The sequence below is a fragment of the Pseudoclavibacter sp. AY1H1 genome (assembly GCF_002931055.1).
In the GTDB taxonomy this organism is placed as follows: Bacteria; Actinomycetota; Actinomycetes; order Actinomycetales; family Microbacteriaceae; genus Pseudoclavibacter.
In genome coordinates, this window is the sequence record NZ_PSXX01000001.1 from 282,451 (window position 1) to 339,614 (window position 57,164).

The 57,164-nt window shown below is 68.0% G+C and carries 54 protein-coding genes, 1 tRNA gene and 1 pseudogene (2 of these 56 only partly in view); 49 read left to right on the top strand and 7 right to left on the bottom strand.

Going from position 1 to position 57,164, the window contains the following annotated elements; all coding sequences use genetic code 11:
* A protein-coding gene (infB, locus tag C5E05_RS01300) for a translation initiation factor IF-2 (protein WP_104340886.1) crosses the window boundary here: on the top strand, positions 1 to 236 show its final stretch. 2,635 nt of this gene lie to the left of the window's left edge; 236 of the gene's 2,871 nt are visible here — the last part of the coding sequence; the start codon falls outside the window, past its left edge; the stop codon is at positions 234 to 236.
* Positions 237 to 391: 155 nt separating this feature from the next.
* The gene (gene rbfA, locus C5E05_RS01305; protein ID WP_104241473.1) at positions 392 to 826 is read left to right on the top strand and encodes a 30S ribosome-binding factor RbfA; all 435 of its coding nucleotides are present in this window, start codon (positions 392 to 394) and stop codon (positions 824 to 826) included.
* 42 nt (positions 827 to 868) lie between these two features.
* On the opposite strand, the gene C5E05_RS01310 is transcribed toward rbfA, so the two are convergent.
* Positions 869 to 2,836: a 2-dehydropantoate 2-reductase gene (locus C5E05_RS01310; RefSeq protein ID WP_104241472.1), complete on the bottom strand. Its 1,968-nt coding sequence runs from the start codon at positions 2,834 to 2,836 to the stop codon at positions 869 to 871.
* 51 nt (positions 2,837 to 2,887) lie between these two features.
* Between C5E05_RS01310 and truB the strand changes: the two genes are divergently transcribed.
* Genes truB through C5E05_RS01330 form a run of 4 tightly spaced genes read left to right on the top strand, consistent with a single transcriptional unit; the run spans position 2,888 to position 5,586 of the window.
* On the top strand, positions 2,888 to 3,811 hold the full coding sequence (gene truB, locus C5E05_RS01315; RefSeq protein ID WP_104340887.1) for a tRNA pseudouridine(55) synthase TruB: 924 nt from the start codon (positions 2,888 to 2,890) through the stop codon (positions 3,809 to 3,811).
* Complete coding sequence (locus C5E05_RS01320) at positions 3,808 to 4,194, top strand: hypothetical protein (RefSeq protein WP_104241470.1); 387 nt, start codon at positions 3,808 to 3,810, stop codon at positions 4,192 to 4,194. Before truB ends, C5E05_RS01320 begins: the two co-directional genes overlap by 4 nt.
* Positions 4,194 to 4,643: a hypothetical protein gene (locus C5E05_RS01325; protein ID WP_104241469.1), complete on the top strand. Its 450-nt coding sequence runs from the start codon at positions 4,194 to 4,196 to the stop codon at positions 4,641 to 4,643. Before C5E05_RS01320 ends, C5E05_RS01325 begins: the two co-directional genes overlap by 1 nt.
* Positions 4,627 to 5,586: a bifunctional riboflavin kinase/FAD synthetase gene (locus C5E05_RS01330; RefSeq protein WP_104241468.1), complete on the top strand. Its 960-nt coding sequence runs from the start codon at positions 4,627 to 4,629 to the stop codon at positions 5,584 to 5,586. Before C5E05_RS01325 ends, C5E05_RS01330 begins: the two co-directional genes overlap by 17 nt.
* On the opposite strand, the gene C5E05_RS01335 is transcribed toward C5E05_RS01330, so the two are convergent.
* Complete coding sequence (locus tag C5E05_RS01335) at positions 5,574 to 6,248, bottom strand: maleylpyruvate isomerase family mycothiol-dependent enzyme (RefSeq protein ID WP_104298641.1); 675 nt, start codon at positions 6,246 to 6,248, stop codon at positions 5,574 to 5,576. The genes C5E05_RS01330 and C5E05_RS01335 overlap by 13 nt on opposite strands.
* 265 nt (positions 6,249 to 6,513) lie before the next feature.
* On the opposite strand from C5E05_RS01335, the gene C5E05_RS01340 reads away from it, so the two are divergent.
* Positions 6,514 to 8,670 carry a DEAD/DEAH box helicase gene (locus tag C5E05_RS01340; protein WP_104298642.1) on the top strand — a complete coding sequence of 719 codons (2,157 nt, stop codon included), beginning with the start codon at positions 6,514 to 6,516 and terminating at the stop codon, positions 8,668 to 8,670.
* 51 nt (positions 8,671 to 8,721) lie between these two features.
* Entirely contained in the window at positions 8,722 to 10,218 is a 1,497-nt protein-coding gene (locus C5E05_RS01345; protein WP_104241465.1) for an aspartate ammonia-lyase, read from the top strand.
* 135 nt (positions 10,219 to 10,353) lie between these two features.
* On the opposite strand, the gene C5E05_RS01350 is transcribed toward C5E05_RS01345, so the two are convergent.
* The gene (locus C5E05_RS01350) at positions 10,354 to 10,818 is read right to left on the bottom strand and encodes a hypothetical protein (protein ID WP_104241464.1); all 465 of its coding nucleotides are present in this window, start codon (positions 10,816 to 10,818) and stop codon (positions 10,354 to 10,356) included.
* Between the two features lie 169 nt (positions 10,819 to 10,987).
* Here C5E05_RS01350 and C5E05_RS01355 point away from each other — a divergent pair, with 169 nt between their 5' ends.
* From C5E05_RS01355 to C5E05_RS01400, 10 genes are all read left to right on the top strand, one after another.
* Positions 10,988 to 12,169 carry a PrsW family intramembrane metalloprotease gene (locus tag C5E05_RS01355; RefSeq protein ID WP_181059287.1) on the top strand — a complete coding sequence of 394 codons (1,182 nt, stop codon included), beginning with the start codon at positions 10,988 to 10,990 and terminating at the stop codon, positions 12,167 to 12,169.
* On the top strand, positions 12,166 to 13,440 hold the full coding sequence (locus tag C5E05_RS01360) for a PrsW family intramembrane metalloprotease (protein ID WP_146080992.1): 1,275 nt from the start codon (positions 12,166 to 12,168) through the stop codon (positions 13,438 to 13,440). The genes C5E05_RS01355 and C5E05_RS01360 overlap by 4 nt, the downstream gene beginning before the upstream one ends.
* A 3-nt stretch (positions 13,441 to 13,443) precedes the next feature.
* On the top strand, positions 13,444 to 13,818 hold the full coding sequence (locus tag C5E05_RS01365) for an FKBP-type peptidyl-prolyl cis-trans isomerase (protein ID WP_068480291.1): 375 nt from the start codon (positions 13,444 to 13,446) through the stop codon (positions 13,816 to 13,818).
* Positions 13,819 to 13,928: 110 nt separating this feature from the next.
* Positions 13,929 to 14,198 carry a 30S ribosomal protein S15 gene (rpsO, locus tag C5E05_RS01370; protein WP_104241461.1) on the top strand — a complete coding sequence of 90 codons (270 nt, stop codon included), beginning with the start codon at positions 13,929 to 13,931 and terminating at the stop codon, positions 14,196 to 14,198.
* 112 nt (positions 14,199 to 14,310) lie between these two features.
* Positions 14,311 to 15,393, top strand: coding sequence for a polyphosphate kinase 2 (gene ppk2 / locus C5E05_RS01375; RefSeq protein ID WP_104340889.1), 1,083 nt, complete (start codon positions 14,311 to 14,313; stop codon positions 15,391 to 15,393).
* A 236-nt stretch (positions 15,394 to 15,629) separates the two neighbouring features.
* On the top strand, positions 15,630 to 17,888 hold the full coding sequence (locus C5E05_RS01380; RefSeq protein WP_104340890.1) for a polyribonucleotide nucleotidyltransferase: 2,259 nt from the start codon (positions 15,630 to 15,632) through the stop codon (positions 17,886 to 17,888).
* 136 nt (positions 17,889 to 18,024) lie between these two features.
* Positions 18,025 to 19,374, top strand: a complete 1,350-nt coding sequence (locus tag C5E05_RS01385; RefSeq protein ID WP_104241458.1) for a pitrilysin family protein — start codon at positions 18,025 to 18,027, stop codon at positions 19,372 to 19,374.
* Positions 19,374 to 19,973 carry a histidine phosphatase family protein gene (locus C5E05_RS01390; RefSeq protein WP_104306878.1) on the top strand — a complete coding sequence of 200 codons (600 nt, stop codon included), beginning with the start codon at positions 19,374 to 19,376 and terminating at the stop codon, positions 19,971 to 19,973. The genes C5E05_RS01385 and C5E05_RS01390 overlap by 1 nt, the downstream gene beginning before the upstream one ends.
* Positions 19,974 to 20,045: 72 nt before the next feature.
* Entirely contained in the window at positions 20,046 to 20,783 is a 738-nt protein-coding gene (dapB, locus tag C5E05_RS01395; protein ID WP_104340891.1) for a 4-hydroxy-tetrahydrodipicolinate reductase, read from the top strand.
* A complete protein-coding gene (locus tag C5E05_RS01400; protein ID WP_258063132.1) occupies positions 20,780 to 21,241 on the top strand; it encodes a hypothetical protein in 462 nt (153 codons plus the stop codon). The genes dapB and C5E05_RS01400 overlap by 4 nt, the downstream gene beginning before the upstream one ends.
* Positions 21,242 to 21,259: 18 nt before the next feature.
* Here the strand turns inward: C5E05_RS01400 and C5E05_RS01405 are convergent, their stop codons facing one another.
* On the bottom strand, positions 21,260 to 22,213 hold the full coding sequence (locus C5E05_RS01405) for a TIGR01777 family oxidoreductase (protein WP_104241455.1): 954 nt from the start codon (positions 22,211 to 22,213) through the stop codon (positions 21,260 to 21,262).
* A 140-nt stretch (positions 22,214 to 22,353) separates the two neighbouring features.
* Between C5E05_RS01405 and hemW the strand changes: the two genes are divergently transcribed.
* Complete coding sequence (gene hemW, locus C5E05_RS01410; RefSeq protein WP_104340892.1) at positions 22,354 to 23,565, top strand: radical SAM family heme chaperone HemW; 1,212 nt, start codon at positions 22,354 to 22,356, stop codon at positions 23,563 to 23,565.
* 6 nt (positions 23,566 to 23,571) lie between these two features.
* On the opposite strand, the gene C5E05_RS01415 is transcribed toward hemW, so the two are convergent.
* Positions 23,572 to 24,135 carry a DUF4870 domain-containing protein gene (locus C5E05_RS01415; RefSeq protein ID WP_104328135.1) on the bottom strand — a complete coding sequence of 188 codons (564 nt, stop codon included), beginning with the start codon at positions 24,133 to 24,135 and terminating at the stop codon, positions 23,572 to 23,574.
* A 153-nt stretch (positions 24,136 to 24,288) separates the two neighbouring features.
* Between C5E05_RS01415 and hrcA the strand changes: the two genes are divergently transcribed.
* The 11 genes from hrcA (at position 24,289) to leuA (ending at position 35,223) form a co-directional block, all read left to right on the top strand.
* Positions 24,289 to 25,320, top strand: coding sequence for a heat-inducible transcriptional repressor HrcA (gene hrcA, locus C5E05_RS01420; RefSeq protein WP_104241452.1), 1,032 nt, complete (start codon positions 24,289 to 24,291; stop codon positions 25,318 to 25,320).
* 88 nt (positions 25,321 to 25,408) lie between these two features.
* The gene (gene dnaJ, locus C5E05_RS01425) at positions 25,409 to 26,494 is read left to right on the top strand and encodes a molecular chaperone DnaJ (RefSeq protein WP_104241451.1); all 1,086 of its coding nucleotides are present in this window, start codon (positions 25,409 to 25,411) and stop codon (positions 26,492 to 26,494) included.
* A 1-nt stretch (position 26,495) separates the two neighbouring features.
* Positions 26,496 to 27,266 carry a 16S rRNA (uracil(1498)-N(3))-methyltransferase gene (locus C5E05_RS01430; protein WP_104340893.1) on the top strand — a complete coding sequence of 257 codons (771 nt, stop codon included), beginning with the start codon at positions 26,496 to 26,498 and terminating at the stop codon, positions 27,264 to 27,266.
* Positions 27,267 to 27,275: 9 nt separating this feature from the next.
* The gene (locus C5E05_RS01435) at positions 27,276 to 27,626 is read left to right on the top strand and encodes an HIT domain-containing protein (protein ID WP_104340894.1); all 351 of its coding nucleotides are present in this window, start codon (positions 27,276 to 27,278) and stop codon (positions 27,624 to 27,626) included.
* Between the two features lie 88 nt (positions 27,627 to 27,714).
* The gene (locus C5E05_RS01440) at positions 27,715 to 28,668 is read left to right on the top strand and encodes a PhoH family protein (RefSeq protein ID WP_104341189.1); all 954 of its coding nucleotides are present in this window, start codon (positions 27,715 to 27,717) and stop codon (positions 28,666 to 28,668) included.
* On the top strand, positions 28,665 to 29,132 hold the full coding sequence (gene ybeY / locus C5E05_RS01445; protein ID WP_104241448.1) for an rRNA maturation RNase YbeY: 468 nt from the start codon (positions 28,665 to 28,667) through the stop codon (positions 29,130 to 29,132). The genes C5E05_RS01440 and ybeY overlap by 4 nt, the downstream gene beginning before the upstream one ends.
* Positions 29,129 to 30,403, top strand: a complete 1,275-nt coding sequence (locus tag C5E05_RS01450) for a hemolysin family protein (protein ID WP_104340895.1) — start codon at positions 29,129 to 29,131, stop codon at positions 30,401 to 30,403. Before ybeY ends, C5E05_RS01450 begins: the two co-directional genes overlap by 4 nt.
* Complete coding sequence (gene era / locus C5E05_RS01455; protein ID WP_104241446.1) at positions 30,400 to 31,290, top strand: GTPase Era; 891 nt, start codon at positions 30,400 to 30,402, stop codon at positions 31,288 to 31,290. The genes C5E05_RS01450 and era overlap by 4 nt, the downstream gene beginning before the upstream one ends.
* Positions 31,256 to 32,641 carry a sensor histidine kinase gene (locus tag C5E05_RS01460; RefSeq protein ID WP_104241445.1) on the top strand — a complete coding sequence of 462 codons (1,386 nt, stop codon included), beginning with the start codon at positions 31,256 to 31,258 and terminating at the stop codon, positions 32,639 to 32,641. Before era ends, C5E05_RS01460 begins: the two co-directional genes overlap by 35 nt.
* Entirely contained in the window at positions 32,638 to 33,294 is a 657-nt protein-coding gene (locus C5E05_RS01465; protein WP_104241444.1) for a response regulator transcription factor, read from the top strand. Before C5E05_RS01460 ends, C5E05_RS01465 begins: the two co-directional genes overlap by 4 nt.
* 156 nt (positions 33,295 to 33,450) lie before the next feature.
* Positions 33,451 to 35,223 carry a 2-isopropylmalate synthase gene (gene leuA, locus C5E05_RS01470; protein ID WP_104298654.1) on the top strand — a complete coding sequence of 591 codons (1,773 nt, stop codon included), beginning with the start codon at positions 33,451 to 33,453 and terminating at the stop codon, positions 35,221 to 35,223.
* A gap of 41 nt (positions 35,224 to 35,264) precedes the next feature.
* Here leuA and C5E05_RS01475 read toward each other — a convergent pair whose 3' ends face one another.
* On the bottom strand, positions 35,265 to 36,056 hold the full coding sequence (locus C5E05_RS01475) for a trimeric intracellular cation channel family protein (protein WP_104241442.1): 792 nt from the start codon (positions 36,054 to 36,056) through the stop codon (positions 35,265 to 35,267).
* 84 nt (positions 36,057 to 36,140) lie between these two features.
* On the opposite strand from C5E05_RS01475, the gene recO reads away from it, so the two are divergent.
* Together recO and C5E05_RS01485 are read left to right on the top strand one after the other, a co-directional pair.
* A complete protein-coding gene (recO, locus tag C5E05_RS01480; protein WP_104241441.1) occupies positions 36,141 to 36,980 on the top strand; it encodes a DNA repair protein RecO in 840 nt (279 codons plus the stop codon).
* Complete coding sequence (locus C5E05_RS01485) at positions 36,977 to 37,798, top strand: isoprenyl transferase (protein WP_104241440.1); 822 nt, start codon at positions 36,977 to 36,979, stop codon at positions 37,796 to 37,798. Before recO ends, C5E05_RS01485 begins: the two co-directional genes overlap by 4 nt.
* 27 nt (positions 37,799 to 37,825) lie before the next feature.
* On the opposite strand, the gene C5E05_RS01490 is transcribed toward C5E05_RS01485, so the two are convergent.
* Complete coding sequence (locus tag C5E05_RS01490; RefSeq protein ID WP_104340896.1) at positions 37,826 to 40,240, bottom strand: hypothetical protein; 2,415 nt, start codon at positions 40,238 to 40,240, stop codon at positions 37,826 to 37,828.
* A 244-nt stretch (positions 40,241 to 40,484) separates the two neighbouring features.
* Between C5E05_RS01490 and C5E05_RS01495 the strand changes: the two genes are divergently transcribed.
* The 17 genes and pseudogenes from C5E05_RS01495 to C5E05_RS01570 form a co-directional block, all read left to right on the top strand.
* Positions 40,485 to 41,864, top strand: a complete 1,380-nt coding sequence (locus C5E05_RS01495; protein ID WP_104306873.1) for a glycine--tRNA ligase — start codon at positions 40,485 to 40,487, stop codon at positions 41,862 to 41,864.
* 28 nt (positions 41,865 to 41,892) lie between these two features.
* Entirely contained in the window at positions 41,893 to 42,483 is a 591-nt protein-coding gene (locus C5E05_RS01500) for a DUF4352 domain-containing protein (RefSeq protein WP_181059289.1), read from the top strand.
* 77 nt (positions 42,484 to 42,560) lie between these two features.
* Positions 42,561 to 43,715 carry a tRNA dihydrouridine synthase DusB gene (gene dusB / locus C5E05_RS01505; RefSeq protein ID WP_104340897.1) on the top strand — a complete coding sequence of 385 codons (1,155 nt, stop codon included), beginning with the start codon at positions 42,561 to 42,563 and terminating at the stop codon, positions 43,713 to 43,715.
* A gap of 2 nt (positions 43,716 to 43,717) precedes the next feature.
* A complete protein-coding gene (locus C5E05_RS01510) occupies positions 43,718 to 45,016 on the top strand; it encodes a deoxyguanosinetriphosphate triphosphohydrolase (RefSeq protein WP_236558441.1) in 1,299 nt (432 codons plus the stop codon).
* On the top strand, positions 45,007 to 46,989 hold the full coding sequence (gene dnaG / locus C5E05_RS01515) for a DNA primase (RefSeq protein ID WP_104340898.1): 1,983 nt from the start codon (positions 45,007 to 45,009) through the stop codon (positions 46,987 to 46,989). Before C5E05_RS01510 ends, dnaG begins: the two co-directional genes overlap by 10 nt.
* Positions 46,990 to 47,069: 80 nt before the next feature.
* Positions 47,070 to 48,077, top strand: coding sequence for an ATP-binding cassette domain-containing protein (locus tag C5E05_RS01520; protein ID WP_104298661.1), 1,008 nt, complete (start codon positions 47,070 to 47,072; stop codon positions 48,075 to 48,077).
* A gap of 6 nt (positions 48,078 to 48,083) precedes the next feature.
* Positions 48,084 to 49,091, top strand: coding sequence for an NAD(P)-dependent oxidoreductase (locus C5E05_RS01525; RefSeq protein WP_181059291.1), 1,008 nt, complete (start codon positions 48,084 to 48,086; stop codon positions 49,089 to 49,091).
* Positions 49,092 to 49,189: 98 nt separating this feature from the next.
* A tRNA-Asn gene (locus C5E05_RS01530) sits at positions 49,190 to 49,262 on the top strand.
* A 133-nt stretch (positions 49,263 to 49,395) separates the two neighbouring features.
* Positions 49,396 to 49,806, top strand: a pseudogene (locus tag C5E05_RS20675) (FAD-binding protein); the annotation flags it as partial.
* Positions 49,807 to 49,890: 84 nt separating this feature from the next.
* Positions 49,891 to 50,622, top strand: coding sequence for a D-arabinono-1,4-lactone oxidase (locus C5E05_RS20415; RefSeq protein ID WP_258064734.1), 732 nt, complete (start codon positions 49,891 to 49,893; stop codon positions 50,620 to 50,622).
* A 152-nt stretch (positions 50,623 to 50,774) separates the two neighbouring features.
* The gene (locus C5E05_RS01540; RefSeq protein WP_104340900.1) at positions 50,775 to 51,875 is read left to right on the top strand and encodes a M23 family metallopeptidase; all 1,101 of its coding nucleotides are present in this window, start codon (positions 50,775 to 50,777) and stop codon (positions 51,873 to 51,875) included.
* A 155-nt stretch (positions 51,876 to 52,030) separates the two neighbouring features.
* Positions 52,031 to 53,236 carry a glutathionylspermidine synthase family protein gene (locus C5E05_RS01545; RefSeq protein WP_219819480.1) on the top strand — a complete coding sequence of 402 codons (1,206 nt, stop codon included), beginning with the start codon at positions 52,031 to 52,033 and terminating at the stop codon, positions 53,234 to 53,236.
* Positions 53,233 to 53,835 (top strand): hypothetical protein, encoded by a 603-nt coding sequence (locus tag C5E05_RS01550; protein ID WP_104340901.1) that lies wholly within the window; start codon positions 53,233 to 53,235, stop codon positions 53,833 to 53,835. Before C5E05_RS01545 ends, C5E05_RS01550 begins: the two co-directional genes overlap by 4 nt.
* A gap of 38 nt (positions 53,836 to 53,873) precedes the next feature.
* Positions 53,874 to 54,407: a HutD family protein gene (locus C5E05_RS01555; RefSeq protein WP_104340902.1), complete on the top strand. Its 534-nt coding sequence runs from the start codon at positions 53,874 to 53,876 to the stop codon at positions 54,405 to 54,407.
* 106 nt (positions 54,408 to 54,513) lie between these two features.
* Entirely contained in the window at positions 54,514 to 55,188 is a 675-nt protein-coding gene (locus tag C5E05_RS01560; protein ID WP_104340903.1) for an IclR family transcriptional regulator, read from the top strand.
* A gap of 64 nt (positions 55,189 to 55,252) precedes the next feature.
* Complete coding sequence (gene hutU / locus C5E05_RS01565) at positions 55,253 to 56,911, top strand: urocanate hydratase (RefSeq protein ID WP_104340904.1); 1,659 nt, start codon at positions 55,253 to 55,255, stop codon at positions 56,909 to 56,911.
* A gap of 67 nt (positions 56,912 to 56,978) precedes the next feature.
* Positions 56,979 to 57,164, top strand: the 5' end (the start) of a protein-coding gene (locus C5E05_RS01570) for a formimidoylglutamate deiminase (RefSeq protein ID WP_104340905.1). Its footprint extends 1,173 nt past the window's final position; 186 of the gene's 1,359 nt are visible here — the first part of the coding sequence; its start codon is at positions 56,979 to 56,981; the stop codon falls past the right edge of the window.

The following is a 57,164-nucleotide window of genomic DNA, read 5'->3' on the forward strand; positions in this document are numbered from 1 at the left end:
TCGCCGGATGTATCGTGCGCAGCGGAACCATCACCAGGAACGCGACGGCTCGCGTCATCCGCGACGGCATCGTCATCGCGGACAACCTGGCGATCGACTCGCTCCGTCGATTCAAGGATGATGTCACCGAGGTCCGCACGGACTTCGAGTGCGGTATCGGCCTCGGCAAGTACAACGACATCCAGATCGGTGACGAGATCGAGACGACCGAGCTCGTCGAGAAGCCTCGCGTCTAGCTGTTTGACCGAGTCGCTGCGCTGAGCTGGTCTCAGCGTGGACTCGCGGGCGGGGTCCTGGCCAACTGGCCGGGGCCCCGTCTTCAGCTGCTGAGCAGTATCGACACCGCAGACGCATTTGACGCTCTGCACCAGCACACGAGAAAGTAGCCATCATGGTCGATCATTCACGGGCACTGCGACTCGCAGACCGCATCAAGGTCATCGTCGCGAAGACGCTCGAGCGCGGCGTGAAGGACCCGAGACTCGGGTTCGTCACGATCACCGACGTCCGCGTCACTGGGGACCTCCAGCACGCAACCATCTTCTACACCGTCTACGGCGACCTGAAGGAACGCCGCGACACCGCGGCGGCGCTCCGGAGCGCGACGGGCATGCTGCGCACGGAGGTGGGCAAGAACATCACCTCTCGCCTGACGCCGAGCCTGGAGTTCGTTCCCGACGCGATCCCCGAGAACGCCGACGCCATCGCCGCGTTGCTCCGCGAGGCACACGAGCGTGATGTGGCGTCGGCGCAGCAGGCGAAGACAGCGAGCTACGCCGGCGACGCTGACCCCTACGAGAAGAAGGACGAGCCAGAGGAGTCCTGAGCCTCGGCTCCGCAGCTTGGGCGCTCGCCGGCGGCTGGACGATCAGTCGCCGGCGAGCGCTATCTGCGCCTCAGCTCTGCGCACGATCAGACCGTCGTTCTGCAGTGAGGAGATGGCGCGTTCGAAGCGGGCTTCATCGAGCCCTCCCGGGGCGAGGTGGCTGCGGAGGAACTCGATCTCCACGCCGCCGGGGATGGCCCTGAGTTCTCTGAGGACGAGGCCGCGCATCTCGCGGTCCGAGCCAGCGAACTTCGCCTGCCGCTTCTTGACTGCGCTGGAGCGTGGCCGCCCTGCCGCGAACCAAGCGCAGGTGGCGACGATCGGGCACACCTCGCAGTTGGGGCGCTTGGCCGTGCAGACGAGGGCGCCGAGTTCCATCGATGCGGCGTTCCAGAGGTTCGCGGCCTGCGTCTCGCTCGGGGAGACGGCCAACATCTCCGCCGCGTCTCGGACGGCCGACGGACCCCACGGGGTCTCTTCGCCGAGGAAGGCGCGGGACAGCACTCGTCGGACGTTCGTGTCGACGACCGGTTCTGGCACGCCGTGGGCGAAGGACATGACGGCGGAAGCCGTGTACGGGCCAACCCCCGGCAGGGCGAGGAGCGCATCCCGTGTGCTCGGCACCACGCCGGCGTGCTCGGCCGTGATGGCACGTGCGCAGGCGAGCAGCCAGAGCGCGCGCCGAGGGTAGCCGAGCCGGTCCCAGAACCGCAGCACCTCAGCCTCGGATGCCTCTGCCATCGCGCCCGGCGTCGGCCACCGCTCCATGAAGTCGAGCCATTTGGGTTCGACGCGCGCGGCCTGCGTCTGCTGCAGCATGGTCTCGCTCACGAGCACTCCCCATGGGGTGGTCGTCGGCGCCCGCCACGCGAGGGCGCGCTGCTCTCGGGCGAACCAGTCGTTGACCGTCGACGTCAGGACAGTCCTCCGCAGCTCGGCGGGGGAGAGGCTCGGTTGGCCCTGCTCTCTCCCGTGGACCAGCGAGGTCAGCGCTGCGTTCACCGGGGTGGGGACGCCCTGCGCGACCCCGTGGACGACGACGGCACCGTTGAGCGCGTCGATCTCCGTGGCCTCGCCGCGTCGGATGCTCTGCAGCGTCGACGCGTAGTTGGGGGTCGCGCCGAACGCAGCGGTGAGCTCCACGGCGAGCCGGGTGTTGCGCGCCATGGTGGCCTCGGCATCCTTCGGCACTGAAGCAGCGAGCGTCGCCAGCGTCTCGTCGAGCGGCCCGAGGGCCTCGAGGTGCGCACCCTCGGCTGCGGCCACGGCGAGCAGCTCGCCGATGCTCGCGGCGAGGACCGCCGACAGATCGCCGTCCAGGCCGGTCTCCTGCACGCTGGCGCCGGTCACGGCCGGGACCGCGTTGACCTGGTTGATGAGCAGCTTGCTCCACTGCGCCGAGCGCAGGTCTCCGGTGACGACGCAGTGGACCGCGGTCTCGAGCGATCGCGCGGTCGCTGCCAGCTCTCGCGTGTCTTCGGGGGATGCCGCTCCGAGCATGAGCATTCCGGTCGCGGTGGCTTCGATCTCGTCGGGTGCCGGCCTGTTGACGGCGAAGGTGGCGAGGCCCCCGACGACGATTCCCGACCGCTGTTCGTCGGGCACGACGGAGAGCATCTGCTCGAGGGTCGACACTCCGTCGAGGCCGTTCTGCACGATCACGGTGGTGGTCGCCGCAACCATCGACAGGTGGGGCTGGACGGCCTGCTTGGTGTCCTGCGCCTTGACCGCGACGAGCACCAGGTCGAATGCCCCGCGGAGAACGGAGACCTGTTCGAAGGTCGCGCTGTGCTCCCCGAAGGCGCCCCGGAGCACGAGACGGCGTGCATGCGCCTGCTCGGCAGACTCGGGCTCGACCGGAGACCGCCGCGAGGTGAGGACGACCTCGTGGCCCGCCCTGTCCAGGAGGAGGGCCAGAGTGCCGCCCACAGCACCGACACCGATGACCGCCACTCGCATCCCGTTCTCTCCTTCGCCCGTCCCGAACCAGTCGCGTCCTGCGGTCGTCACCGCGCTCGACGACCGGGAACGAGCCTACGGGCACCATAGAATGTTGGGGACATGACGACTCCACCTCCTGGCCCGAACGGCATCCTCCTTCTCGACAAGCCGCAGGGCCCGACCAGCCACACGCTCGTCGCGACGACCAGGCGGGCGCTCGGCACGCGGAAGGTCGGCCACGCGGGCACGCTCGATCCCATGGCATCCGGACTCATGATCCTCGGCGTCGGGGGAGCGACCCGCCTGCTCACCTACTTCGTCGGCGACGACAAGGAGTACTTCGCGACGGTTCGTCTCGGCGTGTCGACGAATACCGAGGATGCCGAAGGCGAGCTTACAGCGACGGCACCGGGAGGTGCAGTCGCTGCGGTGACCCCCGAGCGCATCGAGGCGGCCATGGCCGCCCTGCGAGGCCCGATCAGTCAGATCCCGTCATCCGTCAGTGCCATCAAGGTCGACGGGGTCCGCGCGTACAAGCGGGTGCGCGACGGCGAGGAGGTCAAGCTGGCCGCGCGGGCTGTGACGATCTCCGGGCTCGAGCTGCTGGCCTCGCGGAGTGGGCTTGCCGGAGAGACGCCGGTGCTCGACCTCGACGTCCGGGTCGCCTGCTCATCCGGCACCTATATCCGCGCCCTCGCACGGGACCTCGGCGACGCACTCGGCACGGGGGCGCACCTCACCGCGCTCAGGCGCTCTCGCGTGGGTGACTTCAGCATCTCCGACGCGGTCGCGCCGGACGCCCAGGACCTCGAGCTCCGACTGCTGAGTCCTGCGGCGGCCGCACTCCGGCGCTTCCCGGCCCTCGAGGCGACCGGTCAGCAGGCCGCGGATCTTCGCAACGGCAAGAAGCTCCGAGCGGCAGACGGCACCGGAGACGGCCTGCTGGCGGCCATCGACCCGGAGGGCAGCCTCATCGGCATCGCCAGGGCATCCGCCGGCGTGCTCAAGACGGAGTTCAACATGCCGACGGGAACCGGCTCGTGATCGAGTGGTTCACGTGGGTCCTCTGCCTCGTGAGCGCGGGGGCCGGCATCCTGTGCCTCATCGCCGGCGCGAGTGGTCGCAAGCCGGGAGACGTCACGGTCGGCGCCGTCGCACTCGTGGAGCTGCTGCTCGTGGTGCAGTTCGTGATGGCGCTCATCGCGCCAGCGGCCGGCAACGAGCCAGTCGGCGACGCGCTCGAATTCTGGATGTACTGGGTCGTGGCCGTGATCATCCCCCCGGCCGCCGTCTTCTGGGGGCTGGTGGAGCGCACGAAGTGGTCGACCATCATCCTGGGCGTCGCGGCGCTCACGATCGGCGTCATGGTGTTCCGCATGCACCAGATCTGGATCGGCGCCAGCCCGTTCATCGGAGTCGCGTCGTGATGCGCGCGCGTGGATCGAACGCTGAGGGGAACGCCTATCGCGGCGCCCACGGCGCCGGTCGTGTGCTCGTCGTGGTCTACGCGGTGCTGGCGCTCGCATCGATGGGACGCAGCTCCTACCAGCTGCTGTCGAAGCTCGACGAGGCGCCCCTCGCCTACTCGCTGTCAGCCGCGGCTGCCCTCGTCTACCTGCTCGCGACCATCGCACTCGTGCGGCACGGGCGGGCGTGGAACCTCGTCGCGTGGTGCACGATCGTGTTCGAGCTCGTCGGCGTGCTCGTGGTCGGCTCGCTCACCGAGTTCCACCCGGAACTGTTCCCCTCCGATACCGTCTGGTCGGCCTTCGGGGTCGGCTACGCGTATATTCCTCTTGTGCTCCCGATCCTCGGCATCGCATGGCTCGAGACGGGACGATCGAGACGAAAGAGGGAACGTGCGGCTGTTCACTGACCTGGCCGAGCTGCCAGCGGAGCCGACGCCGAGCGCTGTGACGGTCGGCAAGTTCGACGGCGTCCACCGGGGCCACAGATGGCTGCTCTCGCGGCTCGTCGAAGAGGCCTCCGCGCGCGGAATCGAGCCGGTCGCGGTCACCTTCGACCGGCATCCGCTCTCGCTCATCAAGCCCGGCGTCGAGCCCGAGCCGATCACGTCGCTCTCGCAGAAGATCGAGCTCCTCGAGAAGACGGGCCTCAGCGCGACCCTCGTGCTGCCGTTCGACGACGAGCTCGCCGGGATGAGCCCCGAGGCGTTCGTGCGCGAGCTGCTCGTCGGCGCCCTCCACATGCGCCTCATCGTCGTGGGCAAGGACTTCCGCTTCGGCGCCAAGGGCGCAGGAGACGTCGATCTCCTGCGTGAGCTGGCCGCGACGAGCGGATTCGAGATCGTCATCGCCGACGACGAGATGGCCGAGGACGAACGCTCGCACCTCGAGCGACGTGCCTCATCGACCTGGGTTCGGGAACTGCTCGCCCTCGGTGACGTCCGTGGGGCCGCCGAGGTGCTCGGCCACCATCACTCGCTTGTCGGCGAGGTCGTGCACGGCGCCAAACGGGGCCGCGAGCTCGGGTTCCCGACGGCGAACCTGTCCCCGGAGCTCGAAGGGCTCATCCCCGCAGACGGCGTGTACGCGGGATGGTTCCGCGGCGGTGACGTCGAGGCCCCTGCCGCGATCTCCATCGGCAACAACCCCACGTTCGACGGCGTGCCTCGCAAGCAGGTCGAGGCGCACCTCATCGGTGAAACCGTCGACCTCTACGGACTCGTCGCAGAACTCGAGTTCGTCGAACGCATCCGAGGCATGGAGAAGTTCGACAGCATCGAAGCGCTGAAGGACCGCATGGCCCTCGACGTCGAAGAAGCTGCCGAGACGCTCGGCGGGAGCTACGTCGTCTGACTCGGCTGCTCGTCGAGCGTGACCTCGCGACCGAAGAGCCTCAGCACGATGCGCGCGGCGGTGGCCTCGAGCACGGGTCCCTTGTCGCCGATCTGCCAGCGTGCGTCCGTGGCGCGGAGGCGGTTGCGCTTGGCGAGCGACGCCGCCGAGGTCAGCGGGACCCGTGTTCGGACGAGTGCGACCGCGCTCGTCGACCGCGGGCTGAGACGGATGCGCAGGCCAAGCGCCTCGGTCATGTCGTAGGTGTGGACGACGGCTTCCGTGAGCTCGGAGATTCCCGCGCGGTTCGGCGAGACCACCTTCTCGGCGGCGATCGCACGGATGCGAGCGACGAGCTCGTCGGTCGGGGCCGCGCCCTCGCGCTTGGCGACGTCGTCGAGGTAGGAGTCCACGCGCAGCCCGTTGCGCAGCACGCCTCGGGAGGCGTCGCGGAGGAGCGTCGAGGTGGGGGAGCCGAGTCGCCAGGTGAGGTGCCCCGCGACGTCACGGACGCTCCACCCCTCGCACTTGCTCGGCGAGTCCCACTGCTCAGGGGTCAGGCCGGCGAGGAGAGCTGCAGTGCGGTCGAGCGTCGTCGCGATGTGAGCGCTCCAGTCGCCTGCGACCCGCTTCGACGGCGTGAAGTACGGCCGGTCGGGATCTGGGAAGGGGCGTTGAGGCACCTGACGATTATCGCACCAGAGCGGAGTCTGTGCGGGGCAACGACACGTCGTTCCCGAGTCGAAACCTGCGGGTCGCCTGGCGTACACTGTGATCGCCGGTGCCTGAGGGAATCTGAACTCTCCTCGTCACCTGCATGACATCCGGGAGCTCGTCACTCGAGTGGGCCGAGGCCCGCCTCACTGCCGGTCGCCGCGTTCGGCGCCGATGCTGCGACCTCCGCCCGGCTCAACTTCCCGATCCCTGCCACGTTGCATAAGGAGGGGCATGTCTCGTAGGACACGCGCCCAAGCCGGCGGTCGCGCCGGCGTTCACACGCCGCCGCGGAACCGCAAGCCGGTCGATAACACCGGCGTCATCCCACAGCTCGCGAAGGCGGCACGGGAGGTCGAGGCCTCGGCGCAGCGCGGCAAGGTCTCGCCGTCGAATCGCACCAAGTTCCAGGTCATCGCGCTGCTGATGCGCGAGGAGCGCGCGAAGGCCAAGGAGACCAGCGAGCTCAGCGAGCATGACCGTGCAGAGGCGCTCAAGCGCCTCGACGGCCTCGCCTCGATCCTCGCCAAGACCGCTGCGCGCGACACCTCGCTCATCAGCCTCCTCGAGCCCGGCGCTCCGGTCAGCGAAGCAGCGAAGGCGCTGCGCAAGCAGATGCTCTTCGCCGGTGGCATCGAGATGGTGGTCGACGAGCAGCCAGAGCCCGAGGCCCAGGCCGAGAAGCTGCCGCCGGAGATCGCGCAGCGACAGGTCCTTCCCGGCTCCGTCAAGGCGCGCACCCGATCGAACCCGTTCCTGGCGCCAGTGCTCACGAGCGTCAACTCCACAGCTCCGCACTACTCGAGACTGTCCAACTGGGAGCTCCTCGGCCCGCTCCTCCGCGCGTTCGAGACGGGCGCAGGCGGGAACGCGGCCTCGATGGAGCTGCCTCCTGCTCCCCGCTGGGACCGCATCTCGCCTCCAGGCCAGGAGCTCATGGATCACCAGGCGAGGCTGCTCGCGAGCGTCGCCGACGGGCACCGGGCCTACCTGCTCGCGGACGAGCCCGGGCTCGGCAAGACGGCGCAGGCGCTGCTCGCCGCGTCGGTCGCCGAGGCGTACCCGCTGCTCTGCGTCGTCCCGAACGTCGTGAAGACGAACTGGGCGCGAGAGGTCCAGCGCTGGACCCCGAACCGTCGGGTCACGGTCATCTCCGGAGACGGTCAGGGCATCGACGCCTTCGCCGATGTCTTCGTGGTCAACTACGAGATCCTCGACCGCCACCTCGGCTGGCTCACGTCGCTCGGCTTCAAGGGCATGGTGCTCGACGAGGCGCACTTCATCAAGAACCTGCAGTCGCAGCGGTCGCGGCTCGTCATGCAGCTCGCGAACAGCATCAGGGCTCGCGTGCCCGGCGCCGACCCGCTGCTCATGGCGCTCACCGGAACGCCGCTCATCAACGACGTCGATGACTTCAAGGCGATCTGGCAGTTCCTCGGCTGGCTCGAAGGCGACAGGCCCTCGCAGCTGCTGCTCGACCGTCTCGACGAGACGGGCCTCGTGCCCAGCGATCCCGGCTTCCTGGCGGCGGCACGGCAGGCGGTCATCGATCTCGGGATCGTCCGCAGGCGCAAGATCGACGTGGCCGCGGATCTTCCGGCGAAGCGCGTCGTGGACATGCCCGTCGAGCTCGACTCGGATGAGGGCAGGAGCATTCGCGCAGCGGAGGCGGCGCTCGTCTCGCGTCTGCTCGAGCGGTACCGCCGGATGGCGGCCGCTGCCGGGCTCGAGCCCGGCGCCGTCGACCTGGATCGCGTCCGCATGATCGCCCGCCAGGAGGTCGAGGAGTCGAAGGCCTCGTCGACGGGAGCCAGCATCTTCACGATGCTCCGCACCATCGGCGCGGCGAAGGCCCGGCTCGCGGCTGAGTACGCCGGCCAGATCGCTCGCTCTGCGGGCAAGGTCGTGTTCTTCGCCAAGCACATCGAGGTCATGGATGCGGCGGAGCGGACGTTCGCGGAGAACGAGATCTCCTCGGTCTCCATCCGAGGCGACCAGACCCCGGCAGCGCGACAGGCCGCGATCGACGCCTTCCAGAACGACCCGAGCGTGCAGGTCGTCGTCTGCTCGCTCCTGGCCGCTGGAGTCGGGTTGAACCTGCAGGCGGCGTCCGACGTGGTGCTCGCCGAGCTCAGCTGGACTGCCGCGGAGCAGACCCAGGCCATCGACCGCGTGCACCGCATCGGCCAGGAAGAGCCGGTCACCGCGTGGCGCATCGTCGCGGCGCAGACCATCGACGCGCGCATCGCCGAGCTCATCGACAACAAGCAGGGCCTCGCCCTGCGTGCCCTCGAGGGAATCGACGCTGGCGAGCTGTCGGCTGACAGCATCCAGGTGGATGCGCTCGCGAGTCTTCTCGAGGCGGCGATCCGAGGAGCGCGTCGGCAGTAGGCTGAGGTCAGCGCGGAAACTCAGACGACGAAGTTGGAGGACCATCAGGTCATGTCAGAAACGCAGGAATTCCGTGTCGAACGCGACTCGCTCGGCGAGATGCGGATCCCCGCAGGTGCCTACTGGGGTGTGAACACCGCCCGCGCGCTGGAGAACTTCTCGATCAGTCGACGTCAGATCAGCGTGTACCCGGACTTCATCGTCGCCTACGCGCAGGTCAAGCAGGCCGCAGCGCGCGCCAACCTCGAGATCGGCGTGCTCGACCAGGAGCGCTCGTGGCTCATCGATCGCGCGTGCCAGGACATCATCGACGGCAAGCTGCACGAGGAATTCGTGGTCGGCGTCATCCAGGGCGGTGCCGGGACGAGCACCAACATGAATGTCAACGAGGTCATCGCGAACCGCGCGCTCGAGCTCGCCGGTCGCGAGTTCGGAGATTACGAGTTCCTCTCCCCGAACGACCACGTGAACCGATCGCAGTCCACGAACGACACGTACCCGAGTGCGGTCAAGGTCGCGCTCGTCCACGCGACCGAGCGTCTCATCGACGAGTTCACGCTGCTGCAGAACGCGTTCCGCGTGAAGGGCAGCGAGTTCAAGCACATCCTGAAGATCGGCCGCACGCAGCTCCAGGATGCCGTGCCGATGACGCTGGGCCAGGAGTTCAGCGGCTTCTCCACGACCATCGGCGAGGACATCCAGCGCCTCCGCGACGTGCTGCCGCTGCTGCTCGAGCTCAACCTCGGTGCGACGGCGATCGGGACCGGCATCACGGCTGAGGCGAGCTACGCGTCCGCCGTCATGCGCCAGCTCCGCAAGATCACGGGCTACAACGACCTGCAGACGGCGCACGACCTCATCGAGGCCACGAGCGACACCGGCGTGTTCATGTCGCTCTCGAGCGTCATCAAGCGCACCGCGATGAAGCTGTCGAAGATCTGCAACGACCTCCGGCTGCTGTCCTCCGGCCCACAGGCTGGCCTCGGCGAGATCAACCTTCCGGCGCGGCAGGCTGGCTCCTCGATCATGCCCGGCAAGGTCAACCCGGTCATCCCCGAGGCGGTCAATCAGGTCGCGTTCGTCATCGCGGGGGCGGATGTCACGGTCTCCATGGCATCCGAGGCTGGGCAGCTGCAGCTCAACGCGTTCGAGCCCGTCATGCTCCACACGCTCATGCAGAACTCCGCCTGGCTCCGCCGCGCCGCGCGCACCCTGCGCGTGAACTGCATCGACGGCATCACCGCCAACGAGGAGCTGCTCGCGTCCCGCGTCTCCAGCTCCGTCGGCGTGGTCACGGCCCTCACGCCCTACATCGGCTACTCGGAGGCGTCGAAGCTCGCCAAGGAGGCCCTCACCACCAAGTCGACCATCGCCGACCTGGTCGTCGAACGCGGGCTCCTGAGCCGGGAGGAAGTCACGAGCATCCTCTCGCCCGAGCGGCTCTCCGGCATCCAGGCCGTCACGAGCGCCATCCCGATCATCACGCAGGCGCAGGCCACGGCTCTCGAGGACAGCCTCGACCGCGCCGATCTGCGTGACTTCTCCTAACGCTGCCGGCGTCCGCCCGTAGCGGGCGTCACCACAGCAGAACGGCCCCTCCGGTGCAGTGCACCGGAGGGGCCGTTTCGTTCCCTGCGCTGTCGGTCGGGGCCGCGTGAGCCGCAGCGCACGACCGAGAGCGAGCTACTCGGGGCGCTTGCCTTCGGGGTCCTGCTCCGGCGTCGACTCGCCCTCGACGGCAGCATGGCGTGGCGAGCTCGTGTCACCGGGGGAGAACATGGCGTCTGCGTCGTCGTCCTCGAACGTCTCGAGGACATCTTCGCGGGCCTGACCGGCTCGCACCAGCGTCTGCACCTGTGACTCGATGCTCTTCTCGACTTCTTCCTCGACCCGACGCTTGACGTCGTCGAAACCATCGTCGACGCGCTTGCGCATCTCGTCGAGCTGCTCGTCGACGCGCCGACGCATGTCCTCCAGCTGGGTATCGCTGCGGCGGCGCAGGTCTTCAGCGGACACCGTCATCCGCTCCGCGAAGGCCTTCGACCTGCCGCCGATGTCTTTCGCGACCTCTTCCGCGTGCACTCGACTCGTGCTGATCCCAGCGATGAAGCCGACAGTGGCACCGAGAAGAAATCCGAGACGCATCATGCTTCTAATCTACCGTGCGCTGAGCCCGGACGACTGGTCGTTCGCCTGACCCGCGTCCGCTTGGCTATGCTGACCGCAGCGAGCCGACGAGGCGGGGAGACCCGTGCGCGCCGCGAGGCCCGAATGTCTCTGCTTCGGGCAGCCACCCCCAATGCACGGAGGACCATCGATGAGCAGTGCCACGTCAGTCGCGCCGAAGCGGCGCAGAAGGCTGACTCGGGGCAGGCTCACCTGGCTGCTTCTGCTGGGCTTCGCGGTGCTGCTCTCCGTCGGGGTCGTCGCCTGGCTCTTCAGCGAGCTGCGCTTCGCCGCGCTCACGATGGCGATACCCGCTCTCGTGCCCCTCGGGCTCGTCCTCACGGCTGTCTGGTGGCTCGACCGCTGGGAGCCAGAGCCGCGGATCCTGCTCGCCTTCGGACTGTTCTGGGGTGCAGGGGCCTCGGTCGTCGGGACTCTCGTCACCGGCGGCATGATGCTCGATGTCGCCCGCTCGTACCTGGCAACCGAGGGTGCCGTGAGCAAGTTCTCCGTGCTGATCCAGTCGCCGATCTCCGAGGAGTCCATCAAGGCCGTCGGCCTGTTCCTCATCCTGATCTTCGCGCGGAGGCACTTCGACAGCCCGCTCGACGGCTTCAGCTACGCGGCCGTCATCGGCGCAGGCTTCGCCTTCACGGAGAACATCATCTACTTCTCCCAGGCCGCGGAATCGGCTTCGGGCTTCGCGTCGACGTTCATCGTGCGCGGCATCCTCTCGCCGTTCGCGCACGCACTCTTCACCGGCATCACCGGCATGGCCATCGGCTGGGGAGCCCGCAGAGGCGGCTGGCGGCGGCCGATCCTCATGGGCCTCGGCGGGCTCGTCATCGCGATCCTCGCTCATGCCTTCTGGAACGGCGGAAGCCTGCTCATCCTCCCGCTGCTCGGAGTCGACCCGAGCAATCAGTTCGGCTGGCTCATCTTCTACCTCGTCGTGCAGCTGCCCATCTTCCTGCTGCTGGCCTGGTTCCTCGTCAAGCTGCACGACCGCGACCGCCTCATCATCGTCGACCGTCTGGGCGAGTACGCGGATGCCGGATGGTTCACGACATCGGAGGTCGCGATGATCGGGGACTGGAGCGCGCGCGAGCAGGCGTTCGCGTGGGCCAAGTCCGTGAGCCCCGAGGCCGACCGCGCGATGCGCGGCTTCGTCCAGGACGCGTCGAGGCTCGCCTTCGCCCGCGAGCACGCCAGGGTCAACAAGCGAGACCCGAATCGGAGAGTCGTGGAGAAGCGCATGCTCGACCGCGTCAAGGAGCACCGTTCGCAGCTCGCGGCCTTCGGCGCGGCCGGACCCAGGGTGGCCACCTCGTGACCGGACCCATGCACGCGGACGGGCGTTGGGGCGCACCAGCCGGTCAGCGCCAGATCGACCCCCAGTTCGTGCTCCCGCAGGCCCCCACGAAGGGTGAGCTGGCGATGCGCATCACGACGATCGTCGTCATGTGCCTGGCCGCGCTCATCATCGCCGTCGTCCTGTTCCTCGCGTATCTCGGCAGCAGCGACGTCGTGCTCCTCGGCAGCGTGCTCGCCGCGCTCGTCCCGCTCTTCGTCGTGTGGATGGTCGTGTGGCTCATCGACCGGTGGGAGCCCGAGCCGCGCATCCTGCTCATCGGCGCCGTGTTCTGGGGAGGCGGCATCGCGGTCGGTGGCGCGCTGCTCACGGGCCTGGTCCGCGAGGTCCTCCTTCCGGGAGCCCTGCCCGCCTGGTGGGGCCCATCCGTCGAGGCGCCCGTCGGCGAGGAGATCTGGAAGGGCCTCGGTCTCGTCGTCATCTACGCAGTCGCGCGTCGTCACTTCAACGGACCGACGGACGGCCTCGTCTACGGAGCTCTGCTCGGCGCGGGCTTCGCGTTCACGGAGAACATCCTCTACTTCTCCTCGATGTGGCAGGAAGCAGGGGTCGGGGGCTTCGTCGCCCAGTACTTCATCCGGGGCATTGCCCTGCCGCTGCTGCACCCGATGTGCGTCTCGCTGACCGGCATCGGAATGGGCATCGGCGCCCGTCGCGGTGGCTGGGGCTCGGCGCTCGGCGGCTTCGCACTGGGTCTCATCCCCGCGATGGCCCTTCACGCGCTCTGGAACGTCGGCTCGGGTCTCGTGCAGCAGTCTGCTGGCATCCTGGGGCTCATCGCGTTCTTCGCGCTGGTCATGGTGCCGATCTTCCTCGCCTGGATCGTGACGATCCTCCTCCTGCGACGGAAGGATGCCCGCATCATCGTGGAGCGCCTGTCCGAGTACGCCGCTGTCGGCTGGTACTCGCAGGCCGAGATCAGGATGCTCTCCACGATGCGCGGCCGATCGAGCGCGAGGTCCTGGGCGCGCCGGTCCGGGAAGCGCGCGGACAAGGCCATGCGCGACTTCATCACCGAGTCCACGCGTCTTGCGAGCGTCCGGCACCAGGTCGTCCTCGACCCGAATCGCACGAGCAAGCTGCTCGACGAACGGCTCCTGCTCCGGCATCTCGGGGAGCTTCGAGGCGAGCTGATCCAGGCACAGGCACAGGCACAGGCGCAGCCGCAGCCGCAGACACAGCCGCACGGCGCGTCATCCGGGACTCGTCCAGGCTCCGGCGCTTGGATGTAGAGCATGACAAACACTGATCGCACCAAGCCAGAAGTCGACTTCCCGGGTGGAGAGGCACCAGCAGAGCTGGTCATCGAGGACATCATCGTGGGCGACGGGGCAGTCGCGGAGCCGTCCTCGACGGTCGACGTGCACTATCTCGGCGTCGAGTTCGAGTCCGGCGAGGAGTTCGACTCCTCGTGGAACCGGGGCGAGTCGGTCAACTTCCCGCTGAAGGCGCTTGTGCGCGGCTGGCAGGAAGGCATCCCGGGCATGCAGGTCGGCGGCCGCCGCAAGCTCGTCCTCCCGCCGCACCTCGCCTACGGCGCCGCTGGCGGAGGGCACCCGCTCTCCGGCAAGACGCTGGTCTTCATCATCGACCTGCTGGGCGTGAGCTGACCCCTCCCGATCTGCTATGCTCTTTCGGTTGCCGTGAAACGGCCGCGGATGAAGAGAGCTCGCACATTGTGTGCCGAGCGCCGCGCAACGAAAGAGAAGGGGGTCTGTCAATGGCACTAAGCGCTGAGGGCAAGAAGGCCATCATCGAAGAGTACGCAACGCACCCGGGTGACACTGGTTCCCCTGAAGTTCAGGTTGCCATCCTCACCACGCGAATCAAGGAGCTCACCGAGCACCTCAAGGAGCACAAGCACGACCACCACTCGCGTCGTGGTCTCCTCCTGCTTGTGGGTCAGCGGCGTCGTCTGCTCGGCTACCTCGCCGACGTCGACATCTCGCGTTACCGTTCGCTCATCGAGCGACTCGGCCTTCGCCGCTAAGCACTTTCTGCGAAGAGCCCCTGCCATCGGCAGGGGCTCTTTTCGCGTGCAGCGGCGCCTGGTCGTCCACATGGGGCCCAGGCGTGGAAGCCCCGGCGCTAGGCTGAGCGACATGGCAGCCCCTCGAACTCCAGCAAAGCCGCACGCAGACGCCAAGGGTCAGACGAAGGCCTCGGAATCGGGCAATGACGCCCGCGTGGAGGCCGGCGCATCGGACTCCACCTCGACGAGTCGCGCTCGGAAGCAGGGCGCAGGCTCTCAGGCCGCGTACCGCCTCAACCGGGCGGGCATCCCGGACATGACCCCGGAGGTGGACGAACTCGCCGAGCTGCGCGACGAGGACCCACTTGGCGAGGCCTGGCGCCACGGCTACCCCTACGACGCCAAGCTGCCGCGCAAGGAGTACGAGAAGCAGAAGCGCGCGCTGCAGATCGAGCTCCTGAAGCTCCAGACCTGGATCAAGGAGACGGGGCAGAAGGTCGTCATCATCTTCGAGGGCCGGGACGCGGCAGGCAAGGGTGGTGCGATCAAGCGCTTCATGGAGCACCTGAACCCTCGCGGTGCTCGCACCGTCGCGCTCGAGAAGCCGACGGAGAAGGAGCAGACGCAGTGGTACTTCCAGCGATACGTCGAGCATCTGCCCTCTGGAGGCGAGATCGTCCTGCTGGATCGCTCCTGGTACAACCGTGCGGGCGTCGAGCGCGTCATGGGGTACTGCACCCCGACCGAGTACCTCGAATTCACGCGTTCCGCTCCCGAGTTCGAGCGCATGCTCGTCAACTCCGGCACGACCATCATCAAATTCTGGTTCTCGGTCGGTCGGGCGGAGCAGCTCGCGCGCTTCGCGGCCCGTCGCGACGACCCGGTGCGCCAGTGGAAGCTGAGCCCGACCGACCTCGCGTCTCTCGACAAGTGGGACGAGTACAGCGAAGCCAAGGAGGCGATGTTCTTCTACACGGACACCGCCGAATCGCCGTGGACGGTGGTCAAGTCGAACGACAAGAAGCGGGCGAGGCTCGAGGCCATGCGCTACGTCCTCTCCCAGTTCGACTACCCCTCGAAGGACGTGAGCATCGCGCACGCTGCTGACAAGAAGATCGTCGGGTCGCCGAGCAAGCTCTACGACGAGGGGGAGAAGCCGACGGGGGAGTTCCCTCTCGTGAAGGAGCTCCCTCGCCCGTCTCGCAAGAAGTAGGGGCGCCCGTGCGGCACTCGCCGCACGGGTTCCAGCTGCTCGTCGCCCTCCGCTGGTAGAGTCAGCAGCGCAATCATTCAAGACACGCGGGGCGGCGAGTAGCTGGTCCTCGGTGGTGGGTTCCTGTCGATGCGCTAGAGGCGCTCATTCGGCAGTGGTCTTCTACTGACGATCAGCCCGGGAAGACCCGGTCGCGCTTGCCCTTCGCGTGCACACACGCAGAAGGAGGAGACCTCTTGGAAGGTCCCGAAATCAAGTTCTCTGAAGTCGTTCTCGACAACGGCAAGCACGGCCAGCGCAAGATCCGCTTCGAGGCAGGGCGTCTCGCCCAGCAGGCGCAGGGCTCTGCCGTCGCCTACCTCGACGACGAGACGATGCTGCTGTCGGCAACGAGCATCTCGAAGAACCCGAAGGAGAACTTCGACTTCTTCCCGCTCACGATCGATGTCGAAGAGCGCAGCTACGCCGCCGGCAAGATCCCCGGATCGTTCTTCCGTCGTGAGGGACGCCCGTCGACGGAGGCCATCCTGGTCTGCCGCCTCATCGACCGGCCGCTGCGCCCCTCGTTCGTCAAGGGCCTCCGCAACGAGGTCCAGGTCGTCGTGACGGTGCTCTCGATCGCTCCTGGTGAGTTCTACGACGCCCTCGCGATCAACGCGGCTTCACTGTCCTCGCAGCTCAGCGGTGTGCCGTTCTCCGGCCCCATCGCCGGTGTCCGCCTCGCGCTCATCGACGGCCAGTGGGTCGCGTTCCCCAAGTTCGAGCAGCTCGCCGACGCCGTCTTCGACCTGACGGTCGCCGGCCGTCTCGTCACGAAGGCCGACGGCACCGAGGACATCGCCATCATGATGGTCGAGGCCGAAGCCACCGAGCACGCGTGGGGCCTCATCCAGGCCGGCGCGCAGAAGCCCGACGAGGCTGTCGTCGCACAGGGCCTCGAGGCTTCCAAGCCGTTCCTCACGCAGCTCGTGAAGGCACAGCAGGAGCTCGCAGACCAGGCCGCGAAGCCCGTCGTCGAGTACCCGGTCTTCCTCCCGTACACGCAGGAGGCCCTCGAGGCGGTCACTGCCATCGCGCACGACGGACTCGTCGACGTGTACCAGATCGCCGGCAAGATCGAGCGCCAGGATGCTGACGACGCGCTCAAGGCCAGCGTCAAGGAGCAGATCGCCGCGAAGATCGAAAGCGGGGAGCTCGATGCCTCCGTCGCCGGTCAGGTGTCGGCCGCCTACAAGACCGTCACGAAGGACGTCGTCCGCGGACGCATCCTCCGTGAGGGCAAGCGCATGGACGGTCGCGGCGTCGCCGACATCCGTCAGCTCGATGCAGAGGTCGACGTCGTGCCACGCGTGCACGGATCGGCGATCTTCCAGCGCGGCGAGACGCAGATCCTCGGCGTCACCACGCTGAACATGCTCAAGCTCGAGCAGCAGATCGACTCGCTCTCGCCGATCACGTCGAAGCGCTACCTGCACCACTACAACTTCCCGCCGTACTCGACGGGTGAGACCGGACGCGTCGGCTCGCCGAAGCGTCGCGAGATCGGGCACGGCTTCCTCGCCGAGCGCGCCATCGTCCCGGTTCTCCCGAGCCGCGAGGAGTTCCCCTACGCGATCCGTCAGGTCTCGGAAGCGCTCAGCTCCAACGGCTCCACGTCGATGGGCTCCGTCTGCGCCTCCACCCTGTCGCTGCTCAACGCCGGTGTGCCGCTGCGCGCTCCTGTCGCGGGCATCGCCATGGGTCTCGTGTCCGACGAGGTCGACGGCGAGACGCGCTACGCGGCGCTCACCGACATCCTCGGCGCAGAAGACGCGCTCGGCGACATGGACTTCAAGGTCGCCGGTACCGCGGAGTTCGTCACGGCCATCCAGCTGGACACGAAGCTCGACGGAATCCCGACGTCGGTTCTCGATGGCGCCCTGACGCAGGCTCGCGATGCTCGCATCCAGATCCTCGAAAAGGCCATCAACGCCGTCATCGACACGCCGGACGAGCTCGCTGCCACGGCACCGCGCATCATCTCGGTCCGCGTTCCGATCGACAAGATCGGCGAGGTGATCGGGCCAAAGGGCAAGGTCATCAACCAGATCCAGGACGACACCGGAGCCGACATCTCCATCGAGGACGACGGCACCGTGTACATCGGCGCTGTCGACGGTCCGTCCGCCGAGGCCGCTCGTGCAGCGGTCAACGCCATCGCGAACCCGACGAACCCTGAGGTCGGCGAGCAGTACCTGGGAACGGTCGTCAAGATCGCATCCTTCGGTGCCTTCGTCTCCCTGCTCCCGGGCAAGGACGGCCTGCTGCACATCTCCGAGGTGCGCAAGCTCGCCGGTGGCAAGCGCGTCGAGAACGTCGAAGACGTGCTCGGCGTCGGCCAGAAGATCCTCGTCGAGATCACGAAGGTCGACGACCGCGGCAAGCTGTCGCTCGCACCCGTGCTCGAGGAAGCAGCTGCTGAAGAGGGCGTCGCTCTCGAGGCAGGCGCTGAGTAGCTCAGCCCACCTCTGCTCTGAAGGGCCCCGCGCATCCGTGCGCGGGGCCCTTTGGCGTCTCGCGAGGTCTCGAGCCGCTGGGAGTTGTCTCGCGGCTGACGCCGGGACGGTCTACACGCTCTAGGCTTGACTGGTTATGCGCGATGCCATTGAACTGCCACTTGACCTTCCCGAGATCGAAGCACGAGTGTCGAACGGCGGTCTCTTCCGACGTTCGGTGCTGCCGAGCGGGGTGCGCCTCCTGACTGAGGAAGTCGTCGGCGCGGCGAGCACCAGCATCGGCCTGTGGGTGCCGGTCGGCTCCCGGGACGAACTCCCGCATGAGTACGGTTCCACGCACTTCCTCGAGCATCTGCTCTTCAAGGGCACGCCGACACGGTCCGCCTTCGAGGTATCTGCGGCCTTCGAGCGCGTCGGTGGAGAGGTGAACGCGCAGACCGCGAAGGAGCACACGCTCTACCACGCGAAGGTCCGCGATGCCGACCTCCCGATGGCCGTCGAAGTCCTGAGCGACATGATCACCTCGAGTGTGATCGACGCCGCGGAGTTCGAGATCGAGCGCGGCGTCATCATCGAGGAGCTCGCGATGGCGGACGACGACCCGAACGACGTGGTCTGGGAGCGGTTCTACGAGACGCTCCTCGGTGCGCATCCGCTCGCGAGGCCCATCGGCGGCACGCCGGCCTCGATCAGGGCCGCTGACCGCGACGCCGTGTGGAGCTCGTACCGCCAGCACTACCGTCCGGAGGAGCTCGTCGTGACCATCGCGGGGGCCGTCAACCACGACGTCGTCCGCGAGCAGCTCGAGCGCAACCTCCGAGCCGGCGGGTGGGACCTCGACGCACGCGCCGTCCCCGTCTCCCGCAGGGCCACGACGCTCGAGCCGGGCTCCGCGGTGCCGACAGGACCGCTCTCGGCCATCGAGCGCCCGCTGGAGCAGCTGGCCCTGGTCATCGGTGGCCAGGGAATCACGCAGCTCGACCCGCGCAGGGAGGCATTCGGCCTCATGCATCGGATCTTCGGTGGTGGCATGTCGTCCCGCCTCTTCCAGGAGATCCGCGAGAAGCGCGGGCTCGCCTACTCCGTGTACTCGTTCGGCGGCAGCCACTCCGATGTGGGGGTGACGGGCATGTACGCGGGATGCGCTCCCGACAACGTGCTGGAGACGGTCAGGGTGCTGCGCCAGGAGGCGGAGAAGCTCGTCCAGGACGGGGTCACCGCGACGGAGCTGGCCGACGCGAAGAGCGCGAGTGCCGGCGGCTCCGCTCTCGCGATCGAGGACGCCGACACTCGCATGTCTCGCCTCGGGCGCGCGGAGATCCACACGGGTCGCTTCTACGACCTCGAGGCGGCGCTCTCGCGGGTCGAAGCCGTGTCACTCGACGAGGTGCAGTCCGTCGCGGCCGACATGTTCAGTGGGGAGCTCGTCGCGTCTGCGGTCGGTAAGCTCTCCTCGGAAGCAAGGACCGAACTGGAGCGCCGCTGATGTCGCACTACCTCTACCTCGTCAGGCATGGCGAGCAGGAGAACGCCGAGCACGGAATCACCGACGGCCCGCTGTCGGAGCGTGGTCGGGCACAGGCTCATCTGATCGGCCGCAGGCTCGCGGGCGTCCCGCTCAGCGAGTCCTACACGTCGCCCCTGGATCGCGCTGTCGAGACGAGCGCGGTGATCGACCAGTACACGAGCGGTCCCGCCGCGCTCGAGTCGACGCTGCTCTTCGACTGCATCCCCACGGGGCAGGACGGTGCGCCGTCGACGTACGACAGCTTCTTCGGCGGCATCGGTGACGAGGTCGTCGACGCCGGCATGGCGCAGATGAACGACGCGTACGACACGTTCTTCAGCAAGAGCCGCGACGACCGCCACACCCTGCTCGTGACCCACAACTTCGTGATCGGCGAATTCGTGCGTCGGGTGCTCGACGCCCCAGACTGGCGCTGGCTCGGCCTCAACTCGGTGAACACCGGTCTCACGGTGGTCCGGGTGCGGACCAGGAAGCCAGCTGAGCTGCTGCTCTTCAACGACCTGTCGCACCTGACGCCGGAACTGCGCACGGGAGTCAGCACCTCGATCGCCGTCTGAGGTCGTCGGGCCTGCCGCCGGGAGCCTCCCGCGTCGTCTGCTCGGTCTGCCGATGGCCGTACGCTTGTGGGCATGGAAACAAAGGTCGCCGTGCTGGGCGCTTCTGGCCGCATGGGAACACTGATCACACGGATCCTCGAGACGACCGATGGGCTCCGCTTCCATGCGGGGCTGACGAGTTCTTCTTCACTCGATGAGATGCTCGGCGCCGACGTGCTCATCGACGTCTCGCGGCTCGAGGCATCGGAGGCGGCGGTTCCCTTCGCCCTCGAGCATGGCATCGACGTCGTCGTCGGCACGAGCGGCTGGGACGAGCAGCGGATCGCCGGCGTCTCTGGCCTCGTGCCTCCGGAGCGTGCCGTCGTCTTCGTCCCGAACTTCTCTCTGGGCTCGGTGCTCGGCACCGCGCTTGCGAGCGTCGCGGGGCGCTTCTTCGAATCGATCGAGATCGTCGAAGCGCACCATGACAAGAAGGTGGATTCGCCGTCAGGGACTGCTGTACGGACCGCGGAGCGCATCGCGACCTCGAGGGAACGGCCACTCTCCGCTCCGAACAGCGAGCAGGACGCTCGGGGGCAACTCGTCTCGGGCGTGCCCATCCACAGTCTGCGGTTGCGCGGAGTCGTGGCGGATCAGCAGGTGATCTTCGGGGGAGAGGGTGAAGTGCTGACGATTCGCCACGAGACGATCTCGCAGGAGGCCTACGTGCATGGCATCAAGCTCGCCATCACGCATGCGGTCGAGACGCGGGGCACGACAGTCGGGCTCGACGGCGTGCTCGGCCTCGACGGACTGTCGGGTCGCTCGTGAAGAGCAACCTGGCCACGAAGCTCGGCGTCGCCGCCGTGACCCTGCTCCTGCTGCTCTACATCGTCTTCGTCTCGGGAATGGCGGTCTCACTGTTCGCGGGCGATATCGTCGCCAAGGTGATGGGTGCCGCACTCATCGTGTTCCCGGTCCTCGCGGTCGTCTTCGTGGCCCGTGAGCTGCTCTTCGGGATGCAGACGGAACGACTGCTCGGACGTATGGCGGACGCCGGCGAGCTGCCGGAGGACGACCTGCCCAAGCGACCGAGCGGACGCGTCGTCCGTGAGGCGGCCGACGAGGACTTTCCGAGGTGGAAGTCCGAGGTCGAGGCCGCTCCTGAAGACTGGAGGACGTGGATGCGCCTCGGTCTTGCGTACTCGGCCTCGGGGGACCGAAAGCGAGCCAGGGCTTCTCTGCGCGAGGGCATCCGCCTCGAGAAGGCCGCTCGCGCCAGGGCGTGAGCGGCCCGGCTCGAAGGGTCAGACCCCGGCGCCAGGCTCTGGCTCGAACTCCGGCGACTTGAGGGCCAGCTCGACGGCCTGACCCGCGGTGCGATCCTTGAAGGTGAAGCCCGCGTCGAGCAGGCGCTTCGGGCGGATCTGCTGGTCGGCGAGGAACAGCTCACGGCCCGCCTTCTGGAGGGTGAGGTCGATGAGCGTCGATGGCGCCTTGAGCTTGTAGGGGCGCCCGAGCTCGTCGGCCAGCTGCTGCTGGATCTCGTCGGCGGTCGCGGGTGTGGGGCCGACCAGGTTGTAGGGCCCCTGCGCGTCGTCGGACTCGAGCAGGAAGCGGAGCGCGCGCACTTCGTCGCGCAGGCTCACCCACGGCCAGTGCTGCGTGCCGTCACCCAGCTGCGAGAGCAACCCGACGCTTGCCAGGGTCTTCAGGACGGTCAGGACACCGCCGCGCCCCAGGACGAGACCGGTGCGGGCGAGGACGACCCTGGTGCCCTCCGGGGCGGTCTGAGCCGCGCGCTCCCAGCGGTCGACGACACGCGGGAGGAACTCGTCGGTCTCGGGCAGTGCCGAGTCCTCGTCGAGTACCTGCCCCGGCCGGTCGCCGTACGCGCCCGACGCGGAACCGTTGATGAGGAGCGCCGGGGGCGTGGAGGAGGCCGCCATAGCACCGGTGATCGTGAGCGTCGCGTTGACGCGGGAGCGAAGGATCTCCTTCTTCACGTTGTAGGTCCACGGCAGCTTGCTGAGCGGTGACCCGGAGAGGTTCACGACTGCATCCACGCCGTCGAGGACCCTCGCGTCCAGAGTTCGCTGGGCGGGGTTCCACCGGAACTCGCTGGCGTCCTTCGGGTCGCGCCTGACGAGCCGCGTGACGCGGTGGCCGTGCGCGTGCAGTTCCTCGATGAGACGGTGGCCGATCATTCCGGATGCGCCGGAGACGAGAACGTGCTTTGGGGAGGTCGCCTGAGTGCTCATGACCTCGAAGGTAGTCGTGTCAGTTGGGCGCGAGCGCAACGCGGGGCCGTGCTCGGCTAATCGCGCGCCTGAATGCGCCTAGGCTGTGCGGGTGCATCACGTGAACCTCGCCCCGAACACGGCCCAGCCGAACGGCCATCTTGGCGCCTAGCGCGCTGCCGCTCGGCGAGCCGGTGCCGCCGAGCGGAGAGCTCCCCGGCCAGGCACTGGTCGGCGCCGAGTCACGAGACTTCGGCGTCTACATCCACGTGCCCTTCTGCCGCGTGCGATGCGGCTACTGCGACTTCAACACCTACACGGCGGAGGAACTCGGAGGGGTCTCGCGTTCCAGCTATGCCGGCGAGGTGGAGAAGGAGATGGTGATCGCCGAGCGGGTGCTGAGCGGTGCCCCTCGCGAGGTATCCACCGTCTTCTTCGGTGGCGGAACGCCGACTCTCCTGCCCGTCAGCGACCTTGCGGCGATGCTCGAGGGAGTGCGCAGTCGCTGGGGCCTCGCCCCAGACGCGGAGGTCACCGTCGAGGCGAACCCCGACTCGGTCGGCGAGCGTGAGCTCGCCGAGCTCCGGGCTGCTGGAGTGACCCGAGTCAGCTTCGGGATGCAGTCCGCCGTCCCGCACGTCCTCAGCGTCCTCGAGCGCACCCACGATCCGGCACGCATCCCTATCGTGGTCGCCGCAGCGAAGCGAGTCGGGCTCGAGCCGAGCCTCGACCTGATCTACGGCACTCCCGGCGAGTCCATCGACGACTGGCGCCGATCGCTCGACATGGCGCTGGCGCAGGAGCCGCTGCACGTGAGCGCGTATGCGCTCATCATCGAGGAGGGCACGAAGCTGGCCAGGCAGATCCGCCGCGGCGAGGTGCCCGCTGTGGACGACGACCTGCAGGCCGACATGTACGAGCTCGCAGAGGAGCGACTCTCAGCGGCCGGGTTCGAGTGGTACGAGGTCAGCAACTGGTCGCTCGACGGCAAGCACGCGTCTCGCCACAACCTCTCCTACTGGCGAGATGCGGACTGGTGGGGATTCGGGCCAGGCGCGCACAGCCACGTGGGTGGTGTGCGCTGGTGGAACGCCAAGCATCCGAGCGCCTACGCATCGAGGCTTGCTGAGGGCATCACCCCGGCCATGGGGCGCGAAGTGCTCGACGAGGAGACGAAGCGCTTCGAGCGGATCATGCTCGGCTCGCGTCTGCGGGAGGGCCTCGCGATCTCCGAGCTGGACGACTCCAGCGTCGTCGCCGAGCTCATCGCAGAGTCGCTCGTGGACGGGAGGGCCGCGCTGAAGGGCAGGCTCGTCCCGACGCTCCGCGGTCGGCTCATGGCAGACGCGATCGTGCGCCGAATCGCCGCCTGAGCCGGCTCAGCTCACGAACCGGAAGGTGACCGGGTACCGGTAGGGGAGACCCTTGTTCGCCTGGACCGCGCCGAGAATGGCGTAGACGACGACGGCAACCCAGAGCAGCGGGTAGAGGAGCGGGACGATCAGCGCCAGCGGGCCGCCGATCAGCGAGAGCAGCGAGATGACGCCGATGCCGAGGTACACGATCGCAACGGTGATGCCGAAGTTGAGCGCCTCGCGGCCCTCGCTGTCGGCGAGAGGCCCCCTCCGCCGTGTGACGAGCCAGAGGATGAGCGGCCCGACGGCCGGGGCGACGATGTTGAGCAGGTGATCGAAGGTTCCGACGAGGCGGTCGCCGTCTCGGGTCAGGGGCGGTTCTGTCCCATTCTGCGGGCCCGACTGCTGGTACTGCCCGCCCTGCGGGTGCCCGTAGGGAGCCTGCTGTCCGTACGGGACCTGCTGACCGTGGGGAGCCTGCTGCCCGTACGGTGGCTGCTGCCCGTAGGGTCCCGGCCGGTCGTATGGCGGCTGCCGAGGCTGATCCTGGTGTCCTGGCGGCGGGGTCGGTGCGTTCTGATCTGACACGGGGTTCCTCTCGTCGGTTTCGCCCACGCTACTGCGCGTGCCCTCCGAGGGCCTGGCATCCTGCTGGTGGCGTGAGCGGAAAGCGGTAGGATTGGCAGTCTCAGGTTCGGAGTGCCAGTCCGACTCGCAGCAGCTCGTCGAGGGAGGAGCATCGTGGTTTCAGACAGAAGCATGCAGGTGCTCCGCGTCATCGTCACCGACTACGTCACGAGTCGTGAGCCGGTGGGCTCCAAGTCGATCGCAGACCGTCACGATTTCGGCGTCTCCGCGGCCACCATCCGCAACGACATGGCACAGCTCGAAGACGCCGAGCTCATCGTGGCCCCGCACACGTCCTCCGGGCGCATCCCGACCGACAAGGGCTACCGACTCTTCGTCGACCGGCTCGCCGAGTTCAGGCCGCTCTCCGGGGCGCAGCGTCGGGCGATCGAGACGTTCATCGAGGGCAGCGACGACGTCGACGAGGTGCTCGGACGGTCGGTGCGACTGCTGGCGCAGCTCACCAACTCCGTCGCGATCGCGCAGTACCCCTCGCTCGCGAACGCCGCCATCCAGCACGTCGAGTTCGTCCTGCTGTCGAGCATGCGCGTCCTCACGGTCCTCATCACCGACTCGGGCCGCGTCGAGCAGCGCATCGGGCATCTGCGCGCCGAGGTGAGCGTCGAGCAGCTGCATGTGCTCCGGGACCGGCTGGCCGGCCGCCTCGTCGGGAAGACGGTCGCGCGCGCTTCCACGGAGCTCAGGGATGTCAGCGGCATCATGGGGGAGCGAGACGCGGAGCTCTTCGCTCCCGTCATCGCCAACCTGCTCGAGCTCGTCCTGGCGCACCGCCAGGAGCGCCTGGTCATGGCGGGCACCGCGAACCTCGCCCGGACCGAACGTGACTTCCCCTCGAGCATCCTGCCCGTCCTCGAGGCCATCGAGGAGCAGGTGGTCCTCCTGCGGCTGCTCGACGAGCTCCACTCCAGCCCCGAGGCCTACTCGGTCAGCATCGGCCAGGAGAACGTCGACCTGGGCCTCGGCGAGACGGCTATCTTGACGAGCGGCTACCGCAGCTCCGGGAGCGACGCGCGTCTCGGCGTCGTCGGGCCGACGAGAATGGACTACCCGAGGAATATCCAGGCCGTTCGAGTGGTTGCGAGTTACCTGTCACGGGTGCTCGACGAGCAGCACTCGGACGACTGACCCACACCGCCAGATCACTCGGCGGATGCACCCGGCGCCTGACAACGCAGGCGTGACACACACAGATGCAAAGAAGGAGTCGCCACTCTTGGCAGACCACTACGACGTGCTCGGCGTGAGCCGTGAGGCGTCCCAGGACGAGATCAAGAAGGCCTACCGCAAGCTGGCACGCCAGCTGCACCCGGACGTCAACCCGTCCGAAGATGCCGCGGAGCGCTTCAAGTCCGTCACGCACGCCTACGACACGCTCATCGACCCCGAGCGGCGCCGGCAGTACGACCAGGGCGGCCCAGATGGGCAGTCCTTCGGCGGCTTCGGCGACATCTTCGAGACTTTCTTCGGCCAGCAGGGCTCCCGCGGACCCCGATCGCGCGCGGAACGCGGCCAGGACGCGCTCGTGCGCGTCGAACTCGACCTCGACGAGGTCATGTTCGGCACGCACCGGGACCTCGAGGTCACGACGGCGATCGCCTGCGAGAACTGCCAGGGCACCTGCTGCGCGCCAGGGACCTCGCCAACGACGTGCTCGGCATGCGGTGGGGCCGGGTCCGTGCAGCGACAGGTGCGCTCCATCCTCGGCATGGTCGTCACGAACCAGCCGTGCGCGCAGTGCCGCGGCTACGGCACGGTCATCGAGCACCCGTGCGACACGTGCCACGGCCAGGGGCGCGTCCGATCGAACGTGAGCATCCCGGTCGACATCCCGTCCGGTGTGGACTCCGGGCTGCGCATCCACCTTCCCGGTCGGGGCGAAGCCGGACCAGCAGGGGGAGCGAACGGTGACCTCTACCTCGAGATCCGCGTGCGCCCGCACGAGGTCTTCTCGCGAGACGGCGATGACCTCCAGTGCGTCGTCGAGGTGTCGATGGCCGACGCGATCCTGGGTACCTCGACCACGGTCGGTGCGCTCGACGGCGACGTCGACCTGCAGATCCCCGCGGGCGTGCAGTCGGGTGAGGTGCTGACCGTTCGAGGTCGGGGCATCACGCGGCTTCGCTCGACGCATCGCGGCGACCTCGACATCGCCGTCCAGGTCGTGACCCCGGCGAAGCTCGACGGCAGGTCGCGCAAGCTGATCGAGGAGTTCGCTGCCCGTCATCGCCACGAGGCCCCTCGCCTCGCGCGGGAGAAGCAGGGGATGTTCTCGAAGCTCCGCGACCGTTTCGGTCGCTGACGTGGCGTGGCTCTACCTCGTTGAGGACCTCGACGAGGCGCCGCGCGTCGGCGGCGTCGTCGAGGTGCGCGGCGCGGAAGCCAAGCACATGGCGGTCGCGCGGATGCGAGTGGGCGAACGTGTGCAGCTCGGCGACGGGCGCGGATTCGTCGTCGACGGCGAGCTCGCTCTGACTGAGCGCGACCGCGCACTCGTCACGGTCCTCGCCGCGCGGCGAGTGGCGCAGTCGGCTCCGCGTGTCACGGTTGTCCAGGCACTCGCGAAGGGCGGGCGAGACGACCTCGCCGTGCAGGTCGCGACGGAGCTCGGAGCCGCGGCGTTCGTGCCATGGCAGGCGAAGCGCAGCGTGAGCCGCTGGGACCAGAAGGCCGAGAAGGGCCGTGAGCGGTGGGCATCCATCGCCAGGGAGGCCAGCAAGCAGAGCCTCGCCGCGTGGGTCCCGGATGTGGCCCCGCTGCACTCGACGGGTGAGGTCGCAACGCTCGCCGGTCACGCGCCGATGCTGGTCCTCGACCCGCTCGGCGACACCTCGTTGCGCCAGGCCCTCGTCGAGCAGGTCCCGGCAGGCGCTTCCGGGCTGACGCTCGTCGTCGGGCCAGAGGGCGGCATCGACGAGAGCGAATTCGAGGCCTTCGAGGCTGCCGGCGCCAGGCGCGTGCACCTCGGCGCTGGCGTTCTTCGAACCTCGAGTGCGGCTCCCGCCGCGATCGCGGCGATCCTGGCGCTGAGCGGCACGTGGGACTCTCGGTCCCGCGCGAGTGCCGAGTCGTAGGCTGGTCTCATGTCGAGTTCAGAGCCGTCCATCTTCACGCGCATCATCAACCGCGAGATCCCAGCCGACATCGTGTTCGAGTCCGAGCGGATCATCGCCTTCAAGGACATCAGCCCGAAGGCGCCCGTGCACCTTCTTGTGGTGCCCAAGACCCAGGAGTACGCGAACGTCGCCCAGCTCGCGGCAGGCGACCCGGCACTGCTCGCCGAGGTCATCGCGGTCGCCCAGGGGCTCGCCGATCAGCACACCGACAGCGAATTCCGGCTCATCTTCAACTCGGGGGCGGCAGCAGGTCAGACCGTCTTCCACGTACACGCCCACGTCCTCGGCGGAGGACTCTCGGAAGGATCCCTTGCCTAGTCAAGACAGTTCACCGTCCCAAGGTCCCGGGGAGCCCGGCACCTGGACTGATTTCGTGGAGCAGACCACCACGGTCGAAGGCGTCGCCATGGTGCGGCTCCTCGGGCCCGGCGACCGGCTGCTCAAGTCCGTCGAGCGCGAGCACCCCCGCGTGCGCGTGCTCGCGCGCGGGAACGAGATCACCTTCAGCGGCGAGCGAGACGACGTCGTCGCAGCCGAGGCGCTCCTGCGCGAGATCATTGAGATGGCGCGCAGCGGCGTCGACCTCGAGCCAGCTCAGGTCGAGCGCTCCCAGCGGCTCATCGACCGTGGCGAGGAGACCCCAACGGACGTGCTCGGCCAGTCCATCGTGCAGTCCCGTGGCAAGGTCATCCGCCCGAAGACACTCGGCCAGAAGCAGTACGTGGATGCGATCGACGACAACACGATCGTCTTCGGCATCGGGCCCGCCGGAACGGGCAAGACCTACCTCGCGATGGCGAAGGCCGTGCAGGCCCTGCAGCGCAAGGAGGTCACGCGGATCATCCTGACTCGCCCGGCCGTCGAAGCCGGCGAGCGCCTCGGCTACCTGCCAGGGACCCTCAACGACAAGATCGACCCGTACCTGCGGCCGCTCTTCGACGCGCTCAACGAGATGCTCGACCCGGAGGTCGTGGTCAAGCTCATGGCGAGCGGGACGATCGAGGTCGCGCCGCTCGCCTACATGCGCGGGCGCACGCTCAACGACGCCTTCGTGGTGCTCGACGAGGCGCAGAACACGACGCCGGAGCAGATGAAGATGTTCCTGACGAGGCTCGGGTTCGGATCGAAGATGGTCGTCACGGGGGACATCACGCAGCTCGACCTGCCCATGGGGGCCTCGGGACTGAAGCTCGTGACCCACGTGCTCGGCGGCATCGACGAGGTGCACTTCTCGCACCTCACGAGCGACGACGTCGTCAGGCACACCCTCGTGGCCCGCATCGTCGACGCCTACACCGAGTACGACCAGAAGAAGCAGGCGGACGATCACCGACGCCAGGACAGGAACGCAAGCCGATGAGCATCGAGGTCAACAACGAGGCCAGCTACGAGGTCGACGAAGGCGCCCTGCAGCGCGTCGCCGCGTACGCGCTCGACCAGCTGCACGTGCACGCCGAGTCGGAGCTCGCGATCGTGCTCGTCGAGGTCGGCCCCATGGAGGAGCTGCACGTGCAGTGGATGGGTGAACCCGGCCCCACCGACGTGCTCAGCTTCCCGATGGACGAGCTTCGGCCAGGCAACGTCGATCGGCAGACGCCTCCTGGACTGCTCGGAGACATCGTGCTCTGCCCGCAGGTCGCGACCGACCAGGCGAAGGCCGCCGGGCACAGCATGATGGACGAGCTCCTGCTGCTCACGACCCACGGAGTCCTGCACCTGCTGGGCTTCGACCATGCCGAGCCCGAGGAGGAGAAGCAGATGTTCGGGCTCCAGCGCGATCTCCTCGTCGGCTTCCACCTTCAGGAGAGGAAGCGCGCCAGATGACCGCGGCTCTGCTCGTCGCCGCCATCGTCCTGATGGTAGCGATGAGCGGGTTGCTCGCCGCGACGGAAGCGGTCATCGCGCGTCTCTCCAAACCGGAGCTCGAGCACCTCGCCGCGGAGAGCCGCGCGAAGCGCTCGATCGAGGCGATCGCCGCCGACCCCGGTGCCCACAGCAACGCGCTGACGTTCGCACGCGTGCTCTTCGAGAGCATGTCGGCGGTCCTGGTGACGCTCATCCTGACCGATCTCTTCGACGTCAGGTGGCAGGCGTTCCTCGTCTCCGTTGCCATCATGATCCTGGTCTCGTTCATCATCGCCGGCACGAGTCCGCGAAGCGTCGCGCGGGCGCATCCCCAGCAGGTGATGGCCTTCGCGGCCCCCATCGCGCGCGGAGTCCGGCTCGTGATCGGGCCGGTCGCAGATCTGCTCGTCGTGCTCGGCGATCGCGTGACCCCTGGGCGTCCGCAGCGCCTCGGCTCCGTCTCGAGCGAGGAGGAGCTCCTCAACATGGTCGATGAGGCAGCAGACCTCAAGGTGCTCGAGCACGGCGACCGGGAGCTCATCCACTCCGTCTTCGAGTTCTCCGACCGGCTCGTCCGGGAAGTCATGGTCGCTCGAACGGACATGGTCACGGTCGACGGCGACGCCGGGGTGCGGGAAGCGCTCGAGCAGTTCCTCGAGACCGGCATCTCCCGTGCTCCGGTCATCGGCCGGGACAGCGACGACATCCTCGGGATCCTCTACCTCAAGGACCTGGTGCGGCATTCGCTGCAGGACGAGGCGGAGGCGAGCCCCGCGGTCGAGCTCGCCCGGCCCGCCGACTTCGTCCCGGAGTCGCTGCGCGCCGACCTGCTGCTGCGCCGCATGCAGGCGTCCGCGACCCACCTCGCCATGGTTGTCGACGAGTACGGCGGCATAGCGGGCCTCGTGACCCTCGAGGATCTCATCGAGGAGCTCGTGGGAGAGATCAGCGACGAGTACGATCGACCGAATGACGAGCCGCGGAAGCTGCTCGATGGGCGATACCGGGTGTCGTCTCGCCTCGCGACGGGGGAGCTCGGCGATCTCTTCGACATCGAGCTCGAGTTCGACGACGTCGACTCCGTGGGCGGGCTGCTCGCGAAGTCGCTGTCCAAGATCCCCGAACGAGGGGACAGGGCGGTGGTCGACGGCATCGAGCTCGTCGCCGAGCGAGTCGGACCCCGCAAGCGCATTCTCACTGTCCTGGCGCGCCGCCTGGAACCACTTCAAGAGTCAGGAATCGAAGCATGACGAACTACCGAGCAGGATTCGTGACCTTCGTCGGTCGCCCGAACGTGGGCAAGTCCACTCTGACGAACGCGCTGGTCGGCGAGAAGATCGCCATCATCTCCGACAAGCCGCAGACCACTCGCCGTGCCGTGCGAGGCATCGTCCACCGCGAAGACGGACAGATCATCATCGTCGACACCCCCGGCATGCACCGTCCGCGGACGCTCCTGGGGGAGCGCCTCAACGATGTCGTGCACGCGACGGTCGCGGAAGTGGATGTCATCGGTTTCTGCGTGCCGGCCAACGAGCCCGTCGGCCCGGGCGATCGCTTCATCAACGAGCAGCTGGATGAGGCCCCCAAGGCTCGCAAGATCGCCATCGTGACGAAGGCGGAGACCGTGAGCCGGGACGTCCTGGCCTCTCGCCTCGTCGACGTCCAGGGTCTCCGCGAATGGGATGACATCATCCCCGTCTCAGCAGCTGAGGACATCCAGCTGGACACGCTCACGGGCATCATCCTCGGGCTGCTCCCCGAGTCCGAGCCCCTGTACCCGAGCGACATGAAGACCGAGGAGTCGTTCGAGCAGCGTGCGGCGGAACTCGTTCGCGAGGCGGCGCTCGAGGGTGTGCACGACGAGCTCCCGCACTCGATCGCGGTCACGGTCGAGGAGATCGTGACGCGGGACGACGGCGTCACGCGCGAGCTGTACGTCAACATCGTCGTCGAGCGCGACAGCCAGAAGGGCATCATCATCGGGCGCGGCGGCGAGCGGCTGAAGCGCATCCGCGAGCAGGCGCAGCGTGAGATCTCGCAGATCACCGAGGGGCGTGTCATCGTCTCCATCCGCGTGAAGGTGGCGAAGGAGTGGCAGCGTGACCCGAAGCAGCTCGGACGCCTCGGCTTCTGAGCCGCGGTCCGTCGATGCTCTCGCGGCTGGTGGACAGCCGCGGGAGTCCTTCTTCGCGGCAGTCGGCGGGCTGTGGAAGGCGCACACCTACCGCCTGACGTGGCTGCAGTGGGTGACCGACATCATCCTCGGCCTCCTCTTCGCGCTCACGTTCGGCCTGCCCCTCGACTACGACGCCGGGGACGGCACGACGCTGACCTGGCTGCTCCTGCCGTCCTGGGTGCTCTTCACGGTCGCGATGATCATCCGGCGCTACGCGCCATGGCCGAGCTTCCTGATCGTCGTGCTCGCGGCACTGCTGAAGTCGGTCTTCGCGTTCGGCCCGCATCCGCAGGATGTCGCGATCTACCTCAGCATCTACGCCGCGGTCGCCTACGGCAGCCGTGCCCTTGTCATCAGCTCCGCCGTCTACGGCGTCGTGGCACCGACGATCATCGTGGCGCTCATCCCGCACTGGAATCCGACGAGCTTCACCTGGGAGTCCATCGCCACGAACGTCGAGGGCAGCCGCGACGCGTTCCTGTTCGCTGCGGCGTTGATCTGGCTGCTCTTCGTCGGGGCTGGAGTCGTGGCCTGGTTGGCAGGGCTCCTCCGCCGCGCGCATCTGCGGGCCCAGGAGGTCAAGAACCGGGCGGCGATCGTGGAGCTCGAGCGCATCCGAGCGCAGGAGCAGCTGGCCGCTGAACAGGAGCGAACGCAGATCGCGAGAGACATGCACGACGTGGTCGCGCACTCCCTTGCCGTGGTCGTCGCCCAGGCCGACGGCGCGCGGTACGCGATGAAGAGCAACCCCGATTCGGCGGAGGCGGCGCTCGGGACGATCTCCTCGACGGCCAGAAGCGCGCTCGTCGACGTCCGTGGCCTTCTCGGGCAGCTGCGGCACAGCCAGGAAGCCGGTCCGGAACCGGGCCTCGACGAACTGCCCGCACTGTATTCCAGGATGCGCGCGGCCGGCCTCGACCTGCAGCTGGAGACGAGAGGCGAGCCTCGGACCCTCACCACGCAGGCGCAGGGCGCTGTGTTCCGCTTGGTGCAGGAGTCGTTGACCAACGTGCTCAAGCACGGCGATGCCGCGAGGCCCGTCGTCGTGCGACTGAGCTGGGGGCAGGTCTTCGAGGCGACGATCCTCAACTCCGTCGCGGAGCCCCCGCACCCGAGAGGCGAGGGCGGGCACGGACTCGTCGGCATGGCGGAGCGCGTCGGCATCGCAGGCGGTAACGTGCAGGCTGAACGGCTTGGTGCGCAGTTTCGCGTGCACGCCTGGCTGCCCATAGCCTCGCCGCAGGGGGCCGCCGGGGCCGAGCTCGACAGCGACGGCACTCGCTCCACAACCGAGAGGCACACATTTTGACCAGTTCCCAGATCACCGTCGCGCTCGTCGACGATCAGCCTCTCTTCCGCAGCGGAATCCGGATGCTCATCGACAGCCAGGAGGACATGCGCTTCATCGGGGAGGCGAGCGACGGAGTCGCGGCGGTCTCGCTGGCGAAGGCGCTCAAGCCCGATGTGATGCTCATGGATGTGCGCATGCCGGGGCAGGACGGCCTCGAGTCGACGAAGCAGATCGTCGCGAGCGGGTCGTCAACACGCATCCTGGTGCTCACGACCTTCGACCTCGACGAGGCGGTCGCGAAGGCAGTCGGGGCGGGCGCCAGCGGGTTCCTGCTGAAGGACGCCGATCCGGAGTTCCTGCTCGCGGCGGTCCGGACCGTGGCGACAGGTGCCGAGGTCTTCGCCGCTCAGGCCACCGCCGACCTGATCAGGCGCTATTCGGCCGCCGTTCCGGCTTCGCGCGCCGTGCCGCAGCAGTTCACGACGCTCACCGAGCGCGAGCGAGAGATGTTCGCGCTCGCCTCTCGCGGCCTCTCGAACGGGGAGATCGCCCGACAGGAGTTCCTGAGCGAGGCCACTGTGAAGACGCACATCTCGCGGGTGCTCGCGAAGCTCGGGCTCCGCGACCGGGTGCAGCTGGTCGTCTTCGCCTACGAGCACGGCCTCAACTGACCGCGCGGGTGAACTCCGCGCCTCGGTGCTACGCTGGGCCAATGCTGTTCGGCACCCTCCTTCTTCGTTGCCGCGGCGAGGCTTCGCTCTAAGCCCCCTCGCCGCGGAGTCTGCTGTCGGCTTAGCACGACAAGAAGATGTGATCCGGAGCTAAAAATGAAGAACATGCAGCAGCCGTCATCGATGCCAGCGCACCGCTACGTCCCGCACCACGAGCAGATCGCCGTCGATCTGCCCGACCGCACCTGGCCCTCCAAGCGCATCGAGCGCGCACCGCGCTGGTGTGCCGTCGACCTGCGCGACGGGAACCAGGCGCTCATCGACCCGATGTCCCCGGAACGCAAGCGCGCGCTCTTCGACCTCCTGGTCCGCATGGGGTACAAGGAGATCGAGGTCGGGTTCCCCTCGGCCAGCCAGACCGACTTCGACTTCGTCCGCTCGCTGATCGAAGAGAACGTCATCCCGGACGACGTGACGATCCAGGTGCTCACGCAGGCGCGTGGCCACCTGATCACCCGCACCTTCGAGTCGCTGAAGGGCGCGAAGCAGGCGATCGTGCACCTGTACAACTCGACGAGCGTCCTGCAGCGCGAGGTCGTGTTCCGCAAGGACCGCCAGGGCATCATCGACATCGCCCTCGAGGGTGTCCGTCTGTGCCGTGAAGCCGAGGCGATCGTTCCCGACACGAAGATCTACTACGAGTACTCGCCAGAGAGCTACACGGGCACGGAGCTCGACTTCGCGGTCGACATCTGCAACCAGGTCATCGAGGGCTTCGACGCGAGCCCCGAGCGTCCCGTCATCATCAACCTGCCGGCGACCGTCGAGATGTCCACACCGAACATCTACGCGGACTCGATCGAATGGATGCATCGCAACCTGACGCGGCGAGAGAGCGTCGTGCTCTCCCTGCATCCCCACAACGACCGCGGCACGGGTGTGGCCGCCGCCGAACTCGGCTACCTCGCCGGCGCCGACCGCATCGAGGGCTGCCTCTTCGGAAACGGCGAGCGCACGGGCAACGTCGACCTGGTCACGCTCGGCGTGAACATGTTCACCCAGGGCATCGACCCGCAGATCGACTTCTCCGACATCGACGGCATCCGCCGCACGGTCGAGTACTGCACGCAGCTGCCCGTCGGGGAGCGCGCCCCCTGGGGTGGCGACCTTGTCTACACGGCCTTCTCGGGCTCGCACCAGGACGCGATCAAGAAGGGCTTCGAGGCCATGGCCGCGAAGGCCGACGCACTCGGCGTGTCCGTCGACGAGCTCACGTGGGAGGTCCCGTACCTGCCCGTCGACCCTCGCGACCTCGGCCGGAGCTACGAAGCCGTCATCCGCGTGAACTCCCAGTCCGGCAAGGGCGGAGTCGCCTACCTGCTCAAGGAGCACCACAACCTCGACCTGCCGCGACGTCTGCAGATCGAGTTCTCCGGGGTCGTGCAGAACAAGACCGACTCAGAGGGCGGCGAGGTCTCGACCGACGCCATCTGGCGAATCTTCAACGACGAGTACCTGCCCGCGGAGAGCGAGCAGCACAAGTGGGGTCGTTTCGAGCTGTTCCGCACGGCGACGAGCTCAGCGCTCGACGGAGCCGTCGACCTGAGCGTCTCGCTGCGCGACGGGTCGGGAGTGGCCGAGCACGCCTCGCAGGGCAACGGGCCGCTCGACGCCTTCATGAAGCTGCTCGGGCAGCAGGGCCTGCAGGTCGAGCTGCTCGACTACGTCGAGCACTCGCTGTCCGTGGGTGGCGACGCGCGCGCCGCGGCCTACATCGAGCTGGACGTCGCGGGCGTGCGCCTCTGGGGAGTCGGTATCGACAGCGACATCTCGACGGCGTCGCTCAAGGCCATCGTGTCCGGCGTGAACAGGGCGCTGCGCGGCGAGACCGAAGCCGAGCTCGATGCTCAGCTGACGACGGTCGCGTAGGCGCAACCGGCACGTTCAACGGGCGGGCACCCGGCCGGAGGTCACTCCGAGCTCGGGTTGCTCGCCCGTTTCTGTTCGATGATGTCGATCGGTCGGGTGTCGGGGGCGTGCAGGCCCGACGCCTCGAGAATCTCCTGGTCGGTGAAGGGCAGCTCCCGCTCGGGCCTGCCCGTCCGAGGCGACCTCCGGATTCGTGGCATCTTCAGCGCGATCTGCTCGGGCAGACTGAGCCCGAACCAGACGCTGGCCATGCGCACGGCGAAGGTCACCGCGACGCAGATCACGATGCCGATGATCTGGGAGACGCCGAACGCGTCTGCCAGCACGAACGCTGCGCTGCCTGCCGTCGCGGCCACGGCGTAGAGGGAGCCGACGAAGAGGATGCCGACCGGCATCCCGAGCAGCATGTCGCGGACCACGCCTCCGCCGGCCGCGGTCACGGTTCCCACGAGCAGCGTCGGCAGGATCGGGAGGTCGAAGTTCATGGCCTTGAGCGTGCCGACCGCGCAGAAGAAGCCGAGCGCCGCTGCGTCGAGGACCGAGACCAGGCCGTCCATGCGTCTGAGCAGTCGCTGCAGGAGCATCCCGCCGAGTGCCGCCGCCCCAGCTGTGAAGAGGAACCACTCCGTCTCCATGCTCACCGGACGGATGCCGAGGAGGAGATCGCGGATGATGCCGCCGCCGAGACCCACGGTGATGCCGATGATGACGACGCCGAGCCAGTCGAGCTTCTTGTCGCGGAACTGCTCCGCGACCATGGCCGCGGTGATCGCGCCGATGGCGATGGCCGTGAGGTCCAGCCAGAGGGGGAGCGTCGTGGCGGGCGAATCCATGGTCTCAATGCTCCCACAGCGCCGCGATGAGCCGAGTCACGCGTGGTTCCCGGCTCTCGCTGCTCGGAGGGCCATACTGGGTTGATGCCCACCTATCGTGACGAGGCGGTTGTCCTTCGAACCCAGCGCCTCGGCGAAGCCGACCGCATCGTCACACTGCTCGGCAAGGAACGCGGAAAGGTGCGGGCTGTGGCCCGCGGGGTTCGTCGGACGTCGTCGAAGTTTGGCGCTCGGCTCGAGCCGTTCATGGTCGTGGACGTGCAGTGCTACGCGGGTCGCAACCTGGACACCGTCACGCAGGCTGTGACGCTCGCCGCGTACGGGCGGGACCTGGTCGAGGACTACTCCAGGTATTCGGCCGCTTCCGTCATCGTGGAGGCCGCCGAGCGAGTGGCGGAGGCTGAGCCGTCGCCCCAGCAGTACACGCTGGTCATCGGGGCCCTGCGGGCGCTCACCCTCGGCGCGAGGGCGTCCCAGGACATCCTCGACTCGTATCTGCTCCGCTCGCTCTCGCTCGCAGGCTGGGCCCCCGCGCTCGATGACTGCGCGAGGTGCGGGGCCCCGGGGCCGCACGAGCGATTCAGCGTGCAGCTCGGGGGAGTCGTGTGCCAACGATGCACTCCAGCGGGGATCGTGCGAGTGGACGAGGCGACGGTGCAGGCGGTGCGCGCGCTGCTGTCCGGCGACTGGGCGATGCTCGACGGCATCGAGGTCTCGGCCAGGGCACGTGCCAGTGGAATCGTCTCGGCCTACTCGCAGCACTATCTCGACAAGAAGCTCAGATCGATGCAGGTCCTCGAACACGACCGCCTGCTCGGACGCCTGGAGCCGGCGACCGCGGTCGCTCTGAGCAGCGCGGGCGGCGGGGCAATCAACGGAGACAACGACCCGGGCGCGGAGCCCGGCACGGAGGAGACGGCATGAGCCGGAGCAGGCAGGCGCAGACGTTCAAGCCGGTCGACTGGACGGGTGTCTATCCGCCGGCGTTCGAGGCGTCCGAGGTCCCCTCGCACGTGGCGGTTGTCATGGACGGCAACGGCCGCTGGGCCAACCAGCGCGGTCTGCCGCGGATCGAGGGCCACCGAGCCGGGGAAGCTGCCCTCCTCGACGTCGTCGCGGGCGCCCTCCAGGTCGGGGTGAAGCACCTCAGCGCCTACGCGTTCTCCACGGAGAACTGGAAGCGCTCACCCGAGGAGGTGCGCTTCCTCATGGGCTTCAACCGCGATGTCCTCCATCGGCAGCGCGACCAGCTGAACGAGTGGGGGGTGCGCATCCGCTGGGCTGGGCGGGAGCCGCGCCTGTGGAAGTCGGTCATCAAGGACCTGCAGCTTGCCGAGCGCCTGACGAAGGACAACACTCGGATGACGCTCACGATGTGCGTGAACTACGGAGGGCGCCTCGAGATCGCCGACGCCGTGAAGCGCATCGCCGAAGAGGTTCGCGAGGGGAGGCTGCGACCAGAGCGCGTCACGGAGCAGACCATCGCCAAGTACCTCTACGACCCGGAGATGCCGGATGTCGACCTCTTCGTGCGATCGAGCGGTGAGCAGCGGACGAGCAACTTCCTGCTCTGGCAGGCTGCCTATGCGGAGATGTGCTTCCTCAACACGCTCTGGCCGGATTTCTCTCGCACCGACCTCTGGGAGGCGATCGAGCGCTACGCGGGCCGGGAGCGCAGGTTCGGTGGCGCCGTGGATGCGCCGACTCGCGTCGACGCCCCCGCCCCGACCGACGCCAGCTGAGACGGCGGGGGCGGGCGCGCCGCGAGATCAGCGGAATTCGACGGTGACCTTCTCCCCGTCGATGGTGAAGGTGCCCTGTTCCCAGATCGTGTCCGATCCTTTCGTGGTTCGCCCGCTCTCACCTGCCGAGATGTACGTGGCGAGACCTCCCTCGATCTCGAAGGAGTCGGAGGTATCGCTGACGGTCACGGTCGGATAGGTGGCGATGCTCCAGTTCACGCTTCGATTCGCGCCGGAGGCGTAGGTGCTGAACGGGCATCCGACGGGAGCCGCGGCCGTCGAGGAGGCACACTCGTCGATCTTGGCGGTGACCGCGGATTCCACCGCGGACTGCAACGCCTCGGTCGGCGTGTAGACGACGTTGCGGGTTGCGACGTGGTCGTCGGCGATGGTGCCGACACGCACCGGCTGGTTCGAGGTGGAGTAGAACTCGGAGATCGTTCCCGTGACGGGGTAGATCGCCGGGTAAGCGTCGAACTGCACCCAGCTCACCGGCTGACTGCCTTCCCAGGTTCGAGAGTCGACGGGGCCGGGGGTCACCGTGACGGCGCCGATCGTGAGGTCCATGGCATGACTCGTGCCGACTGCCGAGGCGAAGACCAGGGGTGTGAGGATCCGCCAGTGCTCGAGCACCAGGAACTCATTGTCAACGCGTTCAGCGACGAGCACGGCCGTCTCCGTCGTCCCTCCGAGCCTGTAAGTGACCTGCACGTTCTTGGTCTCGCGGCCTGAACCCACCGCTGCGGGCGTCGACGGAGTCAGCCAGCCATCCGCGGCGGGTGTCGTGGCGGTTTCGAGCTCGACGATGTCGAGGACGGTGATCCGCTCGGTCGCGGCAGCGAGCATCTCGTCGCTCACATACTGTCGCTGAGCGCTCTCGATGTTGGGGTCGACGAGTTCGCCGGCCAGGCTCGCGTTGCCGTCGGCGATGGCCTGCACGTAGCGGCGGGCTTCCGCGATCGCGCCGCGGTGGCCGTTGACTGCGGTGACCGCAGTGGCGGTTGCCGCGATGATGATCGCCGCGATGGCGAGGGCGGCGCCAGCGCGACGCAGCCTCCGGCGCGCGGGTGCCCCGAGCTGCCGAGCAGTCCACGCAGGTGGGGTGGATGCGGTGGGCTGGGCGATCAGTGGCGGACGTGTCTCCGATCCGTCGGCAGCAGGCGCACGCTCACGGTCGAGACGCGCGAGCAGGCTGACCGTACGGGAATGGAGCCGCGGCGCGATGATCCTGAGTCGAGGCGGCAGCGCCCAGGCGAGGAGCTCGACTGCCAGCGCCCAGATCGCGAAGAGCGCGGGGGTCCAGAACGAGGGCCTGACGCTGATCGTGAGGTCGCCGAGCGAGAAGCCGAGTGCCGATGCCGATCCGGTGAGCACCACCGGCAGGAGCATCGACGTGAGGATCGTCCAGACCAGCAGGGCTGCGGCAGGCAGGCGCCAGAGGCTCGACCATTGCGGGAAGCGTGTCTCGGGCCGACCGACCCCGATGAGCACGGCACTCGCGACCGTCGCGGCGACAACCGGAAGGAGGGCGAGCCACGCATAGGGGAGCTCAGGCGAGAAGACCGACGCGACTGTGCTCGGCCCGAAGGGGATGCTCACGGCGATGGCACCCAGGTGCCCGAGGATCAGGGTGGTGAGGGCGAGGTGCGGTGCCGCGGCCAGGAGCACCGGCACCGACGTCAACGGGCTCTCCGACTGTGCGACGCCGAGGATCATCGCGATGATGCCGAGGAGCGAGCCGGCCACTGCGAGCGTCGCGGTGTAGATGCCGAGCTCCGCCCCGAGGAGCCGCAGCTCTCGTGACCGCGAGCCGGGCAGCGGCGTCTGAGGTGCTCGACCAGGACGGCCTCGTGCGGCAAGAGAACGACCGAGCCATCCGCTCAGGAAGATCGACGTGAACGCCACAGGCGCGAGTGCCGGGCTCAGCGCGGTGACGGTGGCAGCCGCGCCCGGCGTGTCGAGACGCAGGCCGGGTGCTGCGACGCAGAGGAGGAGGACCGCGAACGTGCCGCTTGAGACTGCGGCCGCTCCGAGCCTGCCGCGCCTGCCTCGATCCGCCCCGCGCCGCTCGAGGCCATAGGCAGTCGCGAGGCTGACTGCCAGGACGAACGCCAGCGACGCGAGGGGCCACAGTCCGAGCGTCAGGCCGCTGCCGCCGGTCAGGGAGAAGCCGCCGACTGACTCCACGCCCAGTCTGAGCTGGCCTGAGAAAGGGAGCGCCGTGAGCAGGAGGACGAATTGCCAGAGCAGCTCGAATCCCGACGCCGCGTTCGAGGCGCTCGGCTGATTCCCTGGCGCGAGGTCGCTGAGAAGGAGGGCCAGCGCGGAGCTCAGACCGGCTCCGCTGAAGAGCGCGGCGACAGCGCAGGCTCCGGCGTGCAGAGCACTCGTGGTGATCAGATTCTTGTCGACAGCGCTGGTCAGCGTTGATGTGGGAGTCACAGAGGGTGCCCTTCGGATGCGCGACGTCCTGGGGGACAACGCCATTCGAATGTTCAGATGATTCGCGACATCGTTGCAGACCTCCGAGCAGGCGCAGTGCCGCAGAAGCGGATCTGTGGAGAACCCCTCGCGGACGGCCTTCCGGCATGGAGCCGCTCACGAGCCTGGCGCTTGACTAGACTGACGACTTGCGGCGGACACGACCCTGGGTTCGCCTTCGACACCTCAGCAGGAGTTTCTCTCAATGGCGCAAACCACGCTCGACAAGGTCATCGCTCTCGCGAAGCGGCGGGGCTTCGTCTTCCAAGCGGGCGAGATCTACGGAGGCACTCGCGCCTCTTGGGACTACGGCCCCCTTGGCGTCGAACTCAAGGAGAACATCAAGAAGCAGTGGTGGCAGACGTTCGTCCGCGGCCGCGCTGACATGGTGGGACTCGACTCCTCGATCATCCTGCCCAAGGCGGTCTGGGAGGCATCCGGCCACGTCGCGACCTTCACCGACCCGCTGGTCGAGTGCCTGAGCTGTCACAAGCGCCACCGCCAGGACCACCTCATCGAGGCGTTCGAGGCGAAGAAGAACCGCGCGCCGGAAGGCATGTCCGACATCGTCTGCCCTGACTGCGGGACCAAGGGGCAGTGGACCGAACCCCAGCTGTTCTCCGGCCTCGTGAAGACCTACCTCGGTCCCGTCGACAACGAGGCGGGACTGCACTACATGCGTCCCGAGACCGCCCAGGGCATCTTCGTGAACTTCAACAACGTGCTCACCACGTCGAGGAAGAAGCCTCCCTTCGGCATCGGCCAGGTCGGAAAGGCGTTCCGCAACGAGATCACGCCAGGGAACTTCATCTTCCGCACGCGTGAGTTCGAGCAGATGGAGATCGAGTTCTTCGTGCACCCGGATGAGGCGCAGAAGTGGTTCGAGGACTGGGTCGAGGCCTGCTGGAACTGGTTCACGGACCTCGGGCTGAACCCCGACAACATGCGGCGCTTCGACGTTCCCAAGGAGGAGCGCGCGCACTACTCGGCCGGGACGATCGACTTCGAGTACCAGTTCGGCTTCAAGGGAACCGGCTGGGGTGAGCTCATGGGGGTCGCGAACCGCACGGACTACGACCTCACCTCGCACTCGACCGCGTCCGGCACCGGCCTCAACTACTTCGATCAGGCCTCGGGAGAGCGCTACACGCCATTCGTGATCGAGCCGAGCTTCGGCCTGACGCGATCCATGATGGCGTTCCTCGTCGACTCCTACGTCGAGGAGGAGGCGCCGAACGCCAAGGGCGGCGTCGACATCCGCACCGTTCTGCGGCTCGACCCTCGCCTCGCGCCCGTCAAGGTCGCGGTGCTGCCACTGAGCCGTGACGAACGCCTCAGCCCCGTCGCACGCGAGCTGGGCGACAAGCTCCGCAAGCACTGGAACATCGACGTCGACGACGCCGGCCAGATCGGCCGCCGGTACCGGCGCCAGGATGAGATCGGCACGCCGTTCTGCGTGACGGTCGACTTCGACACGCTCGAGGACAACGCCGTGACCGTCCGCGAACGCGACTCGATGGCCCAGGAGCGAGTCGCCCTGGACCAGCTCGAGGCGTACCTCGCGGGTCGTCTGCTCGGAGCCTGATCGCGCCTCCCGAGTGAACCAGGACGTCGTGGGAACCAGCGAGCGCCCGTCCGCGAGAACGCGGGCGGGTCGCTCGCTGCGGCCTGCGCTCCTGACCATCGCGGCTGCGCTTGTCCTGCTCGCCGTGCTCAGCTACGTGTTCATCTCGGCCCGAGCTACCGACCGGGGAGCTGCCACCCTGGATGCACCGGCGGCGATCGCCGAGTGGCGGGGCGAGGCCTCGGAGCTGCTCCCACGCGACACGGTGAGCGTCGGTGGTGTGCAGCTGTCGGCAACCGAGATCCAGTGCGGCCTGCCGCGGCACGATTGGCGGGGCGGCAGCGCGAGCGCCGCCGGCCAGTTCTGCGTCGTCGACGTCGATCTCCGCAATGGGAGCGGCGAGTCGATCTCCCTCGCGCCGGACGTCTTCGAACTCGAAGACGCTGCGGGGCAGACGTCGATCGCAGACCACGAGACCACCGCCTACGGCACCGATCTGCCTGCCGGTCCCGCGGAGGAGAAGCAGCTCCTCCCATCCGCCTCCACCCGCGTCCATCTGGTCTTCGATGTCTCGACCTCGGCGGCGGGTCCGATGGAGCTGAAGTTCGAGCCTGCTCCCGAGCTGAGGATCGTCTTCTGAGGCGACGAGGGGCTCCTGTTCGAACGTGTCGGGGCTGGCGTGCGAAAGTCGCCTCGACCTGCGAGAATTGATCGGTTATGACCTTGACTGCACTCGACTCGAAGCCGCTGCGCATCGGCCCCCTGGTTCTCGACGTCCCAGTTGTGCTCGCGCCCATGGCGGGCATCACGAATTCCGCCTTCCGGCGCCTCTGCCGCGAGTACGGCGCGGGCCTCTACGTCTCGGAGATGATCACCTCGCGCGCGCTCGTCGAGCGGACGCCGGTGACCATGCGCCTCATCGAGCACCACGAGTCGGAAGAGGTCAGGAGCATCCAGCTCTACGGGGTCGACCCCAAGACCGTCCGCGAGGCCGTCGCGATGCTCGTGGCCGAGGACCGAGCGGACCACATCGATCTCAACTTCGGATGCCCGGTTCCCAAGGTCACGAAGCGTGGAGGCGGGGCCGCGCTGCCGTGGAAGACCTCCCTCTTCCGGGCCATCGTCGAGGGGGCCGCGGAGGCCTCCGGTGACATCCCGCTCACCATCAAGATGCGCAAGGGCATCGACGACGATCACCTGACCTACCTGGAAGCCGGCCGTATCGCGGAGGGTGCTGGCGTCGCAGCCGTCGCACTCCACGGGCGCACGGCCTCGCAGTTCTACTCGGGGCAGGCTGACTGGGATGCCATCGGCAAGCTCAAGGAGACCGTCACGAGCATCCCGGTGCTGGGCAACGGCGATATCTGGGCGGGCGAGGACGCGTTGCGGATGATGGAGCAGACCGGATGCGACGGCGTCGTGGTCGGGCGCGGCTGCCTCGGGCGCCCCTGGCTCTTCGGCGACCTCACGGCTGCCTTCCGCGGCGACTCGACCCGCATCCAGCCGACGCTCGGGGCGGTGGGCGACGCGATCCGTCGACACACCGAGCTCCTCGCGGAGTTCCACCAGGAAGAGGCCCGCGCCTGCCGTGAGATGCGCAAGCACATGTCGTGGTACCTGAAGGGCTACCCGGTGGGTTCCGATGTGCGCTCCGGTCTCGCGCTCATGTCGACGCTCGAGGAGCTCGACGGCCTTCTGGCTCAGCTCGATCGCGACCAGGCCTACCCTGGACAGGACGCCGAGGGCCCTCGCGGGCGAGCGGGAACGCCCAAGCGGCCGTCGCTGCCGGACCGCTGGCTCGAGTCTCGCGAGCTCAACGAGGACCAGAAGGCGAATATCTCCGCCGCCGAGCTGTCCCACTCGGGAGGCTGAGGGTGACGCTTCCCCCTGAGCCGATCGACCGGAGTCCTTACGGCGACCACGATCGAGAGCGCTTCCTCCCCGAGCACCACGAGAACCGTCGACGTTCGACGTTCGCCAGGGACCGGGCGCGGCTCGTCCACTCGAGCGCGCTGCGCAGGCTGGCGGCCAAGACGCAGGTGCTCTCGCCGACGGCCGGTATCGACGCTGCACGCAACCGGCTGACGCACTCCCTCGAGGTCGCGCAGGTGGGACGCGAGATCGCCGGCACGCTCGAACTCGATCCCGACATCGTGGACACGGCGTGCCTGGCCCACGACCTCGGGCATCCGCCGTTCGGGCACAACGGCGAGAAGGCGCTCAACGAGTGGGCGCAGGACATCGGCGGGTTCGAGGGCAACGCCCAGACCCTCCGCATCGTCGCCCGCCTCGAGCCGAAGGTGTTCGGCCCCGACGGTCAGCACTACGGACTCAACCTCACTCGGGCGAGCCTCGATGCGAGCTGCAAGTACCCCTGGACTCGGGAGGCGGGGGCGGAGCGCGGCACGGGAAAGTTCGGCGTGTACGCCGACGACCGCCCGGTCTTCGACTGGGTGCGGCAGGGCGCGCCTGAGGGGCGAACCAGCATCGAGGCACAGGTCATGGACCTGAGCGACGACATCGCCTACTCGGTGCACGACCTCGAAGACGCCATCGTTGAGTCGTTCGTCTCGCTCCCCGAACTCGACGACCTCGCCAACCGCCCGGCGATCCTGTACGCGGCCGCCGACTGGTCGGGGTCGAAGTTCTCCGAGGAGGAACTCGACGAGGCGTTCACTCGCCTGCAGGCGCAGCCCTACTGGATGCGCGAGTACGACGGGTCGAGGGTCGCGCAGGCGGGGCTCAAGAACCTGACGTCGCAGCTCATCGGCCGCTTCGCGAAGGCCGCGACGGCAGCCACGTGGGCCGCGCAGCCGGGGGAGTCGCTCATCCGGTACCGCGCCTCGCTGGTCGTGCCACGCGAGATCCGCGCCGAGATCGCGCTGCTCAAGGGCATCGTCGCGGGCTTCGTCATGTCGCTGGATGCGCGTCGGCCCATCTACGAGCACCAGCGCAAGATCCTGGTCGAGCTGTCGGACATGTTCTGGCAGACCGGCGACCAGCACCTCGACGCGGCGTTCGCCGCCGATTTCCGGGCGGCCGGTGACGACACCGAACGCAAGCGGGTCGTCGTCGACCAGGTCGCGAACCTCACCGACAAGGGCGCTCTCGTCTGGCACGACCGGCTCGCTGCGGCGTCGGAGGTGCCGTCTAGGGTGGCTTCATGGCACTGATCCGCAAGAGCGATATCGAGGAGGTTCGCTCTCGCACGGACATCTCCGAGATCGTCGGCGACCATGTCACCCTCAAGAACGCGGGGATCGGGTCGAAGAAGGGGCTCTGCCCGTTCCACGACGAGCGCACGCCGAGCTTCCACGTGCGGCCGCAGCTCGGCTACTACCACTGCTTCGGGTGCGGGGAGTCCGGTGACGTCTTCACCTTCCTGCAGAAGATGGACCACGTCACGTTCTCCGAGGCCGTCGAGCGCCTCGCGGGGCGCCTCGGGTACGCCCTCACGTACGAGGACGGCGGCCATGCACCCGACCACTCGAAGCGTCTCCGGCTGCTGCAGGCGCACACGGCCGCCGAGACCTACTACCGCGAGCAGCTGCAGGCGCCCGGGGCGGAAGCGGCTCGTGAGTTCCTGGGCGGGCGGGGGTTCGATCCGAGTGCCGCGGCCATGTTCGGTGTCGGGTACGCGCCGCAGGGGTGGGACTCCCTGTCGAAGCACCTCGCGGGCCTCGGCTTCACGACGCCGGAGCTGAAGGAGTCGGGGCTGCTCTCGACCAACGAACGCGGCTCGAGCTACGACCGCTTCCGCGGCCGGGTCATGTGGCCCATCCGCGACACCTCTGGTCAGACCGTGGGGTTCGGGGCGCGAAAGCTCTATGACGACGACAAGGGGCCCAAGTACCTCAACACCCCCGAGTCCCCGATCTACCACAAGGCGCAGGTCCTCTACGGGCTCGACGTCGCGAAGCGCGAGATCGCCAAGCAGCGCCGGGTTGTCGTGGTCGAGGGGTACACCGACGTCATGGCCGCTCATCTCGCGGGTGTCCAGACGGCGGTCGCCACGTGCGGAACCTCGTTCGGCGTCGACCACATCAAAGTGCTGCGCAGGATCATGGACGATGAATCCGCCGGCGGGCAGGTGATCTTCACCTTCGACCCAGACGAGGCCGGCAAGAAGGCCGCGATGCGGGCGTTCGCGGAGGAGCAGCGCTTCGTGGCACAGACCTTCGTCGCCGTGGCGCGCGACGGGCTCGACCCCTGCGATCTCCGTCTCGCGCGGGGTGATGCTGCCGTGCGCGAGCTCATCGACCATCCCATGCCGATGTACGAGTTCGTCATCTCGCAGCAGCTGCTCGGGCACGATCTCGACACCGTCGAGGGCAGGGTCGCTGCCCTCCGGCAGGCGGCTCCCGTGGTCGCCGGCATCCGCGACCCCGCGATGAGACCCGGCTACTCGAGGCGCCTTGCGGGAATGCTCGGGATCGACCTCGTGCAGGTGGAGCAGGCCGTGCGTGCGGCGAGGGGCGCCAGCAAGAACGCGCCGCGCGGGCAGGCGGCGACTCGGGCTCCGGCTCGTGTGCCCGACCAGCGCTCTCGAACGGGCGGGCAACGCGGTCCGTCCTCCGGTCACTTCGAGGAGGAGCCGCCGTTCCCCGACGGCGAGGGGTACGACTTCCCGCCCGACACGAGCGACTTCGGCGGCGGCGCAGTGCGCGCGGTGCGCATGAGCGACCTGCCGAACGATCCCGTCACTCGCCTCGAGCGCGACACGCTGATGGCGGTGCTGCAGCATCCGAGGCGGCTCTCCGACGAGCGCTTCCAGCAGGTCATGGCGGCGGGCTTCACGAACGCGTCGCTCTCGACGGTGCGCGATGGCATCGTCGCGACCCGAGACTCCCTGGGCTCGATGGAGTGGATCACGCGGATCGGGGAGGAAGTGCCGCAGGCGTTCACGACGCTCGTGACCGAGCTTGCCATGGCGTCGATTCCCGCGGGGAGCAAGGACGAGCAGATCGACCTGTATGTCCGGTCGCTGAGCGCATCGCTGGTAGAGCGCGACCTCCTGCGGAGGAAGGCGGAGCTGCTGGGGGCGCTGCAGCGAACGGATGGGCGTGCGGAGCCGGAGCGCTTCCGGTCGCTGAACGAGCAGCTCATGTCGATCGAGAATCAGAAGCGCGAGCTGCGCGAAGGCTAGGCTCGCACGGTGGGCTCGTTGCTCGAAGGCCGAGCGACGGGTGTTCCGGCGGGTTCGGAGAACAAAAGGGGAGACCAGGCATGGCAACGAGCGCAGATCATCAACGGGCCGTCGTCGCCGACGACCTGTCGATCTCCTACATCGAGCACGGGTCGAATCGAAAGCATGAAGCCGTCAGCGGCATCTCGTTCGAGCTCGAGCCCGGTGAGATCCTGGGCGTCGTGGGCACGGCCGGGTCCGGCAAGTCGGCCCTGGGGCGCATCCTGTCCGGCCGTCGCCGCCCCGGCAAGGGGGAGTGGCCGTTCATCACGGGCGGCACGCTCGAGGTCGTCGGCATGGACCTGCGCCACCCGTCGCGGCTCGACCGCCGGCGCATCGATCTGGACATCGGCTACCTCGCGCAGGACTCCGGCGACCAGCTGCGCAACGACCTGACGGTGGCCGAGAACATCGCGGAGCCCATCCTCTCGCGCGATCGCTCGTTCGACCGGAAGCGTCTCGGGCGAGCTGCGGCCATGCTCATCGACGCGGTCGACCTCGAGCTCGGCATGCTGGGCAAGTTCCCGTTCGAGCTGTCGCGAGGCCAGCGTCAGCGCGTTGCGTTCGCCCAGGCCCTCATCGTGGAGCCGAGCGTGCTTGTCGTCGACGAGCCTGCGCAGGGCGTCGACATCATCGCGAGGCCGGCGCTCTTCAGCTTGCTCGAGCGCATCAACGTGGCCCGCAACTGCACGATGATCCTGCTCAGCCATGATCTCCGCGCGATCGAGCGTCTGACGAAGAACGTGCTGGTGCTCGACCGCGGCTTCGTGCTTGCGCGCGGCACCATCGACGAGGTCCTCGCCGACCCGCATCACGCCTACCTGAAGCGCATGCGGGAGGCGCGCGAGTACGCCCTGACGCCCCTGCCAGGGCTCGTCGAACGCGAGACGCTCGCCGCGATGGATCTCGTTGCGGATGGCCTGTTCGGCGACCCCGACGTGGAGCAGCAGAGCGCGGATGCCCAGCGCACCGCCCGCGAGCAGCTTGTGTCCCAGCGCGCGGAGTTCGCCCGCTTTCAGACTGACGAAGACGGCACCGAGAAGGAGTAGCAGCGGATGAGCGCGAGCAGCACGCAGGTTCAGCACACGGCGAGGTTGGCTGAGGAGGCGACCCTGCTCGAGGGGGATGCTCGCCCCGAATCCGGGGCAGTGACGCTGCTCCCCGAGGGCGATGCTGCCCCGTTCGCTGACGCGGTCGTCGCGAACGGCGGACGACTCGTGGACCTCGGCCCGGAGACGCGAGGGATCGTCTACCTGTCCGCATCCAAGGTGCAGGGGCTGATCGACGCTCTCGAGGCGAACCCGCAGGTCACCTGGGTGCAGCTGCCCTTCGCTGGCATCGACAACTTCGCGGCCAAGCTGAAGCCGCACGCCGAGCGTGGGGTGCTCTTCACCTCGGCGAAGGGTGCGTACGCCGAGCCCGTCGCGGAGCATGCGCTTGCGCTGACGCTCGGCCTGCTGCGCGAGTTCCCTCGGCGCCTTTCCGCACGCACGTGGGAGAAGAAGACGGGCACCTCGCTGTACGGCAGGCACGTCGTCATCATCGGTGCTGGCGGCATCGCGCTCGAGCTCCTCGACCTGCTCACGCCCTTCCGCGTGACGACGACGATCGTCCGGGCTCGCGACCTGCCGGTTGAGGGTTCCACTCGCACCGTGACCGCAGACAGGCTCGATGAGGTGCTGCCTGATGCTGACGTCGTCATCGTGGCCGCGGCTGCGACCGATGAGACGCGCGGCCTCATCAACGAGCAGCGCCTGCGTGCCATGAAGGAGACCGCGGTGCTCGTGAACATCGCCAGGGGGCCTCTGGTCGACCCTGACGCGCTCCAGGTGGCGCTCGAGGAGTCCTGGATCGCTGGGGCCGGTCTCGACGTCACCTCGCCCGAGCCGCTGCCGGACGGGCACCCGCTGTGGACCACGCCGCGTCTCATCATCACGCCGCATGCGGCGGATACGCCCGAGATGGTGCAGCCGCTGCTCCAGGAGCGTGTGCGCCGCAACGTGGAGGCGTTCGTGTCCACTGGCCGGTTCGTGGGCATCGCGGATCCGGTTCGGGGCTACTGAGGAGGGCTCGAAGACGGCGGATTCGGGGTGCGCGCGACACGCCAGCGGCTCGATTTCGCATTCGGGCGAAGGTGTTGCTAGTCTCTTCGAGTTGCCAATCCCTGATAGCTCAATTGGCAGAGCAGCCGGCTGTTAACCGGCAGGTTGATGGTTCGAGTCCATCTCAGGGAGCAAGCAGAACCCCAGCGCTTCATGCGCTGGGGTTCTTTCATTTCCGGGCAACTCGTGATCCTCTAGTGGGGTCAGACCATCCCGACACGAGGGCGTGCAGCGAATGAGCAGAGGCGGGTCGAGTCAGGACCGGATGAACTGGGCGCGCTCGCTGAGCTTCTCTGCTCGGGAGATCGTGGAGCCGACCTCGTTCGGCGAGGCCGCGGGCATCATCGCGAGCGCCAGTCGTGTGCATGCCCTCGGTACGAGACACTCCTTCAGCGACGTAGCGGACACCAGTGGTGTGCTGGTGAGCCTGCGGCAAGTGCCCACGGATCTTGTCATCGATGGGCTCGCGGGGACGGCGGTCATGAGCGCAGCAGTCCCGTACGGACGAGTAGCGCCGCAGCTCGATGAGGCAGGCTCTGCGCTCCACAACGCCGGTTCCCTGCCGCATATCTCCGTCGGCGGAGCCGTCGCCACCGGGACGCACGGATCCGGGACTGCCCTTGGCTCGCTCAGCACGGCGGTCCGCGCCCTCGAGATCCTCGGTCCAGACGGTTCGCTCCGGACCATCGAGCGGGGCTCCGAAGGATTCCTCGGCGCAGTTCTCCACCTCGGCCTGCTCGGGGTAGTCACGCGGGTCACCTTGGATATCCAACCGCGCTACAGCATGCGACAGGACGCTTACGGGCCAATGCCTTGGCGCACCTATCTCGAGAACCTTGATCAGGTCCATCGGGCTGGCTATTCGGTCAGCGCATTCACGACCTTCGACGGTGCCGTCAGCGAGGTGCTCGTGAAGTCCCGAATTCCAGAATACGAGGACGACATTGACGTCGAGGATGATCTGTTCGGATCGCCCCGCCTTCCGGGCGAGGCAGACTCCGAAAGCGTGACCGCTCGGGACGGCTCGGTGGGACCCTGGTGGGATCGGCTTCCCCACTTTCCGATCGCCTCCACACCGAGCGTCGGCTCGGAGCTGCAGAGTGAGCACTTCGTGCCGCTCCGGCACGCGGCGGCCGCGCTCGAGGCGGTCCGGGCGCATTCCGCTCGCCTGCAACCGCTGCTGCACGTCTGCGAGCTCAGGACGATGGCGGGGGATGAGCTCTGGCTCAGCCCGACTCAGGGTGAGGACGTGCTCTGCGTGGCGTTCACGTGGAAGAAGCTCGCGGCGCCCGTCCTGGAGCTCCTGTCCGTCATCGAGCGCAGCCTCAGCCCGTTCGAGGCGAGGCCCCACTGGGGCAAGCTCACCTCGCTCGGCCGCGACGAATTCAACGAACTGTATCCGCGCCTGCCCTCATTCCGTCGCCTTGTCTCCGAGGCGGATGCAGATCGGAAATTCGTGTCCCCGTTCAGCGAGCGCCTTCTGGATATCTGAGGGGAATCGCAACGTGCACTGTCGCGAGAGTGTGCCGGAATGCGCGCGATACGCCACCAGTCTCTGAATCAGTACTTCCGCATTCGCGCGAGGGTCTTTAGACTCGGACACGTTGCCCGTGAAGCACCAATTGCAGAATTGCAGGAGACTCCTTGCCGAAGTCATCCACCGCCACGTCAGACACCCACCTCGACGTCCCGGGCCGGCGCGCGCGCAGAGCAAAAGAACGCCGCCGCGCCAGGCTTCTCGCCGTTCCCGTCGTCGCCGCGACGCTCGGCCTCATCGCTGCCGCGTCGATCGGCGCAGCTGCCGTCACGGGTGCGGTCGACGACGGCCAGTCGACGGTGCCGGTCGTGTCCTCGAAGGAGCACGACGGAGTCACCTACACCGTTTCCGGCAGCGTTCCGGGGCAGCTCATCGGCACCCGCGACATTCCTGTCGTGCAGGGAACCGGTGCCGGATCCGCCGGTGGCACGGTGGCACCGGGCGTCCAGTGGCCCGTCGACATGAGCCTCGTGCGAATCAGCGACGGCTTCGGACCACGCAACTCACCGTGCTCGGGATGCTTCTCGAACCACCGCGGCCTCGATATGGCCGGCCCCCAGGGCACACGGGTCGGGACCATCGCCAACGGCATCGTGATCGAGTCCGTTCCGACCGACAGCGGCGGCCTCGGAGCCCACGTCGTCGTCGAGCACCGCATCGACGGCCTGCAGGTGCGTTCCGTGTACGCCCACCTTGTCGCAGGTTCGCCAGCGGTCAAGGTCGGCGACGAGGTCAGGACCGGACAGCTCGTGGGCCTGCTCGGCAACACCGGCGCCTCGACCGGGCCGCACCTGCACCTCGAGACCATCGTCGACGGAACCCACGTCGACCCGCAGAAGTTCCTCAACAAGTACGCGGATGGGGCTGCCGTGGACATCTTCGGCGAGGCGCCGACGTGGAACCCGCCGACGAACGATCCGTCAGAGAAGGACTACTGGGAACCGGGCGAGGACACGCCGAAGCCGCCGGCTGACCAGGTCCCTGACACGCCCGCGCAGCCCGCCCAGCCCTCGACGCCCCCGAAGGACACGACGTCGCCGGCGCCGTCTCCCACGGAGACCGAGTCGTCCACGCCGCCGCCGTCCACGTCGCCGAGCCAGGAGCCCGAGTCTCCGAGCCCAGCTCCGTCGCAGTCGCAGGAGCCAGCGGCCCCGACGCCGCCGGCGGAGTCTGAGTCGGCCGCACCCGGCCCGTCGACGGGTTCGTAGGCACGGAACTCTGCCACGGCCCTGGAAGGGCCAGGCCGCGGCCTCCTCTCAGCGCCATTTCTCCGGGTATTCTCGACCCCCTGGCCCTACTGTTGCTGGGGGATGCTCGTCGGCAGTTCAGCCGGTGAGTGGAGAGATCCGAGGATGGACGAGCTGTGATTCGCACGTACAGTGCTCCGCGCGCCGATTGGCGAGCGAGGTTCGACTCGATCGGCTTCACCTTCTACGACATGGAGTCCGAGGGTGGGCGGCCGTACTGGCAGGAGGAAGCGGCCTACGGCTTCTCAGGAGCCGAGATCGATGCGTTCGAGGAGGCGACGGCTGAGCTGTTCCGGCTCTGCATGGAGGCCTGCGAGCGCATCGTGCGCGATCGTCGCTTCGCGGAGTTCGGCATCCCGGTCGAGCTCTGGGACCTCGTCGAGAAGTCCTGGGACGAGGACGATCCCACCGTGTACGGACGATTCGACCTCGCGTACGACGCTGCAGGCACGATCAAGCTCCTCGAATTCAACGCGGATACGCCCACGTCGCTCGTGGAGTCCGCCGCCGCGCAATGGCAGTGGCTCGTCGAGACACGGGGTGACGGCGCCGACCAGTTCAACCTCCTGCACGAGCTGCTCGTGGAGCAGTGGGTGCACCTCCGAGTGCAGCGCTGGTTCCTCCCGCAGGGCGCGCGCCTCCATCTCGCGTCGCTGCACGATGGCGGCGACGGACAGCTCATCGTCGAGGACGCCGACACCGTTGGCTACATGGCGGAGACCGCGCGTCTCGCCGGTTTCGAGGTGAAGCAGATCTTCATGGAGGATGTGCAGTTCGATGAGGACGCCCACGGCTTCATCGACGGCGACGGGGAGCGCATCGAGCGCATCTTCAAGCTGTACCCCTGGGAGTGGATGGTGCGTGAGGAGTTCGCCCAGTACTTCCCGACCACGCGAGCGACAACCGCCTGGGTCGAGCCGATCTGGAAGATGATGCTCTCCAACAAGCAGCTCCTGGTCGTGCTCTGGGAGCTCTTCCCGGATCATCCGCTGCTGCTCGCGGCCTACCCGACTCCCGATCGACTTCGTGGCAGGGCGTACGTCGAGAAGCCGAAGCTCGGACGCGAGGGCGCCAACGTCACGATGTACGACCTCGTGGGGCGCAAGACGGCCGAGAACGGCGGCGACTACGGCGCCGAGGGCTTCGTGTACCAGGAGCGGGCCACGCTCGCGAACATCGACGGCAAGACGGTCATCGTGGGTTCCTGGATCGTGGGTGAGACGCCTGCCGGTATCGACGTTCGGGAGACCAGTGGGCCCATCACGGGCGACCTCGCCGAGTTCGTGCCCCACTACATCACCGACCATGAGGAGCGACCATGACGTACGAACCGAAGCTGCGCCGCAGCCGTGGCGTGACCCTGTCCGGAATCGCCCGCCCGTCGACGCCGAAGACCGTCGGAGCGATGGGAGTCGCGGCCGCCATGATGTTCCTCGCTGGCTGCAGCACCGTCCCAGATGATGGGGTCGTGGTCGAAGGCGCCGACGGCGAGAACTACGTGCTGCCCGATGGTGCGGAACGCCCGACCTACACGTCGAAGGAGGACTGCCTTGCCGATGTGAACGAGCAGATCCAGCTCCTCGAGCAGCAGGGTGAGCAGCTCGAGGGGGACGCCGAGTCGCTGTGCGAGTCGTCCAGCAGCTACGGAACCCACTACAGCTCCGCACTCTGGCTGGGGCCGGTGCTCTTCGCGTCCTCCCGCTGGAACAGCACTCGCGTGAGCTCGTGGGCACCCGTCACCTCCGGCGGGTTTGCGGCCCCCGGCTCCTCCGCTCACTCCGACGTCGCCCAGAAGGCCCCAGCGGGAGCGACCGTCGGCTCGAGGGCACCATTGAAGAGCGGTTTCGGGGCGACGGGGAAGTCCGGGTTCGGCTCGACGGTGAAGGGCGGCGGCGGCAGCGGCAGCTCGACGGGCGGCTGACCTCTCTCGGCCCGGTCGCGGGGCTGGAGAATGGGGGCATGACCTCCGCCGACGTGATCCGCTACGACGACCTCCAGCCCGCGCCCTGGCAGAACGGTCTGGGGGTGACTCGCACCATCAGAGCCATGCCGGCCGGGTGCGGCTGGTCGCTGAGTATCGCGACGATCGAGCAGCGAGCCGAGTTCTCGCTCATCCAGGAAACTCAGCGTGTGCAGCTCGCGATCGACGCGGTGCGTCTCGAGATCGACGGCCGAGAGGTGGTGCTCGGCCCGGGGGAGCAGGCGCGGTTCGCCGGCACGCAGCACGTCGTCGGGGCATCCGTCGCTGGCAGCTCGCAGGTGCTGAATCTCATGTACTCCGATGCGATTCCCGCTCTCGATGTCGCCGTGGTCCGAGATGCTCGCGAGCTGCCACTCGATTCCGTGGCAGTCGTCGTTCTCGACGGCGAGCTGATCTGCGGGCCGCTGGTCCTCGCCCGCTTCGACACGGTGGTGCTCGAGGGAAGCGTCAGACCGTCGATCTCCGGCCTGCGCGGGCTGTTCGCGGTCGTTCGAGCAGCCGCGCGGAACTGAGGGTGCATTGCCATTTGATGGCAGAACCGTTTTACTAGGTGGAAACAAGCGCGGTCGATCCTCGTAACGATCCACGTCTACGGTTGCCTGCAATGAAGGAGGCACGATGGCCGAACCCTCGACCCGAACAGTCGAACGGGCGCTCTCCCTGCTCGCGATCGTCTGCGAGCACGGCAGCCTGAGCCTGGCCGAGAGCTCGCGCCTCGCGGAACTCTCACCCAGTACGTCGCTCCGGCTGCTGCGCACGCTCGAATCCTCGGGGTTCGTGAGCCGTGATGAAGCGGGTGATTTCCACGCCGGGAGCCGGATCGTGCAGCTCGGGGCGCGAGCGCTCTCGAACGAAAACCTCGTGCTGCTCTGCTCGCCGGCTATGCGCGACATCGCCGAGTCAACCGCCGAGTCGGTCTACCTCAGCGTGCCCGGTCACGCGGACCAGGCGCTCTACATCGCCATCCATGAGGGCACCCAGTCGGTGCGGCACACCAACTGGGTCGGACGCACTATTCCGCTCGAGTGCTCGGCTTCCGGACGGGTGCTTCGTGGTGAGACGCCCGCCGTCGGCTACGTCACGCTCGAGAGCGGCGTCGAGAAGGACGTCACCGCGGTTGCCGCCCCCATCGTGCTCCACGAGCGCGTCATCGGCTCGCTCAGCGTGCTGGTTCCGAGCTACCGCATCACGCCGAGCAAGGTCGAGCGCTACGGCGCCCTCCTCAGCGGCGCGGCCGCCAGCATCGAGCACTCACTCAGCGCGACCACGTCAGCGCGCCCCGGCCCTGCCTGAGCCGGCCCGGGCAGCACTCGTCCCCCCTTCCTCAACTCTTTCCGGTCACCAAGGGATCACGCACATGAACGCACACGAGAACATCAGGGCCCCACGCGGGTCGCAGCTCACTGCGAAGAGCTGGCAGACCGAGGCGCCGCTGCGCATGCTCATGAACAACCTCGACCCGGAAGTGGCCGAGCACCCGGAGAGCCTGGTCGTCTACGGCGGCACGGGCAAGGCGGCGCGCAGCTGGGAGGCGTACGACGCGATTGTCCGCACCCTCACGACTCTGGAGGACGACGAGACGCTGCTCGTCCAATCGGGCAAGCCGGTCGGCGTCTTCCGCACCCACGAGTGGGCGCCTCGGGTCCTCATCGCGAACTCGAACCTCGTCGGGGACTGGGCCAACTGGCCCGAGTTCCGACGACTCGAGGCTGCCGGCCTCACGATGTATGGCCAGATGACGGCGGGTTCCTGGATCTACATCGGCACGCAGGGCATCCTCCAGGGCACCTACGAGACGTTCGCGGCCGCCGCTGAGAAGCGCTTCGGCGGCACGCTGGCGGGCACCCTGACGCTCACGGGTGGCGCGGGTGGCATGGGCGGTGCGCAGCCGCTCGCCGTCACGATGAACGAGGGTGTGGTCCTCATCGTCGACGTGGACGCGAGCCGGCTCGAGCGCCGCGTGCAGCACGGCTACCTCGACGAGATGACCGCCGACCTCGACGACGCGATCGAGCGCGTGCTTGCCGCGAAGCAGGCCCGCGAGCCTCGCTCCGTCGGCGTGGTCGGCAACGCGGCGACGATCTTCCCGCTCCTCCTCGAGCGTGGCGTCGCCATCGACATGGTCACCGACCAGACGAGCGCGCACGACCCACTCGCCTACCTCCCAGAGGGCGTGAGCGTCGAGGAGTGGAAGGCCGAGGCAGAGCGCGACCCGGTCGGCTTCACGGAGCGCGCCCGCGCCTCCATGGCCAAGCAGGTCGAGGCCATGGTCGGGTTCCAGGATGCCGGTGCCGAGGTCTTCGACTACGGCAACTCCATCCGGGCCGAGGCGAAGCTCGGCGGGAACGAGCGAGCCTTCGAGTTCCCGGGATTCGTGCCAGCGCACATCCGCCCGCAGTTCGAGGAGGGGCGCGGACCTTTCCGATGGGTGGCGCTCTCCGGCGACCCCGCTGACATCGCCGCGACCGACCGAGCGATTCTCGAGCTGTTCCCCGACGACGAGCGACTGCACCGCTGGGTCACGGCCGCGAGCCAGAAGGTGCACTTCGAGGGCCTTCCGGCCAGGATCTGCTGGCTCGGCTACCAGGAGCGGCACCTCGCCGGGCTCAAGTTCAACGAGATGGTCGCCTCCGGCGAGCTCTCCGCGCCCATCGTCATCGGCCGGGACCACCTCGATTCCGGCTCGGTCGCCTCGCCGTACCGCGAGACCGAGTCGATGAAGGACGGTTCGGACGCGATCGCGGACTGGCCTCTCCTGAACGCGCTCCTCAACACCGCCTCGGGAGCCACCTGGGTCTCCCTCCACCACGGCGGCGGCGTCGGGATCGGCAGGTCGATCCACTCCGGTCAGGTCATCGTGGCCGACGGCACCGACCTCGCCGCGCAGAAGATCGAGCGCGTGCTCACCAACGACCCCGGCACGGGCGTCATGCGGCACGTGGACGCTGGCTACGAGCACGCCGCCGTTGTCGCGAGGGAACGCGGGCTGCGGGTGCCCATGTGGGAGGGCCAATGACCGAGTGGCGCACCGCGCTCCTCGAGGTCGCCATCACCGAGGAGTCCTCCCGCAGCGAGGTCTGCCCATGAGCGTGGAGTGGGTCTGGATCGAGACCCTCGTCCGCGGCGATGTGGTCCTGCGCGCTATCAGGCTCCGCTGCGAATCGGGGGAGGTCGTCGAAGAGCAGCTCGGGGTGCCCGCCGCGGAAGGCGACCTGGTCCTCGGCACCGTCTTCCCCGCCTTCGGCAACGCGCACTCGCACGTCTTCCAC

Coding starts and splice junctions, on each gene's coding strand:
- rbfA (WP_104241473.1), top strand. CDS start 392: ATGGTCGATCATTCACGGGCACTGCGACTCGCAGACCGCATCAAGGTC.
- truB (WP_104340887.1), top strand. CDS start 2,888: ATGACGACTCCACCTCCTGGCCCGAACGGCATCCTCCTTCTCGACAAG.
- C5E05_RS01325 (WP_104241469.1), top strand. CDS start 4,194: ATGCGCGCGCGTGGATCGAACGCTGAGGGGAACGCCTATCGCGGCGCC.
- C5E05_RS01340 (WP_104298642.1), top strand. CDS start 6,514: ATGTCTCGTAGGACACGCGCCCAAGCCGGCGGTCGCGCCGGCGTTCAC.
- C5E05_RS01345 (WP_104241465.1), top strand. CDS start 8,722: ATGTCAGAAACGCAGGAATTCCGTGTCGAACGCGACTCGCTCGGCGAG.
- C5E05_RS01350 (WP_104241464.1), bottom strand. CDS start 10,818: ATGATGCGTCTCGGATTTCTTCTCGGTGCCACTGTCGGCTTCATCGCT.
- C5E05_RS01355 (WP_181059287.1), top strand. CDS start 10,988: ATGAGCAGTGCCACGTCAGTCGCGCCGAAGCGGCGCAGAAGGCTGACT.
- C5E05_RS01365 (WP_068480291.1), top strand. CDS start 13,444: ATGACAAACACTGATCGCACCAAGCCAGAAGTCGACTTCCCGGGTGGA.
- rpsO (WP_104241461.1), top strand. CDS start 13,929: ATGGCACTAAGCGCTGAGGGCAAGAAGGCCATCATCGAAGAGTACGCA.
- ppk2 (WP_104340889.1), top strand. CDS start 14,311: ATGGCAGCCCCTCGAACTCCAGCAAAGCCGCACGCAGACGCCAAGGGT.
- C5E05_RS01385 (WP_104241458.1), top strand. CDS start 18,025: ATGCGCGATGCCATTGAACTGCCACTTGACCTTCCCGAGATCGAAGCA.
- C5E05_RS01390 (WP_104306878.1), top strand. CDS start 19,374: ATGTCGCACTACCTCTACCTCGTCAGGCATGGCGAGCAGGAGAACGCC.
- dapB (WP_104340891.1), top strand. CDS start 20,046: ATGGAAACAAAGGTCGCCGTGCTGGGCGCTTCTGGCCGCATGGGAACA.
- C5E05_RS01405 (WP_104241455.1), bottom strand. CDS start 22,213: ATGAGCACTCAGGCGACCTCCCCAAAGCACGTTCTCGTCTCCGGCGCA.
- C5E05_RS01435 (WP_104340894.1), top strand. CDS start 27,276: ATGTCGAGTTCAGAGCCGTCCATCTTCACGCGCATCATCAACCGCGAG.
- C5E05_RS01440 (WP_104341189.1), top strand. CDS start 27,715: ATGGTGCGGCTCCTCGGGCCCGGCGACCGGCTGCTCAAGTCCGTCGAG.
- ybeY (WP_104241448.1), top strand. CDS start 28,665: ATGAGCATCGAGGTCAACAACGAGGCCAGCTACGAGGTCGACGAAGGC.
- C5E05_RS01450 (WP_104340895.1), top strand. CDS start 29,129: ATGACCGCGGCTCTGCTCGTCGCCGCCATCGTCCTGATGGTAGCGATG.
- era (WP_104241446.1), top strand. CDS start 30,400: ATGACGAACTACCGAGCAGGATTCGTGACCTTCGTCGGTCGCCCGAAC.
- leuA (WP_104298654.1), top strand. CDS start 33,451: ATGAAGAACATGCAGCAGCCGTCATCGATGCCAGCGCACCGCTACGTC.
- C5E05_RS01475 (WP_104241442.1), bottom strand. CDS start 36,056: ATGGATTCGCCCGCCACGACGCTCCCCCTCTGGCTGGACCTCACGGCC.
- recO (WP_104241441.1), top strand. CDS start 36,141: ATGCCCACCTATCGTGACGAGGCGGTTGTCCTTCGAACCCAGCGCCTC.
- C5E05_RS01485 (WP_104241440.1), top strand. CDS start 36,977: ATGAGCCGGAGCAGGCAGGCGCAGACGTTCAAGCCGGTCGACTGGACG.
- C5E05_RS01495 (WP_104306873.1), top strand. CDS start 40,485: ATGGCGCAAACCACGCTCGACAAGGTCATCGCTCTCGCGAAGCGGCGG.
- dusB (WP_104340897.1), top strand. CDS start 42,561: ATGACCTTGACTGCACTCGACTCGAAGCCGCTGCGCATCGGCCCCCTG.
- dnaG (WP_104340898.1), top strand. CDS start 45,007: ATGGCACTGATCCGCAAGAGCGATATCGAGGAGGTTCGCTCTCGCACG.
- C5E05_RS01520 (WP_104298661.1), top strand. CDS start 47,070: ATGGCAACGAGCGCAGATCATCAACGGGCCGTCGTCGCCGACGACCTG.
- C5E05_RS01525 (WP_181059291.1), top strand. CDS start 48,084: ATGAGCGCGAGCAGCACGCAGGTTCAGCACACGGCGAGGTTGGCTGAG.
- C5E05_RS01550 (WP_104340901.1), top strand. CDS start 53,233: ATGACGTACGAACCGAAGCTGCGCCGCAGCCGTGGCGTGACCCTGTCC.
- C5E05_RS01555 (WP_104340902.1), top strand. CDS start 53,874: ATGACCTCCGCCGACGTGATCCGCTACGACGACCTCCAGCCCGCGCCC.
- C5E05_RS01560 (WP_104340903.1), top strand. CDS start 54,514: ATGGCCGAACCCTCGACCCGAACAGTCGAACGGGCGCTCTCCCTGCTC.
- hutU (WP_104340904.1), top strand. CDS start 55,253: ATGAACGCACACGAGAACATCAGGGCCCCACGCGGGTCGCAGCTCACT.